The organism is Pseudoalteromonas tunicata (assembly GCF_002310815.1).
Lineage (GTDB): Bacteria > Pseudomonadota > Gammaproteobacteria > Enterobacterales > Alteromonadaceae > Pseudoalteromonas > Pseudoalteromonas tunicata.
The window spans coordinates 3,750,001-3,807,671 of record NZ_CP011032.1 but is presented as its reverse complement, the minus strand read 5'-3'; the positions used below and the strand labels follow the sequence as shown (position 1 = coordinate 3,807,671).

The 57,671-nt window shown below is 39.7% G+C and carries 46 protein-coding genes, 2 tRNA genes and 1 rRNA gene (2 of these 49 only partly in view); 26 read left to right on the top strand and 23 right to left on the bottom strand.

The features are described 5' to 3' along the window. The 3 genes from PTUN_RS17280 to PTUN_RS17270 all read left to right on the top strand — a co-directional run. On the top strand, nucleotides 1–561 hold the 3' portion of the coding sequence (locus PTUN_RS17280) for a tetratricopeptide repeat protein (RefSeq protein ID WP_009839046.1). 441 nt of this gene lie to the left of the window's left edge; 561 of the gene's 1,002 nt are visible here — the last part of the coding sequence; its start codon lies beyond the left edge, outside the window; the stop codon is at nucleotides 559–561. Nucleotides 562–666: 105 nt separating this feature from the next. Further along, on the top strand, nucleotides 667–1,377 hold the full coding sequence (locus PTUN_RS17275; RefSeq protein ID WP_009839047.1) for a LipL32 family surface lipoprotein: 711 nt from the start codon (nucleotides 667–669) through the stop codon (nucleotides 1,375–1,377). Nucleotides 1,378–1,688: 311 nt separating this feature from the next. Next, nucleotides 1,689–2,564, top strand: a complete 876-nt coding sequence (locus PTUN_RS17270) for a class II glutamine amidotransferase (protein ID WP_040643994.1) — start codon at nucleotides 1,689–1,691, stop codon at nucleotides 2,562–2,564. A 45-nt stretch (nucleotides 2,565–2,609) separates the two neighbouring features. Here PTUN_RS17270 and PTUN_RS17265 read toward each other — a convergent pair whose 3' ends face one another. Beyond that, entirely contained in the window at nucleotides 2,610–3,302 is a 693-nt protein-coding gene (locus tag PTUN_RS17265; RefSeq protein ID WP_009839049.1) for a Fe2+-dependent dioxygenase, read from the bottom strand. Between the two features lie 92 nt (nucleotides 3,303–3,394). Next, nucleotides 3,395–5,641: a TonB-dependent receptor gene (locus tag PTUN_RS17260; RefSeq protein WP_040644021.1), complete on the bottom strand. Its 2,247-nt coding sequence runs from the start codon at nucleotides 5,639–5,641 to the stop codon at nucleotides 3,395–3,397. 139 nt (nucleotides 5,642–5,780) lie between these two features. Here PTUN_RS17260 and PTUN_RS17255 point away from each other — a divergent pair, with 139 nt between their 5' ends. The 7 genes from PTUN_RS17255 to PTUN_RS17225 are packed head-to-tail and all read left to right on the top strand — an operon-like array spanning nucleotide 5,781 to nucleotide 11,795. Then, nucleotides 5,781–6,602, top strand: a complete 822-nt coding sequence (locus PTUN_RS17255; protein ID WP_009839051.1) for a DUF3450 family protein — start codon at nucleotides 5,781–5,783, stop codon at nucleotides 6,600–6,602. Then, on the top strand, nucleotides 6,595–7,941 hold the full coding sequence (locus PTUN_RS17250) for a MotA/TolQ/ExbB proton channel family protein (RefSeq protein ID WP_009839052.1): 1,347 nt from the start codon (nucleotides 6,595–6,597) through the stop codon (nucleotides 7,939–7,941). The genes PTUN_RS17255 and PTUN_RS17250 overlap by 8 nt, the downstream gene beginning before the upstream one ends. Beyond that, complete coding sequence (locus PTUN_RS17245; RefSeq protein ID WP_009839053.1) at nucleotides 7,942–8,325, top strand: MotA/TolQ/ExbB proton channel family protein; 384 nt, start codon at nucleotides 7,942–7,944, stop codon at nucleotides 8,323–8,325. It abuts the gene before it with no gap. Further along, a complete protein-coding gene (locus PTUN_RS17240) occupies nucleotides 8,315–8,716 on the top strand; it encodes an ExbD/TolR family protein (RefSeq protein ID WP_009839054.1) in 402 nt (133 codons plus the stop codon). Before PTUN_RS17245 ends, PTUN_RS17240 begins: the two co-directional genes overlap by 11 nt. Continuing rightward, complete coding sequence (locus PTUN_RS17235) at nucleotides 8,717–9,349, top strand: energy transducer TonB (protein WP_009839055.1); 633 nt, start codon at nucleotides 8,717–8,719, stop codon at nucleotides 9,347–9,349. Next, nucleotides 9,349–10,725, top strand: coding sequence for a tetratricopeptide repeat protein (locus PTUN_RS17230; protein ID WP_009839056.1), 1,377 nt, complete (start codon nucleotides 9,349–9,351; stop codon nucleotides 10,723–10,725). The genes PTUN_RS17235 and PTUN_RS17230 overlap by 1 nt, the downstream gene beginning before the upstream one ends. Beyond that, on the top strand, nucleotides 10,722–11,795 hold the full coding sequence (locus PTUN_RS17225) for an alpha-hydroxy acid oxidase (protein ID WP_009839057.1): 1,074 nt from the start codon (nucleotides 10,722–10,724) through the stop codon (nucleotides 11,793–11,795). Before PTUN_RS17230 ends, PTUN_RS17225 begins: the two co-directional genes overlap by 4 nt. Nucleotides 11,796–11,847: 52 nt before the next feature. On the opposite strand, the gene PTUN_RS17220 is transcribed toward PTUN_RS17225, so the two are convergent. Next, on the bottom strand, nucleotides 11,848–12,057 hold the full coding sequence (locus PTUN_RS17220; RefSeq protein ID WP_009839058.1) for a hypothetical protein: 210 nt from the start codon (nucleotides 12,055–12,057) through the stop codon (nucleotides 11,848–11,850). A gap of 207 nt (nucleotides 12,058–12,264) precedes the next feature. On the opposite strand from PTUN_RS17220, the gene PTUN_RS17215 reads away from it, so the two are divergent. Further along, nucleotides 12,265–12,870, top strand: a complete 606-nt coding sequence (locus PTUN_RS17215; RefSeq protein ID WP_086009679.1) for a DUF938 domain-containing protein — start codon at nucleotides 12,265–12,267, stop codon at nucleotides 12,868–12,870. Here PTUN_RS17215 and PTUN_RS17210 read toward each other — a convergent pair. The 6 genes from PTUN_RS17210 to dbpA all read right to left on the bottom strand — a co-directional run bounded on the left by PTUN_RS17210 (nucleotide 12,867) and on the right by dbpA (nucleotide 21,227). Then, a complete protein-coding gene (locus tag PTUN_RS17210) occupies nucleotides 12,867–13,211 on the bottom strand; it encodes a hypothetical protein (protein WP_009839060.1) in 345 nt (114 codons plus the stop codon). The genes PTUN_RS17215 and PTUN_RS17210 overlap by 4 nt on opposite strands. Before the next feature lie 128 nt (nucleotides 13,212–13,339). Continuing rightward, the gene (locus tag PTUN_RS17205) at nucleotides 13,340–14,473 is read right to left on the bottom strand and encodes a GNAT family N-acetyltransferase (protein WP_009839061.1); all 1,134 of its coding nucleotides are present in this window, start codon (nucleotides 14,471–14,473) and stop codon (nucleotides 13,340–13,342) included. Between the two features lie 35 nt (nucleotides 14,474–14,508). After that, nucleotides 14,509–17,268: a CHASE domain-containing protein gene (locus PTUN_RS17200; RefSeq protein ID WP_009839062.1), complete on the bottom strand. Its 2,760-nt coding sequence runs from the start codon at nucleotides 17,266–17,268 to the stop codon at nucleotides 14,509–14,511. Nucleotides 17,269–17,400: 132 nt separating this feature from the next. Continuing rightward, nucleotides 17,401–18,057, bottom strand: coding sequence for a hypothetical protein (locus tag PTUN_RS17195; RefSeq protein WP_009839063.1), 657 nt, complete (start codon nucleotides 18,055–18,057; stop codon nucleotides 17,401–17,403). An 84-nt stretch (nucleotides 18,058–18,141) separates the two neighbouring features. Continuing rightward, on the bottom strand, nucleotides 18,142–19,656 hold the full coding sequence (locus PTUN_RS17190; RefSeq protein ID WP_009839064.1) for a hypothetical protein: 1,515 nt from the start codon (nucleotides 19,654–19,656) through the stop codon (nucleotides 18,142–18,144). A gap of 188 nt (nucleotides 19,657–19,844) precedes the next feature. Next, a complete protein-coding gene (gene dbpA, locus PTUN_RS17185; RefSeq protein ID WP_009839065.1) occupies nucleotides 19,845–21,227 on the bottom strand; it encodes an ATP-dependent RNA helicase DbpA in 1,383 nt (460 codons plus the stop codon). Between the two features lie 266 nt (nucleotides 21,228–21,493). On the opposite strand from dbpA, the gene PTUN_RS17180 reads away from it, so the two are divergent. From PTUN_RS17180 to PTUN_RS17150, 7 genes are all read left to right on the top strand, one after another. Next, nucleotides 21,494–22,759: an efflux RND transporter periplasmic adaptor subunit gene (locus PTUN_RS17180; RefSeq protein WP_009839066.1), complete on the top strand. Its 1,266-nt coding sequence runs from the start codon at nucleotides 21,494–21,496 to the stop codon at nucleotides 22,757–22,759. Beyond that, nucleotides 22,756–23,481 carry an ABC transporter ATP-binding protein gene (locus PTUN_RS17175; RefSeq protein ID WP_009839067.1) on the top strand — a complete coding sequence of 242 codons (726 nt, stop codon included), beginning with the start codon at nucleotides 22,756–22,758 and terminating at the stop codon, nucleotides 23,479–23,481. The genes PTUN_RS17180 and PTUN_RS17175 overlap by 4 nt, the downstream gene beginning before the upstream one ends. Before the next feature lies 1 nt (nucleotide 23,482). Further along, on the top strand, nucleotides 23,483–25,927 hold the full coding sequence (locus tag PTUN_RS17170; protein WP_009839068.1) for an ABC transporter permease: 2,445 nt from the start codon (nucleotides 23,483–23,485) through the stop codon (nucleotides 25,925–25,927). Between the two features lie 95 nt (nucleotides 25,928–26,022). Beyond that, nucleotides 26,023–27,384: a sigma-54-dependent transcriptional regulator gene (locus tag PTUN_RS17165; protein WP_009839069.1), complete on the top strand. Its 1,362-nt coding sequence runs from the start codon at nucleotides 26,023–26,025 to the stop codon at nucleotides 27,382–27,384. Next, nucleotides 27,385–28,668, top strand: a complete 1,284-nt coding sequence (locus PTUN_RS17160) for a sensor histidine kinase (RefSeq protein WP_009839070.1) — start codon at nucleotides 27,385–27,387, stop codon at nucleotides 28,666–28,668. Between the two features lie 86 nt (nucleotides 28,669–28,754). Then, on the top strand, nucleotides 28,755–29,738 hold the full coding sequence (locus PTUN_RS17155; protein WP_009839072.1) for an ABC transporter substrate-binding protein: 984 nt from the start codon (nucleotides 28,755–28,757) through the stop codon (nucleotides 29,736–29,738). 108 nt (nucleotides 29,739–29,846) lie between these two features. Beyond that, nucleotides 29,847–30,620, top strand: coding sequence for a substrate-binding periplasmic protein (locus PTUN_RS17150; protein WP_096035259.1), 774 nt, complete (start codon nucleotides 29,847–29,849; stop codon nucleotides 30,618–30,620). A 31-nt stretch (nucleotides 30,621–30,651) separates the two neighbouring features. Here the strand turns inward: PTUN_RS17150 and PTUN_RS17145 are convergent, their stop codons facing one another. Together PTUN_RS17145 and PTUN_RS17140 are read right to left on the bottom strand one after the other, a co-directional pair. After that, entirely contained in the window at nucleotides 30,652–31,767 is a 1,116-nt protein-coding gene (locus tag PTUN_RS17145) for an aminotransferase class V-fold PLP-dependent enzyme (protein ID WP_009839075.1), read from the bottom strand. 4 nt (nucleotides 31,768–31,771) lie between these two features. Next, nucleotides 31,772–32,941 carry a PrnB family protein gene (locus PTUN_RS17140; RefSeq protein WP_009839076.1) on the bottom strand — a complete coding sequence of 390 codons (1,170 nt, stop codon included), beginning with the start codon at nucleotides 32,939–32,941 and terminating at the stop codon, nucleotides 31,772–31,774. Between the two features lie 250 nt (nucleotides 32,942–33,191). On the opposite strand from PTUN_RS17140, the gene PTUN_RS17135 reads away from it, so the two are divergent. Further along, the gene (locus PTUN_RS17135; RefSeq protein ID WP_009839077.1) at nucleotides 33,192–34,265 is read left to right on the top strand and encodes a GGDEF domain-containing protein; all 1,074 of its coding nucleotides are present in this window, start codon (nucleotides 33,192–33,194) and stop codon (nucleotides 34,263–34,265) included. A gap of 202 nt (nucleotides 34,266–34,467) precedes the next feature. Here the strand turns inward: PTUN_RS17135 and PTUN_RS17130 are convergent, their stop codons facing one another. Then, nucleotides 34,468–36,501 carry a methyl-accepting chemotaxis protein gene (locus PTUN_RS17130; protein ID WP_009839078.1) on the bottom strand — a complete coding sequence of 678 codons (2,034 nt, stop codon included), beginning with the start codon at nucleotides 36,499–36,501 and terminating at the stop codon, nucleotides 34,468–34,470. A gap of 447 nt (nucleotides 36,502–36,948) precedes the next feature. On the opposite strand from PTUN_RS17130, the gene PTUN_RS17125 reads away from it, so the two are divergent. From PTUN_RS17125 to PTUN_RS17115, 3 genes are all read left to right on the top strand, one after another. Continuing rightward, nucleotides 36,949–37,863, top strand: a complete 915-nt coding sequence (locus PTUN_RS17125; RefSeq protein WP_009839079.1) for a DUF808 domain-containing protein — start codon at nucleotides 36,949–36,951, stop codon at nucleotides 37,861–37,863. 160 nt (nucleotides 37,864–38,023) lie between these two features. Then, nucleotides 38,024–38,503 (top strand): hypothetical protein, encoded by a 480-nt coding sequence (locus tag PTUN_RS17120; protein WP_009839080.1) that lies wholly within the window; start codon nucleotides 38,024–38,026, stop codon nucleotides 38,501–38,503. A gap of 273 nt (nucleotides 38,504–38,776) precedes the next feature. After that, nucleotides 38,777–41,668: an insulinase family protein gene (locus tag PTUN_RS17115; RefSeq protein WP_009839081.1), complete on the top strand. Its 2,892-nt coding sequence runs from the start codon at nucleotides 38,777–38,779 to the stop codon at nucleotides 41,666–41,668. A gap of 98 nt (nucleotides 41,669–41,766) precedes the next feature. Here the strand turns inward: PTUN_RS17115 and PTUN_RS17110 are convergent, their stop codons facing one another. The 7 genes from PTUN_RS17110 to PTUN_RS17075 form a co-directional block, all read right to left on the bottom strand. Beyond that, entirely contained in the window at nucleotides 41,767–43,158 is a 1,392-nt protein-coding gene (locus tag PTUN_RS17110) for a M28 family peptidase (RefSeq protein WP_009839082.1), read from the bottom strand. 101 nt (nucleotides 43,159–43,259) lie between these two features. After that, a complete protein-coding gene (locus tag PTUN_RS17105; RefSeq protein WP_009839083.1) occupies nucleotides 43,260–44,444 on the bottom strand; it encodes an HD-GYP domain-containing protein in 1,185 nt (394 codons plus the stop codon). A 224-nt stretch (nucleotides 44,445–44,668) separates the two neighbouring features. Beyond that, nucleotides 44,669–44,761 (bottom strand) — tRNA-Ser (locus tag PTUN_RS17100). Nucleotides 44,762–44,781: 20 nt separating this feature from the next. After that, nucleotides 44,782–44,872, bottom strand: a tRNA-Ser gene (locus tag PTUN_RS17095). Nucleotides 44,873–45,128: 256 nt separating this feature from the next. Next, nucleotides 45,129–45,812, bottom strand: a complete 684-nt coding sequence (locus tag PTUN_RS17085) for a response regulator transcription factor (RefSeq protein ID WP_009839085.1) — start codon at nucleotides 45,810–45,812, stop codon at nucleotides 45,129–45,131. Beyond that, a complete protein-coding gene (locus tag PTUN_RS17080; RefSeq protein WP_009839086.1) occupies nucleotides 45,809–47,422 on the bottom strand; it encodes a sensor histidine kinase in 1,614 nt (537 codons plus the stop codon). Before PTUN_RS17080 ends, PTUN_RS17085 begins: the two co-directional genes overlap by 4 nt. Nucleotides 47,423–47,494: 72 nt before the next feature. Beyond that, complete coding sequence (locus PTUN_RS17075; protein WP_009839087.1) at nucleotides 47,495–48,196, bottom strand: carbonic anhydrase family protein; 702 nt, start codon at nucleotides 48,194–48,196, stop codon at nucleotides 47,495–47,497. A gap of 854 nt (nucleotides 48,197–49,050) precedes the next feature. On the opposite strand from PTUN_RS17075, the gene PTUN_RS17070 reads away from it, so the two are divergent. Next, nucleotides 49,051–49,974: a diacylglycerol/lipid kinase family protein gene (locus tag PTUN_RS17070; RefSeq protein WP_009839089.1), complete on the top strand. Its 924-nt coding sequence runs from the start codon at nucleotides 49,051–49,053 to the stop codon at nucleotides 49,972–49,974. 37 nt (nucleotides 49,975–50,011) lie between these two features. On the opposite strand, the gene PTUN_RS17065 is transcribed toward PTUN_RS17070, so the two are convergent. Further along, nucleotides 50,012–50,968 (bottom strand): DMT family transporter, encoded by a 957-nt coding sequence (locus PTUN_RS17065; protein WP_009839090.1) that lies wholly within the window; start codon nucleotides 50,966–50,968, stop codon nucleotides 50,012–50,014. Nucleotides 50,969–51,071: 103 nt separating this feature from the next. Here PTUN_RS17065 and PTUN_RS17060 point away from each other — a divergent pair, with 103 nt between their 5' ends. Beyond that, nucleotides 51,072–52,511 carry an aminotransferase-like domain-containing protein gene (locus tag PTUN_RS17060; RefSeq protein ID WP_009839091.1) on the top strand — a complete coding sequence of 480 codons (1,440 nt, stop codon included), beginning with the start codon at nucleotides 51,072–51,074 and terminating at the stop codon, nucleotides 52,509–52,511. Between the two features lie 72 nt (nucleotides 52,512–52,583). Here PTUN_RS17060 and PTUN_RS17055 read toward each other — a convergent pair whose 3' ends face one another. Then, nucleotides 52,584–53,375, bottom strand: coding sequence for a DUF2884 family protein (locus PTUN_RS17055; RefSeq protein ID WP_009839092.1), 792 nt, complete (start codon nucleotides 53,373–53,375; stop codon nucleotides 52,584–52,586). 292 nt (nucleotides 53,376–53,667) lie between these two features. Between PTUN_RS17055 and PTUN_RS17050 the strand changes: the two genes are divergently transcribed. After that, nucleotides 53,668–53,859 (top strand): PA3496 family putative envelope integrity protein, encoded by a 192-nt coding sequence (locus tag PTUN_RS17050; RefSeq protein WP_009839093.1) that lies wholly within the window; start codon nucleotides 53,668–53,670, stop codon nucleotides 53,857–53,859. Between the two features lie 48 nt (nucleotides 53,860–53,907). Here PTUN_RS17050 and PTUN_RS17045 read toward each other — a convergent pair whose 3' ends face one another. Continuing rightward, on the bottom strand, nucleotides 53,908–54,390 hold the full coding sequence (locus PTUN_RS17045; protein ID WP_009839094.1) for a glutathione peroxidase: 483 nt from the start codon (nucleotides 54,388–54,390) through the stop codon (nucleotides 53,908–53,910). Nucleotides 54,391–54,476: 86 nt separating this feature from the next. Further along, nucleotides 54,477–56,909 (bottom strand): glycerol-3-phosphate 1-O-acyltransferase PlsB, encoded by a 2,433-nt coding sequence (gene plsB, locus PTUN_RS17040; protein WP_009839095.1) that lies wholly within the window; start codon nucleotides 56,907–56,909, stop codon nucleotides 54,477–54,479. A gap of 629 nt (nucleotides 56,910–57,538) precedes the next feature. Between plsB and PTUN_RS17035 the strand changes: the two genes are divergently transcribed. After that, a 16S ribosomal RNA gene (locus PTUN_RS17035) occupies nucleotides 57,539–57,671 on the top strand (it continues 1,409 nt past the right edge of the window).

The window sequence follows — 57,671 nt, the reverse complement described above, 5'->3', positions numbered from 1 at the left end:
GAACTGAGTATTAAACTTACAGAGCAAGCTTTAGCGATAATTAAAACGTCGCCAAGTAAACCTTATGAAGGAGCAATTAATAATACTCTGGGCATGACAGCGTTAATGCAACAAAACTATGAGGGGGCGAAAGAGGCTTTTCAGCGTTCTTTATTTTTACGAGAGGGCTTAAAACGGACCAGCGCCCAATTAACTAGCACCTTGAACTTAATGACCACCTATTTATTAAACCATGAGCTGGATGCTTTTAAGCGATTAGATAAGCGTAAGCTCTCTGAGGTTGAGCTGTCTTTTGAACAGCAAGTTTATTTGTCGTGGCTTAACTTTTTATATCAGCAATCTTTATATCGAACAGCTGCAACACCATCTACTGCGCTAGTTCAAGATTACTTAGCACTCAGAGATGAAAGTATTATTGCCTTGGTAAAGCTTATGAGTCGAGAGTTGCATTTTGTATTGCCAGATCATCCGGTTAACCAAAAAACCAATCTGATTTATCAGGGTCCGCTTGAAAACTATTTAAATGGCTGTGCTTTTTTAAGTGCTGAAAAAAAGCAATAGCTTTCTTTGTTCCTCTAAGTAAAATGCTGGGTGACAAAATTACACCCAAAAAAAGCATCCAGTGTGCAGTCGGAAGCAAAATTATACTAAATCAAGGAATTAAAGATGAAAATCAAACTGGTCGTGGCGGCATTGTCGTTAGTAAGTAGCACTGCATTTGCAGGTTTTAGCTTAAATAGCCTCACAGATGGCGATGGTTTACCAAGCTTAACGTCAAGCAAAACTAAAAGTTTAGGATTTACTAAGGTTGCCCTTCCTTACGCCAATACGGTGAATTATTTTGGCTATATTGATAAAGATTCAAAACCAGATGAAACCATTAAAGGTAAGGATGCTTATTATCTTTATATTTGGGTACCTGCCGCACTTGACGAATTAGGTGTACGCATGATTTCACCTGTGGGTGATTTAGCGAAACCAGAAAAAAGCGACTTTGTACAAAAGGGTTTTGCAGACAAATTAAAAGCCGATAAAGAGAAATGGTTTGATACCTGGATCCGTGTGGAGCGCATGGATGTTATTAGCCCTGAAAAAATCAAAGATGCAAAGTCAGTGTTCAGTGTGCTTGATACCGATGATGATGGCGATGATACTTATGAAGAAAAACGCCATGCAAAATATAACTCATTAACACGTATTGAATCACAAGTAAGTAAACCAGAAAAAGCCTTAGTGCGTGGTTTGTATCGTGTTGCGTTTACGACCTATAAAACAGGTAAAGTAGAAGGGTCTTTTGTCGCAACGGTAGGCTCAAACGTACCTGGTATCACCATGGCAACGTCGCTAGAGCAGTTACATAAAGCAGTCAATAAATAATAATATTCACTCGCAATGAGATGATTTATTAATCGTTGAAAAAATACTTTATATAGGCTAATCCAATTGGGATTAGCCTTTTTATTTTTGATTACCGCAAGTAATTTGCTTGTGAAATAGGCGGTAATTAATAGCTCACTGATTTGACTAAAATAGAGGTTATAGTGGCAGTTGTTAGCCTTAGTTTGGATTAATTCTAAAATCTTCTAATGTATTCATTTGGTTAGCATTAAAATTACTAATTAATACTTTGCGCTTACGCTAATTCGAGCTAAATTTGCATCCATTGATGTTTTTTGTGAGTGATGCTGATGTGTCGTTTTTTAACTTATAGTGGCCCTGCCACCTTAATGTCCCCGTTAATTTTTGAAGCCGAAAACTCTTTGGTGATGCAAAGTAAATATGCACAAAAGCGTAAAGTGCCAACCAATGCAGATGGTTTTGGTTTGGGCTGGTATGCTAACCATGAAGACCCTATTCCTGCCACGTTTGTTAGTGTTGACCCAGCTTGGAGCAATCGAAATTTAAAAAGTATCGCCGAAAAAGTTAAAACGGGTCACTATTTTGCCCATATTCGTGATGCATCAAAGGGCATGCCGGTCAGCCAAGCTAATTGCCATCCTTTTCAGTGCATGCATTATTTGTGGATGCACAATGGTCGTTTAGATTTATTCGATAGCTTTCGACGCGCCTTGCTTAATGGTTTATCTGACCGAGCATTTGGCTTAATTAAAGGTAATACCGATTCGGAATATGCCTTTGCCTTGTTTATGGATAAATTAGATTTTAAACAAAGTGCTAGCGCCGAAGATTTAGAGCTGGCTATGGTAGAAACTATTCGTGAAATTATGCGCTTGCGCAAGGCTGCGGGTGCTGATACCAATGCATTTATTAATTTTGCCGTCACGGATGGTTTTCATACTATAGCAACTCGTTTTGCTACGCTTGAAACGTCGCAACCGGCATCACTGTTTTTTGCCAAAGGTGAAATCACTCAGCAAAATGGTGAGGTGGATATTGTGGTGAGTGATGCACCGGAGCGCCAAAGCATCATGATTTGCTCAGAACCTTTTACCGAAGAAGACGAACAATGGGTTAAGGTGGATCGTAATCATATTGTTATTGCGCACGGTAATGTAAGCGTGATGCAAAAACCAATCGAATTACCGTATCAGGTTAGCCTGTAGCATAAAAGTGGCAGCGTATGTGATGTTATAAATGCGTGTTGTTTTTTATACCTCGCTCCATTGCCTAAGTAAATTATGGTAAACGCCAGCAAGGCGAATAAGTTCGGGTTGTTGCGGATCAGCAGCCCGTAATGCTTGAATACTCTTATCAAGGTCAAACAAAATTCGTCGTTGGTCATCTTGGCGAATTAAACTTTGGATCCAAAAAAAGCTAGCTAGTCTTTGCCCTTCAGTGACAGGGGTAACCTGGTGTAGGCTAGTCGAAGGGTAAATCACCATATCACCCGCTGCAAGTTTGACTCGCTGTTCGCCATAGGTATCTTCAATAACCAATTCACCACCTTGATAGCTTTCGGGTTCACTTAAAAATAAAGTTACAGAAATATCAGTACGTATTTTATGACCTTGTACATTAGCCGAGTTGCCAAAAGTACGAATGGCATTATCAACGTGGCTGCCAAAGGTGCCACCTTGTTGATAGCAATTAAACATCGGTGGGAAAATAATGTTTGGTAATGCTGCTGCGGTAAATAAAGGGTTGTCTGCCAAACGCGCGACAATAAAGTTGCCAATCTCTAGTCCAACAGGGTCATTTTGTGGTAATTGCAAATTCTGTTTACAGTCTTTGGCTAAGTGGCCTGCGGTACGTTGGCCATCAACCCAGTTAGTACTGGCGAGCATTTCGCGGCATTCAATCACTTGTGATTTAGATAATACACCAGGAATTTTAATTAACATGCTTGGCCTTATTAATTGTGTCGGTGATAACGAATATGATTTAACCAAAAACAAATAAGGCGGCAGAGTGCCGCCTTACCAAGGTTAATTACTTAGAACTGATAGCGCACTGTCAGTTTCATAGTACGAGGGTTACCTGGGCGGAAGTGGCCACGGGCACTGTAATCAGTCACGTATTCTTTATCGGTTAGGTTATCAATATTAAATTGTAACGCTAGTTTATCGGTTACATCATAACCCGCCATTACATTAAGTATCGTTTGGCTGCCACTATCAAAATAAGCGGTATTTCGACGCCAATAAATATTGCCTGAAGAATACTGAGCACCTGCACCTAGGCTTAGTTTGTCTAAGGTGTAGTTGAACCAAACGTTTGCAGAATCCTCTGGTGCAGCACTTAACCCATTGCCTTGCGTATCGGGGTTATAATCTTGTGTGACTTCTGTTTCTTGGTGTGTGTAGCTTGCAAGTACACTGAGCTGATCGTTAATTGAACCATTGGCAGAAAACTCCAATCCTTTAGCTTGTTGTTCGCCAGCTAAGAAATAAGTACCATCAAGATCAGTATCTAATACTGTTTTTTTGGTTAAAAATAGCGCGGTGCTGATTTGTAATTTTTCAGCAAACAAATCCCATTTAGCGCCTAACTCATAGGTTTTAGCTTCTTGAGGATCAAGGCTGCTGACGCGGGTTATTCCTTCTAAGCTGCTACCACTAAAGGCTAAGTCACCCCCAGCCGGATCTTGAGAGTTAGCAATACCAAAATAATAGTTCGTTTGAGCATTAGGTTTATATGCAAGCGAGCCATTCCAGCTAAAGAAAGTGCCATCGGCACTTAAATCATCGACATAAACGCTGACTCTTTTATTATCAATAACTTGGCGCACGTAACTTGAACCTTCAGCTTGGTAGTCTTCAAAACGTAAACCAACAGTTGCTAACCACTGATCGTTCAGAGTAATGCTATCGAGAGCGTAAAGCGCTAAACCAGTGCCTTTTACTACAGTTGGTTCGCCGCTGCGGCTAATCTCACCACTAAACGGTGAATTTGTATTTGGCTTATCAATGCTAACAAAATTACTGTTTAATTTAAGGCTGCTGGATAAGGTGTAGCGAGTCGTTTCTTCTTGATAATATTCAGCGCCGACGACTAAATCATGTTTGATATTACCGCTTGCGAGATTAAAAATGGCATCAAATTGAGTGACAAATAAATCGTTTTCTTGATCAATTGCTTGCACCCAGTCAACACTAATTTCATTAAAGTAAGTATATTTTCCTGTTTCAGCATCACGAGATGAGCGCACTAGTGGACGTGATAATATTGATTGTTTTTCGTTACTCGCTAAGCGAGTTTGGCTGCGTAATAAAATGTTATCAGCTAACTGATGCTCGATAAGCAAGGTTGCTAGGTTGACCGATACATCTTCAAAATCACGTTTGGCAACACCGTAATAGTTATTCCAAAATTGAGTTGGTAGCGGGCCTTCTTTATAACCTAGTTGTGCTGCTGCATCAGCGTTCACCCAAGGTAAGCCTAACATTGGGTTATTGTCTTGTTTCATGTAAAGCAAGTCAGCAATAAGTGATGTTCTATCATTAAAATCAACACGTAAAGAAGGTGCAATTGCAGTTGTTTGGTATTCTTCAACACCGTTATCAAAAGCATCGCCACCTTGTGTATACAAGCCATTAATTCGTAATGCGACTTTTTCATTGAGCTGAGTATTATGATCAAGAGTTAAACGTAAACGCTCGGCATCATCATAGCTGGCTTCTGCATTACTAAACTCATCTTGTTCGGCTTGTTTTGTTACTAAGTTAATACTACCGCCCGATGAACCTTTACCAGTAATACTAGAGCTTGCACCTTTAGTGACTTCAACTTGTTCAAAGTTAAACATATCACGTGAGTAACCTGCGATATCACGAATGCCATCGATATAAATATTGCCATTAGCACTAAAGCCGCGAATAGTAATCTTATCGTTAGTAGTAATGTTGCCACCACCACCTTCACCAGCACCAAAAGTTGAAACGCCGGCTACATTTCGTAATGCATCATTTAGGCTTGTCACACCTTGGTCTTTTAATACTTGTTCATTGACTACAGTAATCGTTTTTGGCGTATTGAGTAACGATGTTTGGTATTTTTCTGACGACGCTTTTTCAACTTTATAATCGTCTTTCTTTTCTTCTTTAACCACCGTTGTTGCTAGCTCTTTCACTTCGGTATTAGCGTGGGTGTTTAAGCTTATTGAGGCAATACCAATTGCAACTGCCTGAGTCATGATTTTTTTTGTGAAAGGTAAAGCTAGCCCTTTGTTAACAACGCGCATAAAACTCTCCGTCAATAAATGATAATTATTATCAATAGCGTTTAAATTGTTGCGCATATTAATGTTAATCGTTATCATTTGCAAATCGTAAGTTAAATTTAACTTAAACTTTTCTAGCAGCTCGGAATATGAACTTTTAATGGCAATTTCTAACGTAAAACTCAGACGAATTTCTTTTAATAATCTGTTGTGGTTAAGTGGCGTGGTGGCAATGTTATTTAGTGTTACTTTGCGCGCAAACCCTGTTGCGCAGGCTGACGCTTTGGTCCAGCAATGGCTTAATTTATCTGGGCAGCAAAGTGCACTCAAAGCCCATTGGGCTGCAGAGCAACCTATTTTGCAGCAGCGTATTGAATTGCTAAAACAAGAACAGCTACAGCTCAAAACATTGTTGCAACAAAATCATACTAAGGGCAGCGAGGTTGAGCAAAAACGAACTCAGTTATTGGCGCTTCAAACTGATATGGAACGGGATCAGCAGCAGTTAAAAAACTGGCTGGTTATGCAATTTAGTAAAGTAAATAATTTACGCGATCGTTTACCTCCTCCACTAGCAAAGCAGTGGCAAATTATGTTGCAAGAAACCGATCTAGCTGTCGCCAGTGAAGGGGACAAATTAGCCTTGTTACTCAGTTTATTTACTAAGTTAAATGAGTTTGATCAGCGTATCGCGTTTGTACAATCGACCATAGTGACACCAGATCAGCATGAAAAATTAGTAAAGCAATTGTACCTAGGCATAGCGAGAGGCTGGTATATCAGCTTGGATGGCCAAGAAGTGTTTGAAGGTTTGGCAACGGATCAAGGTTGGATCTGGCAAAAAAATGATGCGCTTCAACCCGGTGATATCAGTGCAGCCATTGCAATGGTTGAGCAACAAACCGAAGCCGCATTTATTCGTTTACCACTACAGATCAATCACAACGATGCATTATTAAATATTGAGGTAGGCCATGAATAAATTGATCCTGCTGGTTTTTTTGCTTGTGTATACAAGTGCTGGTGCTGCAGTAAATTTAAATAACGACGTCACAAAAGGGCTAATAAATGATATCCAACAAGCTGAGCGTGCACTTAAACAAACGCAGCAAAGTATTGCTAAAGATAATGCAGTTTTACAGCAGCAATTGAGTGAACTAGAAAAATCCGTGTTAGCTTTGCAAGCTAAAACGGCCGTTGCTCGGCGTGCAACTGATGAACAAACGTTAAGTTTGGAAACTTTACAAACTCGTTTACACGATTGGCAACAGCAATATAGTTACCAAAATAATTTATTGCAGCGTTTTATGCAGCAGCAAGGTGTAAAAACCGCGACTAATAATACTGATTTTGCGGCAATACTTGCTTTAGTTGATACTCAGCTTGCGCAATTGAGCCAAAAGAGTGCTCCGCAATGGCAACTACAGCAATTGGCACTGCAAGACGGACAGCTAAAGCAATTAAAAACCTTAACCGTTGGGCCTATGCACTGGTTTGCAGATGAAAGCACTAACCAGGCTGGGATCTATCAAATTAATCAGGGGATTGCGCAAGTCGCACTCAATTTTTCTACAAGCGATAGCCAAGCATTATTAGCCTTAATGCAGCAAGGTCAAGGCGAGGTGCTATTTGATCCGACCCTTGAACGTGCAATGACCTTACAAGTGGCGCAGGAGTCGATGCTTGATCATATTAAAAAGGGGGGCATTTGGGTTTTACCTATTTTAGCTTTTGGCGTGTTTGCATTATTGATTGCGTTGGCCAAAGCCTTTCAGTTATGGCGTTTACCGCAAATTTTACCTGGGTTAAGCACGCGTTTATCGCATATTTTTAGTTTACCAGCCGCCCAAGCTAGTCATGAGTTACAAGGGTTACAGCAGCAAGCTGGTCAAGCTGTATCAAGCATGCAGCATGAATTATTGGCTATTAGTCTAAATAGCAATATAGGCCCAAGTCGTGATGACCAATTATTTGCTGCTTTATTGCACCATAAACATAAATTGGAATATTGGCTTGGTGCTATTGCCATAACGGCCGCGGTTTCGCCGCTGCTTGGGCTACTTGGTACAGTCAGCGGGATGATTGAAACGTTTAAATTAATGACGCTGTTTGGTGCCGGTGATGCAGCGGCGGTATCGGGTGGCATATCCGAGGCGTTGGTAACAACAGAGCTTGGCCTAGTTGTCGCCATCCCAGCATTATTATGCCATGCATTATTATCGCGTCGCGCTAAAACCTATTATGGCGAGCTCGAAAGCTGCGCGGTTAATCTCAGTCAATTAAATACTGATACATCATCTACTTGGCAGGAGGCCGCATAAATGGAGCTTCAATCGTTTGATAATGTTGTGGTGTGGGCCATTTTGATTTTGGCATTGTTTGTTTATTACAAATTAAGCCTGTTTATTGTGGTGCTTCGTAGCCAAGGTTCGGGCGCACAAGATCAACAATGGATAGAAACATTACGTTGCCTAATCAATGCCCTGCCTCTTTTAGGGTTGCTTGGCACCATCATGGGGTTGTTACAATCATTTTTTGCCATGTCTCAAGGTGGCAGTTTATCGGCTAGTAGTGTGCTCACGCAAGGTATTGCTAATGCGCTTTGGACCACGCAACTTGGCTTGGTGCTTGCAGTACCTGCATGGTTGTTGTTGAGTTATTTTAATAACTTATTAGTGAAAGAGAGTTTGGCTAATGCGCGCTAATTTACAAAAAAGATTAGAGCAACAACAGCAGCATATTGATCTATCACCTTTGCTTGATGTGGTGTTTATCCTGCTGATTTTTTTTATTGTTACGACCGTTTTTGTCAAAGAAACAGGTGTTGAAGTTGATAAGCCACAAGCCCTTTCTAGCCAAAAACTAGAACGTAATGTCATTATGATTGCCATCACCAATAGTGGTGAAGTGATTTATGACAACAGTAATATTACTGTTTCGGGCGTTCGTAATACGGTCTCACAGCTATTAAAAAATCGACCACAACCTGTGGTGATCCAAGCCGATAAACAAGTACCCACAGAGTTGTTAGTGCAAGTCATTGATGAAAGTAAACTAGCTGGTGCGAGCAGCGTTAACATTGCGACTGTATTGTAAATGCGTTTAAAGCGACATCATATTTACGCCCTAATACTGAGCTGTTTACTGTTATGCAGTGCGGTTTCGTTACTGTTTTTGAATCAATGGCTGAGTAATGCAGTACAAGCCAAAGTCGAAGTGCGACAAGTGCATACGATAAGTTTGCCACCACCTCCACCGCCACCTGTACAACAACAAACTCAAACGCCAGTGCAAACAGTAACTTTAGCTGTCGCAGGCCAAGGTGCGGCACTAAACTTAACCTTAGTGCCGCAAGTTAAGGTCGATATTGTAGCGCCAGAACCTGTTTTACTGACGCAACCCCCTACTGATTGGCAAGCCGAACTTGATATTGATTGGCAAGCGTTTGGTTTAGATCAACTTGATGGTTTGCCTCAGCTATTAACGCCGATTAAAGCGCAATTTCCAAATAGCTTAGTACGCCAAGGAATCTTACAAGTAGTAGTCAAGCTTGATGTGTTTATTGATGAACAAGGTCAAGTGAGTTTAATCGCCATTACTGACAATCCTCATCCTGAGCTGGTCAGCAGTATTCATAAACTGGTTAAAACATCTCGTTTTAGTGTGCCTAAAAAAAATGGTCAGGCGGTGAAAGCGCGCTTTATATGGCCGGTGGAGTTTAAAAAATAATGAAATTAAATCTTTTAATCTTGGTGCTCGGTGCATTGTCATTACAAGTAGGCGCACAAGCATCGCAACAAGCTAATTTAAACTCAATACATAACAACAATGTGCAGATAAAAATGCCTTCACCACAATGGGTATTTCAAGCCGATAGCATCGTTATTCCTAACCATGAAGCTAAATTAGCAATGGCTGAGCAATACCTTGCTGAGCAGCTTAAACCGTTACTGGCAAAACAAGATTATCAAGCGGCAGCGCAAGTAATTGAAAGTTACCAAAAGATTGAGAAAAGTGCTGCGTTGTTACAACTCAGTGGCCAAATTTATTTAGCTTTGGATCAACTAGATAAAGCCGAAGCTATTTTTACACAAGCACTAAAATTATCACCGGGCTTAAGCAGATCACACCGTAGTTTAGCTGTAATTTATTTGCAGCAGCAACGTATTGAGTTAGCGCAGCAGCATTTGGCACAGACCATTGCGCTTGGCCAATACGATGCGCAAGTTTTTGGCCAATTAGCGTATTTAAATTTACAAGCTCAGCAGCCCTGGGGAGCGGTGAGTGGTTATCAAAATGCTTTGTTATTAGAGCCTAATAATCATCAATGGCAGCAAGGTTTACTCGCTGCGCTGGTACAATCGCAGCAATTAGCAAGTGCACAAGCATTAGTCGCTGAGCTACTTAGTAAAGAGCCTGACAGCAAAGCACTTTGGCTGCGTCGTGGTCAAATTGCGCTCGGTTTGCAACAATATCAACATGCTTTAGCTAGTTTTGAAATGGCTCATCGGTTAGGTGATAGCGCGTTAGAAAACCTAATTTTAATCGCGCAATTGCATTTGCAGCACGGCTCACTTGCTAAAGCTAGTCAATTGCTTGGTACCGTATTAAACACCGATCCCTTGCAATTTGATGCGCTGCAAAATGCCATTGCTTGGTTGATCCAAAATAATAACTTTAGCGAAGCTGAGGCGCTATTAAATCAACTCACCCGACCTGACCAGTTGGCTCCTATGGCACAAAGTCAGTTTTATACATTTAAAGGTCAAATTGCACTTGCGCAAAATAAGGCCGAATCAGCGTTAAAGCATTACCAGCAAGCACTTGAATTAAATGCTAATAATGGTCAGGTATTAATTTCGTTGGCTGAACATTTTGCTAAGTTGCAACTTTACAGCCGTGCTGAGTTATATTTTATTCGTGCAGCAGCCTTAAGTGAAACGCAAGAACAAGCATGGTTAGGGCATGCGCAATTAGAAATAAATCAACAAGACTACGCTAGTGCGATGGCATTGTTGAATAAAGTATTAAAAGCAAATCCAACTCGAAGTGATCTCAAAAATAACCTTGAGATTTTACAGCGTTTAAGTAACCAGCAATCATGAGTGCACTCACTACAATCCCAGCCGATATCGCTTGTTTGGCGGATTACCGACGTTATGCTGAGCAACTATTACCATCACCTGCTTGGCACTACATAGATGGTGCAAGCGCTGACGAGCTGACTAAGCAAGCAAATGAAAGTGCTTTTGCGCGTTGGCAATTAATACCTCGGGTATTAAGTGGTGTGACGAACATTAATACCCAAGTTAATTTACTTGGACAGATGCATCAATTTCCGATGTTACTCGCCCCCGTAGCATATCAAAAATTAGCTCATCCAAGTGGTGAGGTTGGTAGTATGCAAGGCGCTGCTGCACAAGATATAGGTTATATTTTAAGTACTTTAGCCAGCACAGCTCTTGAAGAAGTCATTGATTATAAACAAAGTGCAGACTGCTGGTTTCAGTTGTATGTACAACCAGATTGGCACGATACACTGGCACTTATTCAACGTGCAGAATACGCAGGATATAGTGCGTTAGTGATTACCGTTGATGCGCCGATTAATGGGCTGCGCAACCGAGAGCAGCGAGCAGGTTTTGTATTACCCGCAGGCGTCAGTGCCGTTAACATCACAGCGACTCAATCACCTCAGGGGTTACAGGCATGTTTAAATGCTGCACCGACTTGGCAGACTATCAAGCAGATCATGGCCTCAACGCATTTACCGGTGATTTTAAAAGGTATTATTGCTGTTGAAGATGCTATGTTAGCAAAAGAGCTTGGTGTTGCTGGCATTGTGGTTTCAAATCATGGTGGGCGAGTGCTCGATACCATGCCCGCAAGCGTGATGATGCTTTCGCTAATCCGCCAAGCTGTTGGTAATGATTTCTTAATCTTATGTGATAGTGGAATTCGCCGTGGCAGCGACATTTTTAAAGCGTTGGCACTAGGCGCTGATGCAGTTTTGATAGGTCGGCCAATCATGTATGCCTTAGCAACTGCGGGACCGCTTGGGGTGGCACATATGCTAAGAATTTTAAAAGATGAGTTACAACTCACAATGGCGCTGTGTGGGTGTGCTAGTATTGCTGATATTTCTACTAAGCATCTGATAACACTTCAAACGTAAACCGGAAATACCTAATTAAAGTTATTGTTTTTAATTAGGCATTATCAACTCATTAATTGTAACCCAATACAAATCGCGGCTCAGCGGTAATCCCGCTGCTGGCTTGATCGCTAAATTGTTCTTTTAATGCTTCAAGTTGTTGCTCTTGTTGAGCAAATAAATTGAGTACTTCAGTACGGTATTGGCTATTACTTTCAAATAAAGCTTGATCTACGGCAGGGTAAAAGCTTTCTAGCTTTTGACATAATGAAATATGGTTCATGATGATATTCCTCATTATTTTGGTTGCTAATTAAAACAGCATTTTTTATACCAAATATTAACTTACTGTTTTTTAAACAACTTTATTTTTGATTGATTGTAGTGCAATGCAAGATGCAACGGCTTTGTGCAGTTTGCTGCCACCTTGGTGCAGTGGCTAAAATAAATTATAGTAAGGCAATCCATTGAACACAAAGTTGTTATTATGATTGCAGCACCTTTTTCACAAGCCTGTGAAAACAACAAAATACCGATAGTGGAACAATTAAAAAAGATTTTTACTACGACTTCAAAGGTACTTGAAGTTGGTTCGGGTTCGGGTCAGCATGCGGTATTTTTTGCAGCGCAGTTACCTCATTTAATTTGGCAACCCACAGATCTAACCGTTAATCACTATGGTATTAATGCGTGGCGTAATGAGCTGCCAAGCCCCAACTTAAAACCCCCTCTTGAATTAGATGTAAGCGCTGCGTGGCCAGTTGTGCAAGTTGATGGAATATTCACCGCAAATACGTTGCATATTATGAGTTGGGAGTTGGTTAAATTGTTTTTTCAAGGTGTTGGTAAACACCTCGCTTTACAAGGCCGTTTAGTGGTGTATGGACCGTTTAAATACCAAGGCCAATTTACCAGCGAGAGTAATGCACAGTTTGACCTGTGGCTCAAAGCCCATGATAGCGCCCGAGGTGTTCGAAATATAGAAGACGTAGTGCAATTGGCACAATCGGTAGGGTTAGCATTAACCAGTGATACGGTAATGCCTGCTAATAACCAGCTTTTAGTATTTGAAAAGCAGCAGCATGAAGTGCGCTAAACATGTTCAGGTGGAGTGTTTTTACGTTTAAGCCGCATGAATAAATCAGAAGCCACGAGTCCGATAGGCATCAACACCAGCATATTAAACAATGGGGCCACATAAACGATTGCGATGCCAAAATCAACGGATGAATGGCTTCCTGAGCGTGAAAAAAGCAAGAGCGTATCGAATATCGCAGGCAAAATTGCTCCGCTAAAAGCAAGCAGGTATCGTTTAGTAAAATAAAAATAACTACAGATTAAATAAGGTAACCAAGCAACAATTAAAAAAGGACCATCGATAGTGAACAGCGGCGGTATTAGCCCGTAGATTAATAAAACTCTCGCTTTTAATTCCATTTTAATTCCATTTTAATTCCTTTTTTGTGTAAGGTACTGATTAACTTTGGACGTTTTAGCACGTATTTAGTACCGAAAAGATATCTAAATTTAATATACATGTACCAAGTTGGCTATTATTTTTTCTGTTACGACTCGTTTTTAAATGGCAATAAACTCAAACATTGCTGTTGATAATGTAAGATTTGCTGGCGTTCTTGTTGAAAAAATGAGCCAATAGCACGGCTAAAATCAGGGTGGCTAATGTAATGGTTTGAGTAAGTCACTACAGCTTCAAAACCACGCATAATTTTGTGCTCACCCTGAGCCCCAGCATGAAAACACATTAGTTTATGCTCAATGCAATATTCAATACCTTGGTAATAACACAATTCAAAATGCAAAAAGTCATAGTTATCTTTTGCGCCCCAATAGCGGCCATACAAGGTATGCTGGTTTTTTAAACTGAGCGTTGCGGCAATAATTTCGTGGTCTTTTTTTGCTAGCATAATCACCAAATGATTGGCCATGGTGCGGTGTAATTGTGCAAAAAAATCTTGGTTAAAATACCCTAAATGGCCAGATCGTTTTAAGTAAGTTTGCTGATAGAACAAGGTAAATTGTGCCATCAGTTCGCTGCTGATTTGCTCTCCTTCTAGCCATTCGATGCTAATGTTATCGGCCAGTGCTTTTTGCCGCTCTTTCTTAATCGTTTTACGCCTTCTTGCGGTAAAGCGCGCTAAAAACGCATCAAAGTTATGATAACTTTGATTAAACCATTGAAATTGAACACCAATCCGCTGCATAACAGGGATTTGTGCAAGTTGGTCACTATGAGGTTGTGGTAAAAAATTAATATGCCAACCCGACCAACCTTGTTGCTGACAGGTGGTGGTGAGTACTTGATTAATATAATCAATTAGTTCGTTATTAAGCTCTACACAGCCAATGCGGTTACCGCAAATTGGGCTAAAAGGAACAGCGCAAATCCATTTCGGATAATACGCAAGATTATGTTGCTCGTATGCCTCAGCAAAAGACCAATCAAAGACATATTCACCATAGGAATGCGTTTTTAAATAACCCGGCAACACGGCCGCCAATTGTGAATGGTGATAAATCAGTAAATGGCGGGCATACCAGCCTGACGCATTGTTTGCGGCCTGACTTTGCTGACACGCGAGTAAAAATGCATGGCTAACAAATGGATCGCCATGTAGCAGTGCATCCCAAGTATGTGCCTTGATTTGAGTAAGATCATCAATAAATTCAAACTGAAACATAGCAGTTAATTGATCAGTAAATTAGTGTGTTTATCTTACACTTTAAATTGAGCAAGACACTGGGTTAATTTCTTTAAATCAAGGGGTTTTGCTAAGTGTGCATTAAAGCCAACTTCTAAGGCGTAAGCTTTATCTTCAGGCATAACGTTGGCTGTGAGCGCGATTACAGGCAAATGCTGCCATTGTGCTTGCGCTCTAATTTGTTTGGTTGCTTCGTAACCGTCAAGAACTGGCATTTGGCAATCCATTAATACTAAGTCAAAGTTATTGGTTTTGAGTAGCTCTAATGCTTCTGCGCCATTGTTGGCAAGCGTACTTTCGATCGACAGTGTTTTTAGCATTTCAGTGATCACAATTTGGTTTATTGGATTATCTTCGGCCACTAAAATGCGCATGCCTTTAATATCAGCGGTAACAGGTATTTCAGCTTCTATCTGCGGGTCACAAATTGGTAGATGACAGTGAAAGGCAAAGGTACTACCTTCATCTTCTTTACTCGTAATTGTGATGTTACCTTGCATTAAATGGCTTAATTCTTGGCTAATTGTTAAGCCTAATCCTGTGCCACCAAATCGACGAGATGTTGAGTCATCGGCTTGGGTAAATGCATCAAAGAGCATTTTTAAATTTTCTGATTTAATACCTATTCCGCTATCTGACACCGCTATTTCTAACTGAGCTTGCTGTTCATTTAAGCATATTTGCCGGGCGGTTAATTTAATAAATCCTGAGTGAGTAAACTTAATTGCATTACCACATAAGTTTATAAGTATTTGTTCAATACGGGTTGGATCACCTACATACCATTGTTGATTAGGCAGTTGATTATCAAGCTGCCATTGCAATGACTTTTGTGTGGCTATCGGTTCAAAGATAATACTGACACGGTTAAGTAGGGCGTGTAAATCAAGAGGAATTTGTTCAAGTACAAGTTTTTCTGACTCAATTTTGGAAATATCAAGAATGTCATTCACTATGTTAAGCAAGGTATTGGATGATAAGCATATCTTGTCAATATAGGAGCCTAATACTACCGAGTCATCGGTTTGTTTCGCCAGTTGCGAGAAGCCAATAACTGCATTTAGCGGGGTGCGAATTTCATGACTCATATTGGCTAAAAAGCGACTTTTTGCTTTATTGGCTTGTTCTGCTTGAGCGCGGGCTAATTGTAGATCGTGAGTTTTAAGTGTCACCAAGTGTTTTAGCACCGTTTGGCGGTTATTCATTAACAGCGTCAACAAAATAATAAAAGAAATAACAAGGACTTGAAATATATAAAGGATCTGAGCAAAGTTGTTTGGGTCGTGCGCTAAAAACTCCTCAGTAGGTTGTAGATTCATTAACCATGTTTGACCAGCAAAATTAAAAGTGAGTGACAATACATTTAGCTGGCCAAGTAGCTGTAGTGTTTTGTTTTGATTTTGCGATTCTATATTGGTTAAAAAAGCGGTGTTTTTGCTGGGCTCATAAATCTCAAATTTAAACATTTTTTGTTGTCTGGCCGTGATTGCTTGATTAATGAGTTTTTGCGCCAAAAACACACCAGTCGCATAGCCAAATAATTCTTTTGATGGTTGTTGCTCCATCACATCAAAATGCGAGTTATTAATTATTGTGTAAATAGGGGCATATAATAAAAACCCGGCCTCAGGCTCTTTAGATTGAACGAGTTGTAGGATTGATGTTGCTTGTGGAATACCGGTATAAGCAGCTTGGCTTAAAACAAATTTACGTTTTGGATCTGAGTTTACATTAAAACCCAGTGCCGATTTGTTATCAGCCAAAGGAGCAATAAGCTCTATCACAATTAAAGGGTCAGTATTTATTAACTGTGCTCCTCGGACTGTAATTTGCTCGCCATAAGATTTTTTTAATTTAGTTTCAAATGCCGTTAGTTCGTTTGCATGTATCGCTGCGTTCCATGACATTGCTTTAATTGAGGGGTCATGGATCATTAGTTCGCTGACAAACTGTTCGAATTTGAATTTGGTTAATAAAGAGGTATTTTGAATGTAACTTGCCAGGCTATGGATTTGAACAAGGCTGTTATTGAGCTGGCGATAGACGCTGTTTTCAATCACTCTAGCTTCTTTTTTACTGAGCTCTAACGCATTGAGTTGACTGTTCTTGGCGAAAATAAGTGTGGTAAAAGTAACCGATAAAAAAGCGATACTTGAGGTGGCTATTATAATCCAACACCCTTTTTTATTTGCTTCGTCATTACTTAAAAGTTGGTGTAGTGCAAGTAAAAAAGGAACGACTAGTAAGACACCAAATGAATCACCCAGCCACCAGTTAAGTACGTTTTGCCAATGTTTGTCATCACTATAGCCTGCATTAAAAGTGCTTAATGCATACACCCCAATATTGGCAGAGGTGAGATTTACTAAAACACCTACCCCAAATACAAATGCAATAATATTAATCGTTGAAGTGCTAATTAGAGGGTTGCCGATAAAGCGGCGTAAAATCAAACCACCTATGCTGGCTTGTAAAGTAGCTCCCAGAGCAATTAACCCAATTTCAATACCTAAAGTTGAGGTTAAATCAATCAGTTGATTATTAGGATTTGCACTGAAGTTAAAAATACACGATGCAATAAAGATTGCTGGTGCGAAGCGCAGCCCCCACAAAAATACGCCAAATAAAGCAACGCCAGCGGGTAGCCAGATAAAAACCACTTGAGATTGACCCGAAAACAACGAAAAAATTTTGCCACTATACACATAAGCAAGCGTTAGAATGAGATAAAGCACAATGTGATAACGCTTTTTTATAGCATTTGGCTCGAACAAATTAACTCCACAAATCCAATCTGATTATTTGGTTATGATAAAAGCAATTTTGTTAGATTACACATTGATTTTACCGTATTTTTCAAAGTCATCGCCAAGTATAGCCTAACGCCAGATATGTCACACTTTAAGCTAAAATAACTTAGCAATGTCTTTGTATGCTGAAGTTTTATCGATAGGCGATTGCGTTGTTTTAGCAACTACCGCTAACATTTGAGTGATTTTTTCTAACCCTTGCTGAGCTTGAGTTGGTAATTGTTTAAATTCATCAGTATTAAAAAACTGATTAAAGCCCAGCTGCGCTTCTTTTAATGCTTTAGCATCAAGCTGTTTGCCTTGTTCTAAGCTTGCAAATAAATCGGCGGTTTGCTGCAGCGGTTTTAATAATACATGTTCTGGAGACTCAGCGCTTAATGCATCGGCTAAATTGGTAACAAACCGCGCCAGCTCACCCTGAGGTTGGTTTCCAGTATCATTTTTCGCATTTATTTTGCTACTTAAATGTTGGTATTGATCGCTACTGAGTAGGCCCTTGGTATGGAGTTCATTGATATATTGGGGGATGTCGTCAAAGGCGATTTTTTTATTATGAAAAAACTGATTATTCACTTCAAATAGTTGTTTACTGCGCTCTGAAATATACACCGAACTTTGTGATGTTTGGGCTGGGGTGGTTTGTGCATTGTTGTTTGTATCTGAGGTCGCAGTGGTTGCGGCAGTTGCCTGCTGATTAGCATTTTGTGCCAAAAAGTCAGTGCTAGGTTGCTGATATGGGTTAATAGAATTCATAGTTGCTCATTCATTATCAAAGAGATAAAAAAACTCTTGCAACTATCGTACCTATTTAATGAATCTAAGCGTCATTTACTAATTTTAATGGTTAGCTTTTGGCATTGGTGCGGTACAAACCTTACGAGTACCATCTTTTTTCCAAAAATCGAGCGCTGGAATTTGTACTTCCCATACTTCGTTCGCGTTCCAAACAAAACTATTTTGATATTTCAAGGTAAAGTATTCGTCATCATAACCAGACTTATGCCGAGCCGATTCGAAGAAAATATTATTCGCTACCGGTACAATGATTTCTTGCTGGGTCATTGACTTAAGTTGTCTGCGAGTAATTTGTTTACAAATTGGTTGGTGCGGATTGTCCGGATAAAGTGATGAGACGATTGCTTGCTCAATGCTTTCGGTTTCTGGATTAAAGAAGTAAATGCCACTACCGATAGGAAACCGCCCTACCATAGCTAAAAACAGTTGGCTGTAGTTTTGGTCAAGCTCATTATTTACCGCGCTTTTACGTATGGTATCGTAAGCATCATAAATACGACGATAATCAAATTCAGGTTTAGTTGAAATCATAAACGATGAGTAAACCACAGGGATTTTAAGGAGTCTTTGTAATTCACAATTATCATTATTCTCATCGCTAAAAAACGACAACATGAACTCTAATTTATTTTTTTCGTATTCGGTGTAGTCGAGCTTTTCTTGGTGAGTATTAAAGCGTTGTGGTGGAATGCCAATACCGAGTTTTAAATAAGCCGTTGATTGTATTTTGATTGTAGCAACCAATAATTCTCGCTCTTGTTGTGAGAGCAAACGATAACGATCTCCGGCAAAAATATCTTCGACTTGTGGCGAATAACTGCCGATTGAGAGCAGTAATGCCGCTTTTGCCACTGGTTTTAGCACTTCTTCACGATAAGCGGCCATTTCTTCATGGCTTAAACTATTTTGTTCGATATCCATAAAGCTGGCTTTTGGGTCAGCAAACATATCGCTCATTGCTTCGACTAAATAGCGATTTTTAAAGCCGTGAGTAATACGAATTTGCTCGAATAAAGCTACAACTAAACCAGCAATATAAATAGGCTTGAATTTTTCGTTACGTACACAGCGAATTTTTTCATCTGGTAATGGTGTAGAGAGCACTAAGGTACCTAAAAACTGGCTAAAAATACGCTGGTTATTAAGTAAATCGAGCATATTGTCGGTGAGGTGATCTAAATTTTCGTAGCGTTTAGTTTGTGCAATCGCCATTTGTTGGCGCAATAGAGTAAAGGCTTTTTTATCGTTTTGCTCATACATGTACAGCTGATGCAGATATTTTTCCGGTGACTTTTGGCCCGCAATTTGTGGTAAGACTCCATGCTCTTTTTTATATTTTTCAATAATTTCTATTTGTTGCGCATAGGCATTGAGCTTTTTTTTGTACTTACGTAATTGGTCTATATCAAGTGGATACTGCTGATAAAATGCAGTGGCATCTTCAACTACTTTGCGATGTTGCTGCTGAAATAAGCTGATTTTTTTCGATACCGCGCTGGCCATATTTGGAATAGCTGAAAGTCGGGCTGTTTGGTAAGTTTTATTGTTTTTCTTCATACCAGAAAGTAATGCCTAAGTTTGGGGTATGTGTTGCTGCTTTGTGATCAAGCGCAATTAATTACAATAGCATAAGTGAAATAACGTTAAGCGGCAAACTTTGTCAGTATGAACAACAAGATGGTGGGGTTAAAGCTTGAAAATGGTGCAGGATAAGGTCCACAACCAAGGCTGTGGACCTAAAAAGCTTAGATACGGCGCGCTCTGAATAAACGACCTTTAATTTTATCTTCACCTAATTTACGAAGCGCTGGTTTAGCTGCATCTCTGGCAACAGCAACATAGGCGAAGTTTTCAAGTACGGTAATTTTGCCTACTTGTTTACCCGCAATGCCGTCTTTACTTGTTAGAGCACCTAAAATATCACCAGGACGAACTTTTTGCTTCTTGCCGCCATCAATTTGCAACGTCACCATTAATGGTTTCTCTGGCACTTTGTCTAATAAAGTGAATGGCGGTAGTGCTGAAAGCTCAAATTGTTTATCAAAGTATTCTGAAACTGCCGCAACGCGATAGCTTTCATTATCAGTGAATAACGAATGTGCGGTACCTTTACTGCCAGCTCGGCCTGTACGACCAATACGGTGTACATGCACCTCAGGGTCTTGGGTAATGTGGTAGTTAATAACCATATCTAGTTCGTTGATATCGAGTCCGCGGGCGGCTACATCTGTTGCCACTAAAATCGAAATACTCTTATTGGCAAAACGGACTAAGGTTTGGTCACGCTCACGTTGCTCAAGTTCACCGTGCAGCGCTAAAACGCTAAAACCACTTACCGCTAATTCATCGGCAACTGCTTGCGTTTCAACTCGAGTATTACAAAAAACTACGCAACTATTTGGCTCGTGTTTGAGCAGCAATAGACGCAGTGCGGTAGTGCGTTGTTTGTTCTGCTCAACTTTATAAAAGTATTGGCGAATATTAACGTTGTTATGGCTGGATTCCACTTCAACTTTAACGGGATCTCGCATAGTGCGACTAGCAATTTGCTGAATTTTTTCAGGAAACGTGGCACTAAAAAACAAGGTTTGGCGATCGCGTGGCGTTTGGTCAATGATGGCATCAAGTGCTGCAGAAAAACCCATGTCGAGCATGCGGTCTGCTTCATCAAGTACTAATGTATTAACGTGGCTTAAATCTAATGTGCGACGGCTTAAATGATCTTCAATACGACCGGGTGTACCAACAATAATGTGCGCACCGTGTTCGAGCGAACCAATTTGTGGGCCCATAGGTACACCGCCACATAAAGCTAAAACCTTTACGTTTGGAATGCCACGAGCGAGTTTACGAATTTCTTGAGCGACTTGATCAGCAAGTTCACGGGTCGGGCACAGCACAAGTGCTTGAACTCGATATTTACGTACATCTAGGTTTTCTAGTAAACCAAGGGCAAATGCCGCTGTTTTACCTGAGCCTGTTTTAGCTTGGGCAATCACATCTTTACCTGAAAGAATGTGCGGTAAGCTTTGCGCTTGAATTGGCGTCATCGAGGTATATTCAAGTGACGTTAAGTTCTCAAGTAACGCAGGTTGTAACTTGAGTGATGAAAATGCTGATTGGCTCAAGGTGGTATCCTGTTTTGATAAGCATGGGGAAAAATTCAACCCTCATTATATCAGAGTTATTGATTTTACTACGCAGTAAATTTAACCAAGGCTGTTACCACGGCTATTAAAGCATCTCCCTTTTCCCATTTGTATTTTTGTTTTCCCTTTGCTGGGAATAAATTATGGTATGAAAAATGAAATAATCTTAATTTTCAATGCGTTATTTTTTGGCACGATATTGGCGTATTGAGCTTATTAATAAATAACAAACGCAGTCTTAATTTATGGATATTGAAACAACGCTTAAGAGCAACGGCCAAAATGGCTATCGCCGTAAAATTGGTTGGGGTTTAGCCGCTGTAGTTATTATGCTCTTGTTGTTTGGCCTTAAAAAATGGCTTAGCCCAGTTAGTATGGCAGCATCGCAATTACAAATTGCTGAGGTAATAAGTGGTGACTTTACCGTCAAAGTAAGAGGGTTTGGTCGCTTAAAAGCAAAATATCAACGTTATTTAACCAATGCAGATGTGGCGACGGTGGAAGCAATCCATGTTTACCCTGGCACTCGGGTGCAAAAAGATACGGTGATCTTAAGTTTAACTAATCCGGCACAAACGCAGCGTTTGTCGGTCGCGCGGTTGGAACTTGCAAGGCAAAAAGCGCAGGTTAACGAGCAAAAAATTAATCAAAAAAGCCAAGTTCTAGAGCGTGAAGCGGGGCTAACGCTATTGCAAAGTGAACTTGAAAATGCGCAATTGCGCGCTGAGGCAGAAAGCCAGCTAATAGACCAAGGTATTGTTTCAAGCCTTGATTACAAACGCAGTTTGCTGACAGTAAAACAACTCAAACAACGCGTGGCAATTGAGCAGCAACGTTTAGTGCAATTACAAGCAATGCAACTTGAGCGCAGTAAAGTCCAGCAGGAATTATTACATCAATTTGAATTGAATTTTAATGTGCAACAGCAGGCGTTTAATGAGTTGCAAGTTAGGGCTGGTATTGATGGCATGCTACAAGAGCTCAATGTTGAACTGGGACAAAACTTAAGCCCAGGAACGCGCCTTGGCGTTGTAGGTTCCGATGCATCGCTTAAAGCTGAGTTACTCATTCAGCAAGCAGATGCCGAAAAAATCGCATTAAACATGGCGGCAAAAGTGAATACCTTTAGTGCTGAAGTGGATGCCACTGTGACGCGTATCGACCCTATCGTAACCGAAGGGCGGGTGATGATTGAATTGGCGCTACAAGGTGCGCTGCCAGCCAATGCTCGGCCTGATTTAAGCATAGAAGGTTATGTTATTAGCCAAGTCATTCCTAACGCCTTAGTTATCAGCCTGCCGCAAGGCGTTAAAGCTTATTCAAAAAATACACTTTTTAAACTCAATACCAACACCCATTTAGCACATCCGCAACCGATTGAATTTGGTACACTCAGTGATAACAAAATTCAACTTTTGCAGGGCGCCGCGGTGGGCGAACAGCTGATCATTTCTGACTTATCAAAATGGCAGCATTTGGCAACAATTAAAATTGAACAGGATACTTTATGAATTCAAACACGCTTATTTCATTAAAAAAAATCGCCAAGGTTTACCGCAGCCAAAATGTTGAAACCTATGCCCTTAAAAACATTGACCTTGAAGTACATCAGGGCGATTACATTTGTATCAGTGGCCCATCAGGGGGTGGAAAGTCGACTTTGTTATCGTTATTAGGTTTGCTTGATAGTCCAAGCAGTGGTCAATATTTTATTAAAGGTATTGATACCTCAAGCCTTGATATGGATAAACAAGCAGAGCTGCGAAATTTACATATTGGATTTATTTTTCAATCGTTTAATTTGATTGATGAGCTTTCGGTATTTGATAACGTCGCACTACCGCTGACTTATCGCGAACCGGCTATGAGTCAATCTGCGATTGATAATGCGGTAAAAAAGGCATTGGCAGAGGTTGAAATGGGTCACAGAGCACAGCATAAACCCAATCAGCTGTCTGGTGGGCAGCAGCAGCGTATTGCTATAGCGCGTGCACTTGCGGGTAATCCAAGCATTTTGTTGGTTGATGAACCAACCGGTAACCTTGATTCAAAAAATGGCGATGCAGTGATGGATTTACTTGATGCACTGAATCAAAAAGGCACCACTATTTGCATGGTGACACATGATTTGCGTTATGCAGGACGCGCAAAAACGCAGCTTAAGTTGCTCGATGGTGAAATCATAGCGTATTCAAAAGCGCGCGATACAGCGTCAGTTGCTGAGGTGGTGTGATATGGCAAGTTTTATAAAAACCCGCAGTCAACTTCGCTTAGCGTGGGCATCATTAAAAAGTGCACCTGGTTTTGTCAGTGCTGTTGTTGCCACTTTAGCGTTGACATTAGCCACGCTTTTTGTGGTATTGAGTTTGGTTAATAGTTATTTTTTGAAGCCGCTTGATGTGTTTGACGAAAGCCGTATGGTCGTCGTTGAACAGCGCACTACTTTTCAAGACAACGATGCGCCAGGCTTTCAGAGTTATCAATCAATCGTGCATTGGTTTAAACATAATTTAAGCTTTGATCATGTGGTGATGATTAACGCCGATGAAATGGTGTTTAAAAACATTGCCGGTGAGCCAAAAGAAAATATTTTGTATGTGAGTGGTGACTATTTTAAGGTACTCAATACACCGTTTATTCTAGGGCAAGCATTTAGTGGCGGTGAAACTCTAGAAGAAATAAACGATAGTGTTGTTATTTCTGAACAGTTTTGGCGTAAGCATTTAAAAAGTGACCCAGAGGTTGTTGGTAAATCACTGCAAACATTAGGAAGCATAAGCTATACCATTAGCGGAGTAGTTTCTGAAGATTTTAGCCCGCCTTTTATGATTAAAACGGGTTTAGTGGATGTATGGTTACCAACAAGTTCGGACCGCCGTTATTTTCATAACAAAGAGTGGCAAAGCCCTTGGACAAATACATTTAAGAATTTGAAGCTAATAGGCGTCTTAAAAGCGGGTGTAACACAAATACAAGCAGAGCAAGATTTAAAAGTTCAAATCGATAGCATTAAAGCGCAATGGCTTAATAATGGTGGGATTTCTGATGTGAACCCAATGGTAACAGGTTATCGCGATGTTGAACTTGGAAATAACGATCAGCTCAGTTTGATGATGCTGGCTGGCGCGTTGGGCTTGTTGTTAATAGCAGTACTTAATGTCAGTACCTTGTTTTTCTCGCGCGCTTTAGCGCAACATAAAACACTTGCGTTGCAGGCCGTGCTGGGTGCAAAAAGAAGTACCTTGTTTAATGCTATTTTATTGCAAGCACTATTGTTGATGGCAATGTCATTCAGTGTTGCTTTGTTTGCTTCAGCATGGGGAATAAAGCTATTTAAAATGTTGGCACAAGGGCGATTACCGCTCGTTAATAGTTTAAGTCTTGATTTTAACTTGGTGCTGGTGGCAATGCTGATTTGTATTGTTTTAGCATATCTTTTTGCCGGAATTACGGCAAAACTAGTTAATTATCAAGCCTTAAGTGGTCAGCTACAAAGCAGCGGCAAGGGGAGTGTGTCCCAGGTTTCTGGGCGTACAGTGCGTGTATTAATTGGTGCGCAAGTTTTTGTTGCCACGCTATTAGTGAGCTTTTCGATTATGGTGGTGAGTAAATCACTTGATACCATGAGTCGACATCTCGGCAGTAATACAGAAAATCTTTACTTTGTGCAGTTGTTTCAAGAAGGTGATGAAGCAACGCTACCTGAACGATTTGAGAAAAACTTACAATACCAAAGCGTACTGCAAAATAGCAAAGGCATTAAGCAAGTGGCGATGGGGCAAAGCCCGATAACAGCAAGGCAAAATGCCAATACCATTACTGACCTTGAAGGCAAAAGCACTATTTTCTTTCCAAGCCAATGGGTTGGGAGTGATTATTTTGCGCTGGTGGGCACTGAAATTATTGCGGGTCGCACCTTTAGCCAGCAAGCACTGCGCGGCGAAGTCGACGAATTAATGGTATCAGTCAGTGTTGCAAAATGGTTGCAGCCAGATGCGGATATTAGCGAGCTATTGGGTAAAACCTATTTAGGGTTTGATGATAAGCCGTATGAAATTGTGGGTATAACGGAAGATTTTAACCATCCAAAATATTTTACTAAAGACCAAGGTCGGCATATTTGGTGGCCGGCTCGCCCATACAGTGCGACCTTTGTGATTGAAGTTGAACCCGGCTTTAAACTCGATGGTGAAACGGTATTAACGAATTTATCAACGGTTAATAGTCATTTAACGCTTTGGCAATTTAGCGATTTACAGCAAGAATACGATGGCTTGTTATACATGAGTCGCTTAACTGTGGTGTTATGTAGCGCATTAGCGCTGTTTACTTTGTTACTTGCTGCCATCGGGATTTTTGGGGTATTGAGTTATAACTTGGGACTGCGTCGTTATGAATTTGGTATTCGAATGGCGCTTGGGGCAAAAAAAGCGCGCTTATTTAAGCTTATTAATAAAGAAGCCTTACTGCCCGTTAGTATAGGTTTTTGCTTGGCTGTAAGCATTACTTTACTGAGTTCAGCGCTTTTACCTACATTATTTACCGATTGGTTGCTGTTTGATGCCATTTTACAAATAGTCGCGTTACTATTTACAGCGCTGGTTGCGATAATTGCTTGTTTTAGGCCCTTGTATATTTTGCTAAAAACGAAACCGATGGCAGCATTGCGTAACGAATAAGTACCATCAATTCCTCAAAATGAGGACGTTATATTGTTCACTAACAAAGCAAAAGAGTTCGCTCTTTTGCTTTGTGATTTATAAAAAGAAGCAACATGAACACAATTTTAATTATTGATGATCAGGCCGATGTACGAATGGCTGCCGTGGTTGCGCTCAATCAAATAGGTTGTCACTGTATTGAGGCGCAAGGTCCAGATGAGGCGTTAGCACTGCTTAAACAGACTTCAGTAAACTTAATTCTATTGGATATGAATTTTAAGCTTGATACCACGTCTGGTGAAGAAGGGCTGCGATTTTTACAGCAATTAAAAACACAGCAACTGACCATTCCTGTTGTGGTGATGACAGCGTGGGCCAGTGTGGATGTGGCAGTGAAAGCTATGCAGTTGGGTGCGGTTGATTTTGTTGAAAAGCCTTGGAATAACATTCGGCTTATTTCTATTGTGCAGCAGCAACTTAAACAGCAACAAATCAGCCATGATAACGCCTGTTTGAAAGCGATGCAGCCTGAAAATTCCGATGAGTATATTGCACAATCTCCCCAAATGATGCGTTTATTGGCTCAAGCAAAGCGCGCAGCACAAACCGATGCCAGTATTTTAATTACCGGAGAAAATGGCACCGGGAAAAGCTTACTCGCGCACTTTATTCATCAGCATTCAGCGCGTAAAAATCAGCGTTTTGTCAGTGTTAATATTGGCGCTATAGCGCCTTCGTTATTTGAAAGTGAGTTATTTGGTCATAAAAAAGGCGCCTTTACCGATGCCAAAGAAGACCGACTCGGTCGCTTTGAAATTGCTAATGGCGGCACGCTATTTTTAGATGAGATTGCCACTTTACCTCTTGAGCTACAAAGTAAAATGTTACGCGTGCTTGAAAGTCAAGAATTTGAGGTGCTCGGTTCAAGCCAAACACAACAAGCTAATGTGAGAATTATTGCTGCAACCAATGCTGAAATAGCGAGCAGTATCGAACAAGGTGAGTTTCGTCGCGATTTGTTTTTTCGCATTAATACTATTGAATTACATATTCCCCCGTTGCGTGAGCGGCCCGAAGATATTATCGCCTTAAGTACGCATTTATTGGCGATCCATAGTCAAAAATATCAGCGCAAGGGTTTAGTCTTTTCTGCTCAAGCGCAGATGCGCTTAACGCAATATGAGTGGCCGGGTAATGTGCGCGAACTTAGTCATTGTATTGAACGGGCGGTGATCATGAGCGATAACAACGAGATTATGGCAAGCGATTTATCGCTAACGCCTACGAGTACCGCCTCTTCGGCAGCCTTTCCTTTAGTACCGCTGGAAGAGCTAGAAAAACAAATGATTTTAAAGGCAATTGCTGAATTTGATGGCAATGTGATAGCTGCCGGTGATTTTTTAGGGTTAAGTAAGTCAGCTATTTATCGGCGAATTGAAAAGCATCAGCTCGATTTAAAAGATTTGGATAATTAAATGCGCACCGACAGTTCGTTAGAAAAACGCTTAAAACAGCTGTTTGGGGTGATCTTTTTTATTGTCAGTATAATGGCAATGTTGCTGGCTTATATGTGGCAATTTGATTGGTTTACCAGTGTCACCTTGTTATTGCCAATTCTTGTGCTCACAGCCTGGGCGCTTAGCAAAAGCTATGTTTTGATGTGCGATGTACTTGAGCGTTTTGGTTTACAGCTCGATGCATTAGCAAGTGAAGAAAGCAATAGCTGGCATTTGGCGCAATATTCAAGTGGGCGAGTTGCTGACTTAAAAAATGACTTTACAAAATTAAGCAATAAAATCGCTAATAAAAAGCGAGAATATAGTCAAACCGAAGGATTTGTCTTTGAGTTTGTAGCCATGCTTGATTTACCCATTGTGATACTCGACCCCCATGGACATGTGTATTCAGGTAATGATGCTTTATTAATCCTATTACAGTTAAAGCGAGTTGAGGGCCTTCACGCCCAAGAAATAGGGCTTGAGCGTGCAGGTCTTGATTGGCAACAAAGTGAACATGCTGATTTTAAAGAGCGGTTTCAAATATCGAGTCATCAATTTTGGCGCTCTGGGCATTGTTACGAATTGTTAGCCTTCTTTTCAATAGAAAATCAATTACGCGCTAATGAGCAGCAAGTTTGGCAAAGGTTAATTCGCGTTATCAATCACGAAGTTCGAAACTCATTAACCCCGATTTATTCGATGAGCCAGTCGTTATTACACATGAAAAAGCAAGGGCAGTTGGGTCAAAAAGGTGATTTGGCTTCTGATATGTTGCAAGTGATTGAAAAGCGCGCTCAACACTTACTTGATTTTGTCGCCAGTTATAGTGCGTTTTCGCAAGTGGCAGCAGCACAAAAACAAATCGTCAGTAGTGAGCAAATTAATCAGCGTTTACAGGCTATTTTTCCTGAACTTGAGTTGCCAAATCAAGATAGCTTTACTTTCTCAGTTGATTTAGGTCAGTTAGAGCAGGCACTGATTAACTTAATTAAAAATGCTTTTGAAGCTGCAGGTGCCACGCCACCAACACTTATTTGGCAACAACAAGGTGCAGATATTGTTATTGAAATAATTGATCAGGGGGTGGGGATTAATAATCCAGATAATTTGTTTGTGCCGTTTTACACCACCAAGCAGCAAGGTGCAGGAATTGGCTTGGTGATTAGTCGCGAGTTGATCCGTAATCAAGGTGGGCATTTGTATTTAAAACCAAATACCACAGGAGTTGGGACTCGGGTTGTTATTATTCTCCCTTGCTAATTGTATAAAACAAGCGGCCCGCAGTGTGCGAATCAAAAATGATAATAGCAGCTATACTGATTTGATTGATATTATTGAGTGGTTTTATGAAGCGAGTTTATAGCGTTTTATCTGCTTTGCTTTTTTATGCATTTATTTTCTTTAGTCAACAGAGTGTGGCTGGTCAAATAATACAAGCGCAAAAACCTGTTGTGGTGATTGCAGTAAATGAATGGGCAAGCCAGCGAGTATTATCACAGGCGGTAGGTACTTTGATAAAACAATTGGGTTACCCTGTTGAATATCAAGATATTTCAGTTGAAGACCAATGGGGCGCTCTGCGCCAAGGCATTGTTCATATTCAAGTTGAGGTATGGCAAAGCTCAGTAACTGATGTTTTGGTAAAAGGGTTGGCAAAAAGGTGGTTTGAAGACCTTGGTAATCATGATGCGATTGGTCGTGAAGAGTGGTGGGTGCCAGAATATGTTCTGGAATTATGCCCTCAGCTGCCTGATTGGCAGGCTTTAAATCAATGTGCTTCATTGTTCGCAAGTGAAAATAATCCTAAACAAGGGCTGTTTTTTACCGGGCCCTGGAATGCTCGTCATGCGGAGTTAATTCGCGCCTTAAATTTAGATTTTCGTATTAAACGCTTATCAAGTGCGATGCCATTATGGCAAAAACTCAATTATGCCGTAGAGAATAAAAAGCCAATCGTACTGCTTAATTGGACACCAAATTGGACAGATCTTTATGTCAAAGGCCAGTTTATCAAATTTCCTCAATATGAACCTGAGTGTGAACTGAATCCTAATTGGGGTATTAATAATAATATGACTCATGATTGTGGTAGCCCAGAAGTAAGCCAAATAAAAAAAATTGCTTGGCCGGGCTTAGAGCAAACTTCACCTTGCGCATACCAGTTATTAAAAAATATTCAATTTAGTCACGAGATGATAGCAAAAGCGTCGGCGCTCAAAGAGGTTGAGCAGTATTCAGAAGCTCAGGCGGCACAATTATGGTTAAGCTATTACCATCAGCAAGTTGTTACATGGTTGCCCGTTGGCTGTACGGCAACGAGTTCTTATTAAAACTTGCTGCAAATATTTATCCTAGTTTTGCTCACTAGCTGTGCCTAAGTGAATAAAATTTATGCTACATTATTAGTACATTTCAAAAATAACAATAATGGAGGCGCTATGACCCGATTTTACACAATCGTTTTATCACTATGCTTCTCCTGCGTTACCTTTGCACAAAAACCTAGCTTAAATTTTTATACTGAAATATCTCCTCCAGGTAATTACCTTGATGAGTCTGGCATTTTAGTTGGTTCAAGCGTGGAAATGATAGAAGAGCTTAATCGCTTGGCTGGCTATCGGGTTAAAACTAAGGTAATGCCTTGGACTCGTGCGTTTAATACCGTACTTAAAACACCCAATACAGCGTTGTTTTCAACTTCGCGAACAAGTGAGCGAGAGCAGCAATTTCATTGGATTGGACCATTATTGCGAGTGAAATGGGTTTTGTACAAGCATTATAGTTCAGCATTAAAAATTAATAGCTTAGAAGATGCAAAGCAAATTCATTCTATTGCCGCGACACGAAATGATGCTAAAGCTAATTACTTGCTCAGTTTAGGTTTTAATAACTTAGACTTGTCTGAAGATAATGTCGCGAGAATGAGAAAATTATACGCCAATCATAATGATGTGATTTTAACGACTAACCTCGGTGTGCAGCGGTTAGCCGAACTCGCTTTTTTAGATCCAAATGAGCTTGAACCTGCACTTGAAATTAAAGCTAATGATATTTATTTGGCCTTCACCAAAGATACAGATACTGAAATTATTGAAGCCTATCAAAAAGCATATCGTCAATTATTTCAGTCGGCAGTTTATTATGAAATTATTGTAAAATGGTATGGTGAAAAGCCAGCCCAAGAAATAATCAAAAGTCTACAATCGCAGTAGTTTTCTCTTTATTAACCAGTGTTGAGGTTAATTATAAGTTCTGTTTTATAATCCCAATTAGTTGGTCTATTTGTGTTTCATCATTATAAATATGGGGTGAAATACGGATGCCGTATTTTCGTACATCCACGCTAATATTATTTTTACGCAGCGCAGTTAAAATATTTTCCTGCTTATTGGCAAAATTTAAGATACAGGTGCCACTGGCAAGCAAAAGCTCAGTTGGTGAAACACAATATTGTGTAAATGCATTAATCAGAGGTAAGAGTAACGCTTGGTTATGGCTTTGGATTTTTTTTGGACTCAGTTTAGCAAAATAACCAATGCTATTAGCTGCAATGGCGTAAGGTAAAATAGAAGGAGTCCCCCCCCAGAATTTAAGCGCACTTGAATGGTAGCTAAAATGATGGCTATTAAACTCAAATGGATCTTGATGTGAAAACCAGCCGACATCTTTGGGTTGGCATTGCGCTTCACGCTTAGGATTTACCCATAAAAAAGCAGCACCAGGCCCACCACAAAGCCATTTTACACTTGAACCAATAACAAAGTCGGCATCAGTATGACTAATATCTAGCGGCACAACTCCTGCTGATTGGGCGCAATCTATGATGCTGATAATGCCCATCGCTTTTGTTTTTGCTACGATTTCATTAATTGGTGCAACTTGGCCGGTATTGGAGTAAGCGTGGCAAATAAACACAGCATCAAGGTCGTCGGTTAAATAAGGCAGCCAGTTATCAAATTGAGTTAAGTCAGTTTGTTTTGGCATAAAACGAATATTAGCCTGCTGATGCAGGGCATGTTGAAAGGCAAAGGCCATGCTTGGAAAGTCATCTTCACTTAATAGCACTGTGGTATTTGCTTGTTGTAATTGCGCTAGTGAGCCAAGAATTTTAGTGAGTGCACTTGATAAGTTAGCTTGCGGGCAAAAGTCTTCCGCTTGAGCATGAAAAAGATGTGCTAGTGCAGTTTGAAACTCACTGATCACTGCCAGCCAATCAGGCCAAGGCTCTCGGTTAGATTGTTGCCAGGGATCTAAAAAAGTTTGCTGTAATACATCATGGCAATTAAGCAAAGGCCGCCCAACTGAGTGGCTTAATAAATAAATTCCGTCGGCCAATATAAACTCTTTTTTGTAGCTCATTACATTACCTTAATGTCGCTTTTAATGTTTCTAAATCGTTAAAGCGTGTCGCAATATCATCTCGTTTTGCGGCGGCGCGGCGGTCTCGTAACTTAGACAAGCTGTTAAGTAATACCTCTAAAGGGGGGCCGCTTGCTGTTAGCGTGGCCATTTGCGATTGATTTAATTGGGTGGCGGGTTGGCAAATGTATTTTTCAACTAACTGATTGTGATGTTGAATTGCGGTCAGGCCATGCCATTGACACAGTTCTAAAAATAATTTCAGGTGTTCTTGATACCAAGGTTGATGTTGTTCACCAGCAAATGCCATAAATTGATCAAGCATATTGGGCTGGCGCATACAATCTCGCAAGATGGTTTGATCTTCAGGCATCATGTATAAAAATTTATCGACTAACATTTGTGAGTAACTCGGGTCATTGCCCGCGCATAAACCCGTAAGTAAGTCGATGACATTAATGCCAGCAAAGTCACCGGCATTTGCTCCTCGATAGACTAAACTGCCAACTCTATGAGGCTTGTAATAGGGTCTTACACAATAAAAAAATCGCTCAGTATCTAAAGTATTAAATAATTGTTCGTTATGACGGTGGACATTCTGCAAGGCGAAAACCGCGGCTTTTAATAGCTCGGCTGTCGCAGGGTGTGACAAGCCTAAAGGTTTAATCCGTAATAATGAATCAGCTGCTTGTTTATAAGCTAAGATGCCCTTGGTATTAAAATCGACAAAAACTTTTTCATCAATAAGTGTGGTAAAGCGCTTATACACACCGTCTACAGCTTTATTGTGGGTTGTGAGGTGCGCAGTACTAAAACGGGGAATGACACCAATTGAAGCGCCAATATGCATCGCAAGTGCTGAAGCTTGCTGTAAAGGGGAGTGGGTTTCTCTGCTTGGCTCGGTGATTTCATGGCGCCTACAAGCAGCCATATATAATCCAACATTTCCTAGTAAATCAAACGCATGCTCAAAACCTTGATCGGTATTACCTTCAGCAAGTAGTTGAGTAATAAAGTGTTTACCTTGGTGTTCAAGTTGTTCTAAGAGTGGTTTTGCAGCGTTACTTATCAGGGTTTTGTCTTCTTGCTGCCAATATATCTCTTCTAATGCGGTGTTGATGTCAACAAATTGATGACGGATCCAATAATCGAATTGGCTAAAATTATCGTACATAAATATTTAACTATTGTTATTTTAATAATTTAGCATAGCAGAGAGGATTTATTTCACCTCAAATCAGTCGTTAATACACTTAATAAGGACAATTTATTGTTTTTACGATGTATTTATTTTGAATATCTTATGTATAAATTTCGTTAAATATTGCGTGTTGCAGCTGCAGTTTTGAGTTAAGATTTTTCTTTTTTATCTGTGTAATTATTATTGCATCGAGCTTTATACTGATTGTTGAGAGTAGTACCGAATGAAATCGGATTGGTGGTCAAATTTTATAGATCTGCAATCATCGCAAGATATTGAGATAAAAAGACAAAAGTTAGTTTTATATTTTTCAAGCTACATTGGTGGTGGCATTTTATTTTTGTTTTATCTGCAGCACATCGCCAGCCAAGATTCTTTATTAACCTGTATTTTATTAGCTAGCTCTCTTGTGGTGCTGAGTAATGCGGTAATTTCACATTTCCACCCTTACTTTGGCGTATCGTGCTATATCACAGGTTTGGGTGTCGTGGGCTTAATTCTTGGTTTGGTCTTTACCGGAGGTCATCAAAATACCGCATTATATTGGCTATATCCGTTTCCATTGGTGTATTTTATTTTATTTGATTACCGTAAAGGGCTGGTGGCCAACCTATTAATATTTTCAGCTATTTTGTTCTTACTCTATCAACCAGATTGGATTTTGGCTGAGTATCAGCCTGCTGAAAAATCGCGTTTCATCGCTTCTTATTTAGTGACTATTTTTTTATCTTTTGTCGCTGAATATTTTCGTTTTCACAGCCACCAAGAATTATCGAGTATTAATTATCAGCGTCAAAAACAAGCCAATACTGACCCTTTAACGCAACTACCAAATAGGCGCTTTTTAGATTCGGTGTTTTTTATTGGTGCAGATCGCGAGCCTAAGCATTATTTTCCTATGGTTGTGGTAATGGCTGATATCGATTTTTTTAAACGGGTAAATGATACCTACGGGCATGATACGGGTGATCATGTGCTTAAGCATGTTGCTAGTTTACTAAAATCAAGCTTGCGTGGGTTCGATGTCGTCGCTCGAATAGGTGGTGAAGAGTTTTTGATTTTATTACCGCAAACGATGTTGGTAGATGGTATCAGTGTTGCCGAAAAAATTCGCATTGAGTGTCAAAATACCCCTTTTAACCAGTTCGATAATCTACAACAAGTCTACATTGACCTAACAGTTAGTTTTGGTGTGGCAGAGGCGTCCTCAGCAGAACAGCTAAACAACGCTATTATGGCTGCTGATAGCAAACTTTATCTAGCTAAGGAGCAAGGGCGTAATCAGGTGCAAGGTTAAATTAACCTCAAGACTGGATAGTAAATCTATCTCAGGCAGCTATTTTCAACGTAAAGTGCGTGGGTTTAGCTTGTTATAGGCTTGCTATTGACGCGCAATATCCGCCTTGTGCCATTAAAATCCCCTAGCTAGAGAGGAAAGATAACATATTTACTCTTAATTCAATGTGTTAGTAAGCCTCTAATCAAGAACTGAGTTTGAGTTACAATTTAAAACGTTTCACCGATGATGATAGCGAGTCAGCTAGTTCGCTAACTTCACTGCTGCTTTGTGTCATTGATAGGGCTTGTTCGGCATTACTTTGCGCTGCTTGCTCGGTCATTTGCATGGTATCGCTTATTTCTGCGCTAAAGTCTACTTGCTGCTTCGATGCTGCTGTGATGCTTTTACTCATTTGATCTATGGTGCTAAGTGCCGACTCTATTTGAACAATTGCATCATTAAGTTCATTACTTTGACCTACACATAAATTAGCTGCTTGCTGACCTTGATCGATAGCGGCTTCTGCCGCTTGAGTTTCTTGTTGAAGGTTTGAAATCATGACGTGAATTTCTGCGGTACTTGCCTGAGTGCGCGCTGCTAGTGAGCGCACTTCATCGGCTACAACTGCAAATCCTCGACCATTTTCACCAGCTCGAGCTGCTTCGATTGCAGCATTGAGTGCCAGTAAATTTGTTTGTTCAGCAATACTGCCAATTGTCTCTAAAATACTACCGATATCAGAGCTGTGTTTGGTTAAGCGAATCATGGTACTAACCGCGGTATTCAGGCGTTCAGATAATGAGTTAATGCGCTCCAGATTACCATTGGCAATATTGCGTACTTCATGGCTTGATTTTGAAGCTGCAGAGACATGCTCAGCGCTGATATTTGCTTCGTTATAAACAGTTTCTGAGCTGTGGTAAATTTTTTCTGCCAACATTTTTGCACTTTCGATTCTGGTGATTTGAGATTTTGCTGCCTGTGAAATCTCCAAACTCTGGTCGCGAGACTCTTGAGCAGACTGGTTCAATGTGAGTGCATTTTTTTCAATGACTTGTAATAGTTGAGTAAGGTCATCGGAGAGTTTATTAATATTCGCAATTAAATTGCCAAACTCATCATTACTACGTTGTTTAAAGCGCTGAGATAAATCTCCTGCGGCAATATTCGCTAAGGCACGATTTACTAAAGTAAGCGGGCCCAGCATGGCTTTGGCGGTAAAATAAGCAATAAAGCTGGCCAGAACAATACAAACCAAAGCTATAACTATGGCCAAAGTTTCGCCGCGGGTAATTGAGTTTTGAGCAGCCAATTGTAAGTTATCGAACCTTACATTGGCCTGTTCATTTAGCTTATCTAAGCCAAGGTAATTTTTATTAAAGTGTTCTTCTGCGTTGAAGTAAGCCTGTTGCGCTAGATTTTTTTGCTCTAATTTAGCTAATTGAAGTTGGTACAATGTACCAGGTGTATCAAGGGCTGAATGCAGTTGATTCAAACTAGAATTAAAGCCATCAATCAACTCATTTGCAGGTAAATCAGCGGCTTGTTGAATTAAGTATTCAAAGTTTGTACGAATATTGCCTAGTAAAAACTGCATATCTCCCTGGTGGGCATTTAACGCTTCAACTTGGTTTATTTGCGCAAGGCCTTTAAGGCTGCTTGCTAAGGTAAATAACAGGTCATCGATTCGGATTCCGGTGCCTATTACTTCTTCTAATAAACGGTCTTGCCCATTGGCATCAAGGGTTTCTAAGTCGAGCATGGCTGTGCTTGCGCTATTGCGCCATTGTTCAACTTGTTTGACGAGCTCGTTAAAGTTTTGCTCTGCGCTAATAGCGCTAAGTTCTGCATCAAACATTTTTTCAGTTGTAGCTAAGTATGCGTGGTAGCTAGTTTGGGTATCGATCAAGGTTTGGCGCATTTGTGGTTGATCAGCCACTTTATTGGTGAGCTCATCGGTTGTTTTCTGGTACTCGTTTTGCAGATTAGCAAAGTTTTTTTGGCTTTGATTAATTGCCGCTTTAGTTGTTTGGGTGTAGGCAAGTGCACCCAATTTAACCATTTTGAGTAATTGAATTTGTAAGGTGCGGCTTTGGTCTTGAATTGGGGTTGCAATGGTTTTAACTTTATTATTGGCTTGGGCAATTTGTCCTAATGAATAGTAAAAAAAGCTACTGGCGGCAATCAGCAGCACGGTTAAAGTGCTAAACCCGAGGGTGATTTTTTGTCTGATCGTCAATTTGAGTTTAAACATGCTAGCTTCTTTATTTTATTGTTAACATTGCATTTTGGGCATCAATAATAAAACTGTTTTGAGTAAAAACTCAATTTTAAATTATGTTTTCAAAATTCATTTTAGCAGAGTTTGAGCATTGGCAATTTTATCGGCACTTAAACCTAAATATTTAATTATATAACCTCAGTTCTTGGAAAGAGATTTATCAACATCTAAATTAAATATCTAAGTTTTTCCTCTCAAGCCTGAAATTTTCAACGGTAGTGGGCGGTGTGGGGCGCAAATAGCGTGCCCATAGCAGATTAATTCAGTGCTCTTTATGTTGAAAATAGCGGTCTGAGATAGATTTATGATCCAGTATTGAGGTTAGCTAGGAAAGAAAATTTAGTTAATCTTACTAGCTCAACGATACTGCATTGTGTATGTTAGACCTGAAGTGAAACCAACTGATACAAAAGGATTTTTATGGCAGGTGCAAGTTTATTTACCCTGATTGATGATATCGCTACCTTGCTTGATGATATTGCTGCAATGAGTAAAGTGGCAGCAAAAAAAACAGCCGGTGTACTCGGTGATGATTTAGCATTAAATGCGCAGCAAGTATCGGGCGTAACTGCAGATAGAGAGTTGCCAGTGGTGTGGGCGGTTGCTAAAGGGTCTTTGCTTAATAAAGTTATTTTGGTGCCAGCTGCATTATTAATTAGTGCTTTTTTACCTATGCTCATTGTGCCTATGTTGATGTTAGGTGGGCTGTTTTTGTGCTACGAAGGCGCGCATAAGCTTGTTGAAAGTTATTTGGCCACTCCTGATATAAGTTCCAAAGGTGATGGATCAATGCCTGAAGATGCTGCTGAATATGAAAAACAAAAAATTGCAGGAGCTATTCGAACCGATTTTATTTTATCGGCAGAGATAATTGTTATTTCGTTAGGGACTGTTGCCGGAGCAAGTTTGTTTTCACAATTTACAGTGCTCAGCATTATTGCGTTAATTATGACTATTGGGGTCTATGGTATTGTTGCTTTAATCGTAAAAATTGATGATGCCGGGTTATATTTATTAGCACACAACCCGCCTAAAAGTGTGGCTGCTTTATTTGGAACAAGCTTGGTTAATAGTGCACCTTATTTAATGAAAACCCTTTCGGTAGTTGGTACTTTAGCGATGTTTATGGTCGGAGGCGGCATTCTTACTCATGGTTTGCACCTTGTTTCAGATTGGATAAACCACGTATCTGCACTTTTATCACCTTTTTTAACTAATTGGTTAGAGTGGGTTGTGCCCGCACTATTAAATGGAATCTTTGGATTTTTAGCTGGTCTGCTTGTTGTGGTTGTATTTTATGGTTTTAGCATTATTCGAAAAAGAGTGGCTTGGTAAGTTGTTTTGATATTGATAAAGCTTCATTAATTCGATTTTGTGTATGACAAAAGCCACATGAGCAACTAATTTAAGAAATATTATTTATTATTATCTACTTAACCTTGGGTTTAGATTGGTCTTTGTTATCTGAAATTTTGGGTACTAGTTTAGGGTTATTATGAGTATGACGTTATTAGGTATTGCAGCTGTTGCACTTTTTTTAATGGCTTATTTATATTTTAGAGGTGAAAACTACCGCAAAGAATTGATGATTTATCGTCGCCGTACTGAAATTGCTAACAAAGAAGGTCGTGAATTATCACAACAAGTGCATGACTTTGCTCGAGCTGAATTTATTGGGTTAAAAGAATGCTTTACTCGGTTGCAAACAGGCGGTGTGTCTGAGGTCCACATGCTTCGCTTTGCGACCATTTTATTTGATGCGGGAGATCATGTAATTAAAGAGGCAACTTTAGGAAACCAAACCACTCATGACGCATTTAAAGATTATATCAATAAATTTAGCCAGTATGGTTATGGTGACTTTAAAGGTTTTTTATCGGCAGAAAGTGAATTTAAACAACAGCTTTGGGCAAAAAACAACCTGCAAGATTTTTTAAAATTGTGTAAAGCCTGCTTGCAAGATTTAGAGCATTAGTTAGGTTTTAATACTGAGTAATTCTTGTGCGGGACAAATAATCACCAATGTGTTATTATGGTCGGCTGGTTTGTTGTGAAGCTCGGAGTGGGCTTAATTGCAACACAGGTTTGAATACGTGAATGTATTGGTTGTAGATTTAGCTTTATTGTCATTTCCTACCTTTTTTAAACATTCTATTTTTGCAATTTTGCTACGTTCATTTGAGCTTGTTTTGTATTTTCCACTCTTTGTTTGGCAAAACCGTGTTTTTGGCAACTTAGAGAGGAATGAATGGAACAGAATAAGCTAAATTTAGTCGCTGTGATCGTCGCTACAACCTTAGGTACATCTTTTGTTGGTTGCAGTACTCTTCCTATAAATGTTCCATCCGCTCAACAAGAAATCATTAAAAGTCAAAATGACGAGCGTCAATATCGTTATTTGCAATTAGACAATGGCTTAAAAATCGTTTTAGTTTCAGATTTAAAAGCAGATAAAGCTGCTGCCTCCCTTGATGTACATATTGGCCATATGGCCGACCCTAAAGGCCGTGAAGGGCTATCCCATTTTCTTGAGCATATGCTATTTCTTGGTACTGAAAAATACCCAAAAGTTGGCGAATATAATGAGTTCTTAAAAGAAAATGGCGGTTGGTCTAATGCGGGAACGGGTCAAGAACATACTAATTATTATTTTGAAGTAAACGAAGATTCGTTTGATCAAGCGTTAGACCGATTTGCGCAGTTTTTTATCTCCCCTACCTTTGACCCTCAATATGTTGAGCGAGAAAAAAACGCAGTTGATTCAGAATATACCATGAAAATAAAAGACGATGCCCGCCGCATTCGTGAAGTATTAAAAGAAACTTCAAATCAGGCGCATCCGGCGAGCCAATTTTCTGTAGGTAATTTGGCGACTCTTGCAGACCGTAAAGATAGCTTATTGATTGATGATTTAAAAAAACAATATCAGCAATATTACTCAGCCAGCCGCATGGCACTCAGTGTGGTGGCTAAAGAGGATTTAGATACTTTAGAAGCGTCAGTACGAGCTAAGTTCTCACAAGTACCAAGTAATGGTTCAGTATCAACCCCAGCTCAAGAGCAACCTTTTTTACCCGAGCAGTTAGGGGTTAAAATTAATATTGAGCCAATGAAAGATACTCGTACGCTCACCTTATATTTTCCTGTACCCACTTCGCAGCAGTATTTTAAAGAAAAACCACTGACTTTAATTAGTGATTTATTAGCCAACGAAGGTGTAGGCAGTTTATATAGTTATTTAAAGCAACAAGGTTTAATAGAATCTCTTAATAGCTATTATTATGGCCCAGATGATTTTGAGCAGTTTACCGTTGCAATGACGCTGACCGAAGCGGGTTTAGCGCAATATGATGCAGTGACTCAGGCCATGTTTTCGTATTTACGGTTAATTGCCGAGCAAGGTTTAAAACCTTTATATTTTGATGAGTTGCGTGCGATTGCAAAAACGAACTTTGATTTTCAAGAGAAGTATTCATCAGCTAATACTGCCAGAAGTATCGCATCGCAATTACATTATTATGCTCCGCAATATGTTTTAAATTCTGACTTTATCTATGAGCGTTTTTCGGTTGAGTTAGTTAAGAAATATCTAGCGTATTTAACACCACAAAATATGCGCCAAGTGATCGTAGCCAAAGGTTTGGCAACAGATAAGGTACAAGCGCAATATAATACTCCTTACGCAATTGCCCCTTTATCTGAGCAGCAGTTCGCTTTGTATCAAGCTGATGATGTTAAAAAAGCATTTTCATTACCAAAAGCTAATCCATTTATAGCCACTAATTTAACCTTAAAAGCGCTGATTCAAGATAGTCAATTACCTGAAGTGGTATTTGAGCGTGCTGGGTTTAAACTGTGGCACAAACAAGATAGTGAGTTTTTAGTACCAAAAGCGTCTATCAATGTGCAAATTTATTCGCCATTAGCAGGGCAAGACGCGGCTTCTCGAGCTAAAAACTTCTTATATAATGCGTTGTTAAAAGACAGTTTGACTGAGTTTGGTTATCCGGCCAAACAGGCTGGGCTCAATTATAATTTGTGGTCAACAAATCAAGGTATGGGTTTTGGGGCAAATGGTTATGATGAAAAGCAGGTCGATTTGTTGCTCACTATTAATCAACGAGTGCGTCATTTAACGATTAATCCTGCTGCGTTTGAGTTACATAAAAATCGTCTGATCCGTGCGTGGGGTAATGCTAAATTTAACCGACCTTACTCGCAAGGTTTATCTGTTTTAGGTGAAATCCAGCGTAATAAAGTTTTTGCACCCGATCAATTAGCGCAGGCATTAACGGCTGTGAGCATTAAAGATCTTGAAGATTATATCGTTGCCTTTCACCAGCAGGTTGAAATTGAAGTGTTAGCGCACGGTAATATTCAGCGCGCTGAATCTGAACGCTTAGCGCAGACTTTATATAAACTGAATATGACTGACTCAGCAGCGCTAACACGCCCAGCAAAAGAAGTGCGTGTTAATATCAGTGGTGATGCTTTAATTCGAGAGCTTGATATCGATCACGATGATTCAGCACTAATAATGAGTTATGTAAATCCTGATAAATCGTTACGCACCCGAGCGCTTTATGCCATGTTGGGTAGCGTAATAAACGCGCCATTTTTTAAATCAATTCGTACCGAGCAGCAGCTTGGTTATATTGTCGCAGGGCGAAGTACGAGTATTGAAGAATTATCAGGATTGTATTTTTTAATTCAATCCTCAAAAGTTGGACCGGTTGAGTTAACCCGCCGAGTTGAGCAATTTTTTGTTGATTTTGAAGCGCAGCTTACAGCATTAAGTGATGCACAATTTGCTGATTACAAAGATGGTTTGCTAAAAGATTTAGCGACAAAAGATAAAAATCTGAATGAGCGCACCGCGCATTATTGGGCTGAAATTAATAGCCGTACTTTTAGTTTTGACAGTGACAAGCAGCTAATGGCTGCTGTTGAACAGTTAAAGGCGCAAGATTTACTGCCATTTTTTAAACATGCAGTTGCGGATATTAAACCTTTTGTAGTGCGCAGTTTTGGTAAAGCTCATCGAGATGAAGTTGATTATCAGCAAAGCTTGGCTGACTCAAGCATCTGCCGTGGCAACGGTTGTTTTACCGGTGGCGAAACACAAAGTGTCTTGATGTAAGTTATACCTGAGGTTTGTGAGTTTAAATACTCTGTTGCTTAGCCTGTAACCCGACAAAAAAACCAGCCGAGGCTGGTTTTTTGTTTTAAAAGAACAGGCTATTTACCTGTTATCGCAAAAGGGGCGTCAGCCGCCATAAAGGCAAAAATAGCATATGCTGCAGCATTTTGTTGTAGCTTAGCTGGGTCTACTTTATCTAGTGTATCGTCGGCCGTGTGGTGGTAATCGAAATAGTCAGTACCATCTTGGTGTAGATCGAATACAGGAATAGAGCCAGCACCTTTAAGTGGAATTAAGTCAGGGCCACCTCCAGCTTTATTTTTTCCAATATATTCAATATTGAGTGGCGCAAGTTGCTTGGCAATTTCACGCACGATCGGCAACGATTGAGCTGATACATTTGATTCAAATGCATATACAACATCAGCACCAAAATCTGATTCAGCAGCAGCAACTATGTTATTTAAGTCAGCTTTATGAGCCGCTGCATAGTCTTTCGCGCCCCATAAACCAAGTTCTTCTGCTGCAAATAATACAACACGGACACTGCGTTTTGGGCGTTTAACATCACTGACAAATTTTGCCGAAGCCATTGATAAAGCAACCCCAGCCCCATCATCAAGTGCACCAGTGCCTAAATCCCAAGAATCTAAATGACCCCCAATCAACACATATTGCTCAGGGCTATCAGTGCCATTAAATTGGCCGATAACGTTAAAGCCACTACCTTGACCTAGGCTTTCTGCTTGGACATTAATATTAACACTCACCGTTTTACCTAAATCGATTAGACGAGCAACTTGGTCTGCATCAGGATTGGCAATTGCGACAGTGGGGATTTTAGTGACACCATCTTTATAGTGGCTGCCACCCGTATGAGCAAAACGATGATGGCTAGTACTGACAGAGCGCATCATGTAGCCAATAGCGCCTTTTTTTGCGGCTTCTACTGCGCCAGAATTACGTGCTTGTACTGCCGGTCCATAGCCATTGCCATCAATATCACGATTCATTCGATAGTTGATATATACAATTTTATCTTTAGCAATATCATCAGGCGCAGCAATAAGCTCTTCAAGTGTTTCAAATTTAATAACTTGAGCTGTAATGCCATCTTTTGGGGTGCTGATGCTGTTGCCAAGTGCTGTTAAATGAAGTGGTTGTAGGCTTGGTGTTAAGATGCTGCCCGACTCACTATAACGACGCCATTCAGGAAAGTTTGCGGGCTCTAACCATACTTTATCAAAGCCTAAACTGGCGAATTTATCTTGCGCCCATTTTACGGCTAGTTTGTCATTGGCTGTGCCAGGTAAGCGCGGGCCAACTTCAGTGGTGAGAGAGGTTAAAATATCAAACGCTAACGGACTTTGCATTGCGTTATCGCGGATGGTTGCAACATGCTCTAGTTGCTGTGGTGTGAATAAAGGTGCTGCGGCATTAAGGTGTAAACTAAAAGTAGCCATAGCAGCAAAAGATAGCAGTTTTTTCATAACATCAAATATCTAGCATCGAATAAAGGCCAACATTTAAGCACTTTCAACTACAAGACGCAAAGAGATTAGGTTAAACGTTAATGATGTTGGGGAGGCGGTCAGCCTTGATTTAATAAAAACTCCACAATGTGGCTCATATCTAAATCAAAATCATCTGGGCGCACACCTTTGATGATGTAATCATCATCACTGGATAAATCAATCGAAATGGCTGGTTGGTAACCCTTTTGAGTAACATCATAAAAAGTTTTCACTATTGGTTTGGTTGGGTCACTGGCATTGTGCCCTTGAATCATGGCGAGCTTATGGGAGTGAAGTTCGACAAGTGAGCCGATGGGATAAACGCCCATACACTTGATAAATTTGTCGACTAACTCAGCATCAAGGTGATTGATTTTGGCAAGGTTTCGTAAAATGCTGAATGATTTTATATGGCTAAAACCATCTTTGTAGACGCGGTTTGCTGTAAGCGCATCGAAAATATCACAAATAGCAATCATGCGGCCATAAAGTGAAATATCATTTTTGCTAAGTTGAAATGGGTAGCCTTGACCATCGAGCTTTTCATGATGTTGTGCTGCAATTTCTAAACTAATGGCTGGGATATCAGGAGTCGCAGCGATGGCTGTTATGGAGTGATTAACATGAGTTTTCATTACTTCAAACTCTTCATCAGTTAATTTGCCTGGTTTATTGAGAATTGCATCGGGTATTTTTATTTTACCAATATCATGTAAAAAACCACCAATGGCTAATTGATGTGTCACTTGTGGGTCTAACTCGAGGTAGCGAGCAAAAATACTAATAAGTACTGAAACTGAAACAGAGTGCTCGAGTAAATACTGATCTTTAGCTCGAATATTAATAACACAAGCTAGGGCGCTGGAGTTTTTAAATATTTCAGCAATTACAGAATTGGTTATTTCGACTACCGGTTTTAAATCTAATTGACGTCCGCTCAGCATATCATTGAATACTTTTGCTGAAATTGTTTTTGATTCATCAAACACCGCTTTAGCGCGGCGTACGTCTTCTTCAATGAGGTGCTTATGTTGTGTTTGTGATGGTGCCTTATTTGCAATTGGGACAGGTAATACGCTTTGATGTAAGGTTTTATCAGGGTCAATTAAAACAGAGATAACACCTTTAGCCCTTAGGTGATCAATTGCATGCTGGCTTTTGATATGGGTGGGTTTTGCTAATTGATAATTAGCATCTTGCTGCATTATTTTCATAACAAAGTGGCCAATAACGAGTTCGTTTACTTTGATTTCTTGCAGCATATTAAAAGCGTAATTCCGTAAAAAGATTGGAAATGAACAAGCTGTTAAGTCAAGGATGCTAGTAACAGCGGTGATTAAGTTAATACCGTTAATTCAAGTTCAATAAATGGAAATAATCAATTTAGTAGAAAAGAATAAATGAGCACAAGGAGCTGAAAAGTAAGGAGTATAGGATTTGAAAACAAAAAAGCCCAGATGCGGTGCAACTGAGCTTTTTTATTAAATGGCGGAGAAGGAGGGATTCGAACCCTCGATAGGGCTACAAACCCTATACTCCCTTAGCAGGGGAGCGCCTTCGGCCACTCGGCCACCTCTCCGGCGTTTAATCTTTAAAATATGGCGGAGAGATAGGGATTTGAACCCTAGATAGGCTACAAACCTATGCCGGTTTTCAAGACCGGTGCAATCGACCACTCTGCCATCTCTCCGTGGGTGAAGATAATACTTATCCTCTATGGCCATGTAAATAGTAAATCGGTTTGTTTGCTTATTCTTTGTGCAAAAAAAGCAATTTATTTTGTGTTTTGATAGAAATAGATGTTTTTATTCATTTTTATAGTGAAATTAAATTTGTATTGTTTGTTTTTGGCGTAAATTTTTTGCAGGTTGTGAGTGCTAAAAAACAAAAAACCAGTGTCATAAATGAAATGAACACTGGTTTTTATAAAGCGGATACTTTTTTAGTTATTCAACTAAATTGAGTCGATAGCCAATTCCACGTTTAGTTTCAATCATGCTCTCACCTTTGCTTTCAATGGTGAGTTTTTTACGGAGTTTGCCAATGTACACATCAACGACGTTGGTCATTGGATCCATTTCCATGCCCCAAACATTACTTAAAATGCGTTCGCGACTTAGGTATTTTCCGGTATTGGTCATTAGCAATTCAAGAATGGCCATCTCTTTTACTGTCAGAGATATTTCTTCATTATCAAGGCTGACAATATAACTGCTGCGATCAAAACACAGTGGGCCAAATTCAAGAATATTAGTATTTTTGATTTCATTTGGTGTGCGACGTGTAACGGCTTCGATGCGAGCTAGTAACTCATCGTAGGCAAATGGTTTTGTAACGTAATCGTCAGCACCTAAACGTAAGCCTTTGATGATGTCTTGTGATTCGTCCATTGCAGTGAGCATGATGATAGGCACTAAATTCTTTTTAATTCGTAACGCTTGGCATACTTCAAGGCCATTTAAGCTCGGCAGCATAATATCTAATAAAATTAATTGGAAATCACCTTCTTGAGCGAGCTCTAAACCTTCTTTGCCATCACAAGCGCGTACGATAAAATAACCTTCGGCTCGTAAGCCGCGCTCTAAAAAACTGGCAACGCGGTCGTCATCTTCAACTAATAATATTCTCATGTTGTCTCGATACCTAAAATGGGCAGTAATACGGTTGCTGTACAGCCTAAACCAGAAACGTTGGGCTGTAATGTAATGTGGCCGCCATGGCCATCAATAATCGCTTTTGCTACAGGTAATCCTAACCCTGAACCAGGTGTTTGACCACGATTACCACGATAAAAACGTTCAAATACCTGCTGTTGTTCGTTTTCTGGGATCCCCATACCTTGATCCACAACTTTAATAACAATTAGCTCTTCACGTATAATTAACTGAATTTCGGTCTGTGTTTGGCTTGGAGAGTAGGCGAGTGCATTTTCAAGCAAAATCATCATCACCTGGCGTAAACGGCGCTCATCTGCATCAATAAATGCATCTTGCTGGGGTAAGTTCAAAATAATTGTTTTTTGTTGATCTCGGGCTTTACGTTGATAGATTTGCTGCATTTCGCTGAGTAAATTTTTTAAATCGAATTGGTGATAACTCAGTTTTAATTGACCTGCGCTTGAGCGGGCAACCAGCATTAAGTCTTCAATTAGCGCGGTGGTGTGCTGAACTTCGTCAACTACACGTTGTAGTACTTCTTTATAATCGGTTGCTTGTGCGGATTGGCTGCGAAGTAATACTTCTGATTCGCCGCGAATAATCGTCAACGGTGTGCGTAATTCATGGCTAATATCGGCCAAAAACTGACGACGTTGATGGTCAACTTGCGCTAATTTTTGGTTTGAACGTTCGAGCGCTTCGGTGCGCTGTGCTACTTTTTCTTCTAAAGAGCGTTTTGCTTCGTTGAGTTCGGCTTGTTGTGCTGCTAATTGTGCCGCCATGCCGTTCAGTGCAGTGCCTAGGTATTGAAACTCAAAGTCACTCAGTGGCGCAATGCGGTGCGCTAAATTCCCATCACTGTATTGACTGGTTGCTGCATGTAGTTGTTTGGTGGCTGAATTAATTCGACGCCAAAAATACCAAAATGTCATGAGTGTAAATAAGCTCATAGCACCTAATGCGGCTGCAAGGACGCGATTACTCCAGTGATATAGCGTATTGACATTGTTACGAATTTCTTGTGCTTGTGCTTGTTCCTGACTCACTGCATTACCAATTAATTGATTAAACTCGGTATCAACACCTTGTTTTTGTAATAAGTTAAATAACTGGTTAGCTTCGGGAAGTTTATTTTGCGCCACTAATAATTTTATTTCGTTATTAGTGGTGATGATTTGCTCTACTTTTTGATTAATGCTATCGAGTACAGCCAGCTCCTGATTTGCATCAACTTGATTGCTGACCGTGAGCTTTTTAAGTAGGTTGTCGCGTACATTAAAGAGTGCTGCGCGCAGTTGGTGTTCATTTTCTTCACGCAATTGTGGCGTTTGTACTTGGCCGGTGCGCACAATTTCACCCATGGCAATGAGCTTCTCAAGGCTGAGTTTGGCTATTTCTGAATAATGAGTAAGTACTTCGTGAGTGAGATCAGATTGTTTGGCGTGTTTGCTATAACGTTCTGAACTGTCGAAATATAGCCAAGCTATTAAACTGGTAAATAGGAAGATCACAAAAAAAGCCAATAACAGCTTATGGGTGAGGCGACTACTATGATAAAGAGAGGTTGTTGGGTTCAAGCTCATTTCCGCACAAAAATAAAAAACTCGTTACTGCATTAGTGCAATTTGGCGCAGTAACGAGTTGATGGGCAAGTATTATTTAGTGAAAGTAACTTGGCCAGTAGCAACATCGTGCATTGCGCCGACCACTTTAACTTTACCTTGTTTCACTAAATCTGCAATCACTGGGCTGCGATCTAAGATATTTTGTACTGTTAATTCAACGTTCTTATCAGCAACGGCTTGTACAAACTCTTTGTTTTTAGAATTACGAACGCCTGGAATATCAGTTGTTGCATAAATTGCAGGAGCAATATTGCTTAATGTATGTGTTAAGTTACCTAATTCAACATTGTCACATGCGCCTTTTACAGCGCCACATGAGGTATGACCTAAAACAACGATTAGTTTTGAACCCGCAACTGCAGTAGCAAATTCAACGCTTCCTAAAATATCAGTATTAACAAAGTTTCCTGCGATACGTGCAGAGAAAATGTCACCAATACCAGCATCAAATACTAATTCGTGTGGTACACGAGAATCAATGCAACCAATAATTGTTGCATACGGATATTGACCTGCACCAGTCGCTGCAACTTGTTTTGTTAAATCACGCTCTACCATTTTACCGTCAACAAAACGCTTGTTGCCATCAATTAACATTTGTAAGGCTTGGTCTGGAGTGATTGCGCTTTGTGATACCGCTGTTTGTGCAGGCACAGATGCAAAGCTAGTAATAGGTAAAAGGCTTAAGCCCAAACCTAAGCTTGCTGCTAAAACAAGTTTATTCAAAGACATGGTGTGTTCCCCGTTGCAATACGATGCATTGATAAAAAATTAAGTGCGTTCCTGTCCCCTGAAAATACCCCTCAAAGAAAATTAAGCCGTGTAAACACTTCAAAGTAATCTCTGAGGGGTAATACAGGAACGCGAACAAAGTATAAAGAGGAGTACTAAAGACAGCTTGTTGAAATGATTAAAATTGCTTAATGGCCTAATAAATTTAACTTAAAGAATTTTTAGTTATATGTCGTTAAGCTAATTAGCAATATTTACCTCTAGAGATCGGCAGATTGAATGTAGTTTTTTAGCGGTATTTAAAGCTGATGTGTTTTGGGTGTATGTAATGTTTTTATCAGGAGAAAGTTGGTGCTATTAGGGTTAAAAAAAATAATGAGATGTTCATCAGACTAAATAATGAGTTTTAAGCTTTGCGCTTACTGATTATTATTGGTGTGAAAGATGAACATCATCAAGAAAAGTAAAGAATTACAGTTTAACTATTTGTATCTTACCGCGTTTGCTAAACCTAATTTACTACCATAACTATTTAATTTAGATATAAATCTTGCGCGTTTGCCAGTAGATTTAGTTACTTGTTTAATGCTTTGGTCTTGGCTGTTTAATGTATTTGGTGTCATTACTTTTCTCGTCTTAATTGGTTAACTTGGTGGCTATTTTGCACTCAATTTTTGCTTTTGACTAATGAGATAAATTACTGTTTAAAGATTAAAAAAACTAATCCGAATGTTGATTGCTTTAATTCTGAATAGTTACTGAATTTTTGTGCATAAAAGTATGTTTTTTGCTTTAAAAGTGCATAACTTGATGTTTTTTAGTTGAAATAACTGGGATTTTCTACACTTGAGGGTATGCTGCAAAATATTGCTCAATCAATTTTTAAGTTAAGAAATCTAATCAACGTGCAGCCTTTTTCTTTTTTAATTGTCACCAATCCATTTCAGAACGCACTTAAGCGGCGCTTAATGGCTTGGTTAGTAAATGAACTCGCTAATAAAAATATTCGTTATCAGCTTTACTATACGTCGACCAGTTTTAGTGAGAACAGTCGTTTTTTTGAGCAAAACTTGCATCTTCATCAACAAGTTGTGGTGTTAGGTGGAGATGGTACGCTGCATTTGGTGGTTAACTGTATGGCGCATCAGCTCAAGCCTATTGCATTATTACCTTGTGGGACGGGTAATGATTTTGCTCGCTCCTTGGGGTTCACTATGACGCAATTTAAAGATGCAATATTTTCTTCTCATCAGTTGCAGGTGGATCTCGGAAAGGTCGGCGAGCGTTATTTTATTAATGTGGCAGGGATAGGTTTTGATGGTCAAGTGGTTGCACATTCTATAGGGAAGCAAAAAATAGGCTCATGGGCAAAATTGGCTTATTTAGTTTTGACATTAAAACACTTATTTTGTTATCAGGCTGAGCCAATCGCGCTGAAGCATGGAGGGGAGCCTTACCATTATCAACATTTTATGACTTTATTTGCGAATGGCCGTTATTTTGGTGGTGGAATGAAGGTGGCGCCAAAAGCCAATATTGCTGACGGTGAGCTGGAGTGTGTAATGATCAGGGATTGCTCGCTTCTGACTAAGTTGGTGCAATTGATTCGAATGACGTTTGCGATGCCATTAAGCCCTAAAGTGGTTAAACAAATGGCTATAAAAGAAATGAGTGTGCTCAGCGTAGGTTTACCGATTGAAGCAGATGGCGAATATATTGGGTTGACGCCAACTATAATTAAACTAGTACCAAATGCAATTTTAATAAAAGCACCATGAAAAAAGGGCCGTAGCCCTTTGGTTGAGTCAGTTAATGTTATTGGGCAGAGCGAGGCACTACAAGCTCAGGTTCTGCCTTTAACGTTTCTTTGACTGGGGATAAGTTGAACAGCATTTTAAGTTTTGCTGTCGGTGTTAATACAATTGCATTACCTAGCAATACGCAAGTAAAGCCAATAATAGTGTTGGAATCCCAAATGAACCCTTCAAAATAAGTACTGAGTACCACAGCCACAAGCGGGAAAAGGACAATGACATAACTCGCTCTTTCTGGGCCGATATTTTTAAGTAACGCAAAATAACAAGCAAAAGCGATAACTGTGCCAAATACGGATAAATAAATCAGTGAAGCCCAGTAGCTTGTTGAGGTTGAGATTGTAAATTCTGCTTTGCTTAATAAACTGTAAATAAACAATAAAATGCTACTGTATAGCATGCCCCATGCATTACCTTGTAATACACCAATGTTTGCGTTTGAATTACGTACACTGATCATGTTGCCAAATGATGCAGCTAAAGTACCGCCAAGCGAGAGTAATAAGCCGATAACCGCTTCATTTGATAAGCTCAGATCGCTTAGATCGTGCCAAAATAAGACGATGATCCCAACCACCCCCATTATTGCGCCAAGATAGATGCGACCTGCGATCGGTTTACCAAAAAAGATCCGTGTATTAATAATATTCATTAATAACAGCATTGAAAAAGCGATAGATGTCATGGCAGAGGTTAAATAATTCTGCGCCCAATATAAAATTAAGTAGTTAGCGCCAAAGTTAAAAAACGCCAGCAATATAAAAAAGAGATGCTGTTTTGCATCATATTTCATTGGCATCTTTTTGATTAGACAAAAGGTCCACATGAGTAAGGCTGCTAAGGTGAATCGATATAAAAGAGATATTTCAACGGCAACCTCTCCTAATTGAAATTCAATAGCAAGCCAGGTTGAGCCCCAAATAAGGACAGTACTGAGATATAAAAATATATTCTTCATGATAATTCGATTGTGTAATCAAGGGATGGTTGGCAGTTTAAAGTTTTTCTGTATAGTTAACATATACAGATATTTAAAAATGTAACCTATACAGATTCAGCCTATGTCTATTATTGTCGATCGTCATCAAACGGATTTTTTATATCAACAAGTTGCGCAGCTCATTCGTGATATGAAACAGCAAGGTACGTTACAGGCAGGGCAAAAATTACCCTCATTACGTGTCATGGCTGCAAATTTAGCGGTGAGTGTACCAACTATAAAACAAGCCTATTTAGAGCTTGAACGCCAAGGTTTGATAGAAGCGAAATCTAAATCGGGCTATTTTTTAAAAGCGATGGATTTATTGGCTGCTAAACCAAAACGGCGCCGAATGTTGAATCAGCCTGTTGCAGTGCAAAAACAATCGTTAATAGAACAAGTATATGACGCTATTCATCGACCAGGTGTTGTGCCATTTGGTATTGCAAATCCAATCGCTGCAAGTCCTACAGTAAAAGCGCTTAGCCGAACAATGCGCCGAGTCATGAGTATGTCAGGCCAATCAGCAATTAATTACGGGCCAATGGATGGATTTGCACCGCTAAAAAAACAATTGATTTACCGTTATTTAGATTTTGGTATTGGCGTTAACTTTGATGAACTCATTATTACTAATGGTGCGCAAGAGGCTTTAGCGATTGCGTTGCAATGTGTAGCAAAGCCTGGGGATGTGATTGCAATCGAGTCGCCAACGTATTTTGGCATTATTGAGTTAATTGAAAGCTTAGGTTTAAAGGCGCTTGAGATTCCAATTTGTAGTGAGCAGGGGATTTGGTTAGACGATTTAGCCAAAGCCCTTGAGCAACATAAAATTGTGGCGGGCGTATTTTCAACATCGGTCAATAACCCCGTTGGGTCATTTATGCCCGAAGCCAATCGTGCCGCGTTAGTTGTATTATTAGAGTCTCATGAGGTGGTATTAATTGAGGATGATGTTTATGGCGACTTGCATTTTACTGAGCAAAGAGCAAAACCAGCTCAATATTATAGTCAAAAAGGGCTAGTTATTACCTGTTCGTCTTTTTCAAAAACAGCTGCACCCAGTTATCGCATTGGTTGGATGATAGCGGGTCGTTTTGCAAAGCAAGCACTCAGATTAAAGCGTGCTCTGAGTTGTTCGGCGCCGTTACTCAATCAATGGACATTATCAGAGTTTCTAGCAAGTGGGGACTACGATCGTAACTTAGTGCGCTTGCGCCAGATCTTACGATCAAATAAAGAGCGGATGATCCATCAGATCCAACGTCACTTTCCAATCGAGACTTGCATCAGTGATCCGCAAGGTGGTTGTGTAATCTGGATTGAACTACCAGTAGGTTATGATGCAACGCGTTTATTTCATGAGGCGTTAGAGCACAATATTAGTATTACTCCTGGGAGTATTTTTTCGGCTAGTGACAAATATCAACGCTGTTTACGTATGAGTTATGGCTTAACCTGGACACTTGAAATCGAGCAAGCAATCGCGCAATTAGGAGCTCTGCTCAAAACTCGCCGCTAGTATTTATTTTATAAAGACCAACAGCCGCATTGCGGCTGTTGGTCTGCTTGCTGATGACTGACAAGGCTTTGTTTATTTGTGATTCGCAACAAATAAATCGTAATTTTTAAGTTCAGGTAAACTTTGTTGTAATTGATGTTCTACTTGAGCTAATTGCTCAATTGAACCACATAATGCATCCGCTTTTTTCTCAAGTTCATTTGCTTGTAACTCAACTTTTTGCTCAATTTGTTCAGCCATTTTTTCCATGCGGTTTTCAAATTCATCCATATTGCCACCGGCGCCAATTAATTCTGAACCAAGGGAAATTAACAGGCTGCCTACTGAGTTCATCACGGCTTCTTCCATTGCTTTATCTATTTTTTGGTCAAACTCCTCACCTAAGTTATCCCCAATAGCATCAAACTGTGCTTGGTCAATCACGAAGGTACCATTTTGGTAAAAACCATCGTTAATTCTAACGCTCACTTCATCCATTAAATTAGTCATACCGTCCATATGTTTTAGGCCAAACGCTTGGCTGATTTCATCAATAGCTACACCTGCTATTTTGACACCTTCTAATGCTATTTCTGCCACCTGAGGCATATGTGATCGTAAGCCACTTGCATATTCGGTTAGCATTTTTTGTTGGCTATTTGAAATAGCGATGTTTTGGCCATCTAAAGTGAGATTACCTTGCTCATCAATAAGCATGATTTGGTGTTGAGTATTCTCTATTTCGAGAGTCAGAGGTGTGATCCGAAGTGTTTGTTGCAGCTCAACATTACATGTATCAGAAGAAAAAGAGAGCTTATGATTGTTTGAGTGAGCCATAGCAGGTGCCGCGAGTAAAACTGAACTTAATAAAATAATTGATTTCATGATAAATAATCCTGTTGTATTGATATTCGTTTTGTTGCATTGATATGACTATTACAAATTGAATGCCAATATTTATTTTGTTTTAAATCAATTAGTTAGTTATTTTTGTTTTTTACGCTAAGTTATTAATGTAACTATTTTGACTAAAAAATAGTTTTTTTGACTACATAAGTCTCTTTGATTTAATTGATTTATCAATACGATAAAAATATTTTTCTTTGCAATAGTTTAATTTGCGGCTATTTATTCACTTTAGAACTAACTGTATATAATCCTGTTTTTGGAGATAGGTGTGGGTAAGACGTATTCATATGACGATTTCGATGATTCTTTAGAAAGTGATGATAGTTTTGAGCCAGGTGCAAAGGCGCAAAATGATAATCAAAAAAGAAAAGTGAAACGTAAAATTGAAGATTACTTAGAGCAAAAACGTTTGCGTAAAAATATCGGAGATGATGACTTCGACAGTTACTTAGAAGACTAATTGATAAAAAAAAGGGCCGTTTAAGGGCCCTTTTTTAATGTCAAAATCCTAGTTTTTTAAAGCATTTATGATTGCTTGTTCAATATTTGCTGGATTTGTTATTGGTGCATAGCGTTTTATGGGTTGCCCATCCCTTCCTATCAAAAACTTAGTAAAATTCCACTTTATGATTGAGCCAAATATTCCGGGTAATTGTTGTTTTAAATACTGGAAGATGGGTGAGCTGTGCTTACCATTAACTGCGATTTTATCGAACATTGCAAAGGTGACGCCGTAATTTAGTGAACACACTTGTGTGATGTCTTCGGCATTACCAGGTTCCTGTTGGCGAAATTGGTTACATGGAAATCCTAAGATCACTAATCCTTGAGATTGATACTTCTGATATAGCGCTTCAAGTGCTTTAAATTGTGGCGTCAGTTTGCATTGGCTTGCAGTATTGACCACTAAAACAACTTTACCTTGATACTCCTCAAATGAGATTGGTTTTCCTTGTAAACTGATTGCTTCAAATTGATAAAACGGAACCATTTTCTAACCTTTATTATTGTGTCATTGTTAGTGCGGTATTGCCCTGCAACCTCGCTTTGTTGTTACAGGGCTAAATACTAAACGGTTTAATGGTGGCCCGATAGTTGATTTTGAATTGAAAGAAGTACTGGTGGCTTTAACAAAGACTTAATTACAGCTGAAGTATGTTGTAGTTGCTCTGTGCTGATTAACTGGTTTTGCTCATTAAGCTCAACAAGATTTAAATCTTTTAAACCAGCAATTAAACCGGTTAATACTTTTTGATCGTAAAACTCTGGCGTATTTATGCCGTGGAGTTTACTTAGGCGGGCAGCTAATAAATGACTTGATGATTCTAAGTCGCTTTTATCCATTCGGGATTGCTCTGTCAGTAATCCAATTACCACGGCATAGCGTTGTAATGTGCAATCTAAAACTCGACCTAACAAGTCGAGCATAAAGTAACTACTACTCGATTGGCTGATGCTAATGTTATTGTTGGCATCCAAGCTAATTAAACCTTGCTCAGCAAAAGCTGTTACGACCGATGTGATGTATTGTTCATCAAGGGGGCTCATAAACCACTCAGCAGCAAATAAAGGATATAGGGTTTTTACTTTCTCGATGCAATCTACAACATTGGTGGTGCGAGCTCTAATAATGTGTAGTGCTAGTAAGCTTGGTACGGCAAATAAGTGAATGATGTTATTACGATAGTAATTCAGCAAAATGACTTCTTTGTCATTTATCGCAACAATATCATCAACTAATTCGAATTTCCCCAGTGTTAAAGCATGGTTAAGTAGTTCTTGCGCCGTTTTATTTGGCATCGAAATTGTATCGCTGTACTTGGCATCTTTAAACAGTTGCAAATAAAAATTCAGTTGGCAAATTGTTTGGCTTTGTGACAGTGCTTTTTGCTCAGTCTGCAATAAAATAATGGCAAGCAGGTTAACACTGTTGAGCGCTGCAGCTGAGTTAATGTGGGTCATTATTTGGTTTGATATAGCTGCAACTTGGCTATTGAGCCATTGTGGTTTTTGCACTTGATTAGAATCAATGTTTGCCCGCCAATCTGGTTGATGCTGGTTAAGGTATTGATTGAGATTTATTGGCTCACCAAAATTAACATATCCATGACCATAGTTTTTTAAATTCTTAATGGTTTTAATAATGCCAAACATCGACTCTTTTGCTTTTACGCTGCCAGCTAACTCTTTTAGATAGGTATTTACTTCCATAACATGTTCATAACCAATATAAACAGGGACGACAGAAACTGGCCTTTCAATATCCCGCAACATCGCTTGCAAGGTCATGGCTAACATCCCGGTTTTTGGTGGTAAAAGTCGACCGGTTCTGCTTCTGCCACCTTCGGTATAAAATTTAATGGAATAACCTTTGATGAAAAGTTGTGAAAGGTACTCTCTAAAAATGGTTGAGTAGAGTTTATTGCCTTGAAACGTTCGGCGAATAAAAAAAGCACCAGAACGACGGAAAATAGGTCCTGCTGGCCAAAAGTTTAAATTAACACCTGCTGCAATATGTGGAGGAACCAAACCTTGATGGTAAATAACATAAGTTAGTAATAAATAATCCATATGGCTACGATGGCAGGGTACATAAATAATCTCGTGTCCTTTATGAGCAAGCTCGTGAATTTTATCGGTGTAATTGACCTCAATACCATTATAAAGCTTAGTCCAAAGCCAAGTTAAAATACGATCCCCAATGCTTATCATGGCATCATTATAATTAGCAGCAATTTCACCTAATAATTGCTGCGCTATTTTTTTAGCTTCTATTTCACTGATATTTTTTGCTTTCGCTTCATCACTAATCGCTTGTTTTACATGTGGCGCAGCAAGCAGACTTTGAAATAAATGATCGCGTGATGGTAGTTTTGGTCCGGTAGCTGCTAACTTTTGGCGCTTAAAATGAAAGCGTGCGACTCGCAGCAAAGCGTGGGGTAAATCTTGTCGTTTCGTTTTTCTGCTAAGTAGAGGTGCTAAATCGAGTGGTTGACTAAAGCGAATCAAATTACCACGGCCAGAAAGCAATACGACAAATATTTTTCTAAGCCAGCTAGGAGTAAGTGAGTGGGAAAGTAATGTGCCTAAGCCTGCTTTTTCTTTACCAGGATTGCGACCCCATAAAATACTTACGGGGATTATTTGAATATTCAAGCTAGGATTTTGTTGTAATGCTTGAAATAACACCTCACCTTGTTTTAATGCGTTCGTCTGTTTAGCAACATCACCAAATAAAGGAGTTGTATTTTGTAAGCAAAGATAACGTTCGACATTAATGTCAGCTAAAAGTCGTTCAGTACCATTAGGGTTAGGTAAGCCAAGCTGTTTACAAATAGTGGTTAATGATGCTAAATCAGCAGCTGAATTTAGTCTGCTTATATAAAAGGTAGGGGCTTTAACATCAAGGTTAAACTGTTTTATCGGATCATCGGGTAATAATTTGGTTTTAACAAATAGCTTATTTGCTAGCTGTGCTAATCCATTTACTAAAAATTTCACAACGCCCATGCATTCACCATCAAACTAAAATAAAAATCCAGCTTTAAACTGGACAGACCATTGGGATATGTTCGCATATCAATTAATAGAAGCAAAACCTTAAGCGTAAAATTAGTCTTATATAGAGCTAAAAGCAGCATAATAGACGTAAAAAACAACGAATTGAGTGTTTATTGTTCTATTGAGTGTTTTTTTAATATTTTTGATAAAAAAAGCTTGATCAAAAAAAGGATCTCCCTATAATGCGACCCCACTGACACGGCAGCACACCACACCTAGCGGGGTATGAGGGTTGAGTCAGAGAGTTAAGTAAAACTTAGTTTGCTTCGAAAGAATTTAAAATTAAGTCTTGACTTGAAAAGTGAAACGTTTATTATAGCGCTCCACTTCGCAGCAAGCTCCTAGAGTTGGCGCTGCAACGTTCTTTAACAATTTAAGCAATCATCTGTGTGGGCACTCGTACAGGTTGAGTTCTAACAGCTTAGTTCGAAACTTCGGTTTTGAATGAAGCAAAAAATTTAGAGTCTCAATAATGAATGAGTGGCTATACAGTCAATTTGATTTCACTTTCTCTTTTTATTAAGGGTTGTGGAAACAAAAATCAGAATTCATTGAGCAGTCGAAAGACTAAAAACTTTTAATTGAAGAGTTTGATCATGGCTCAGATTGAACGCTGGCGGCAGGCCTAACACATGCAAGTCGAGCGGTAGCACAGAGAAACTTGTTTCTTGGGTGACGAGCGGCGGACGGGTGAGTAATGCTTGGGAACAT

Bases quoted from the DNA above. Each gene is read 5' to 3' on its own strand.
- PTUN_RS17275 (WP_009839047.1), top strand. From the start codon at position 667: ATGAAAATCAAACTGGTCGTGGCGGCATTGTCGTTAGTAAGTAGCACT.
- PTUN_RS17270 (WP_040643994.1), top strand. From the start codon at position 1,689: ATGTGTCGTTTTTTAACTTATAGTGGCCCTGCCACCTTAATGTCCCCG.
- PTUN_RS17265 (WP_009839049.1), bottom strand. From the start codon at position 3,302: ATGTTAATTAAAATTCCTGGTGTATTATCTAAATCACAAGTGATTGAA.
- PTUN_RS17260 (WP_040644021.1), bottom strand. From the start codon at position 5,641: ATGCGCGTTGTTAACAAAGGGCTAGCTTTACCTTTCACAAAAAAAATC.
- PTUN_RS17255 (WP_009839051.1), top strand. From the start codon at position 5,781: ATGGCAATTTCTAACGTAAAACTCAGACGAATTTCTTTTAATAATCTG.
- PTUN_RS17250 (WP_009839052.1), top strand. From the start codon at position 6,595: ATGAATAAATTGATCCTGCTGGTTTTTTTGCTTGTGTATACAAGTGCT.
- PTUN_RS17245 (WP_009839053.1), top strand. From the start codon at position 7,942: ATGGAGCTTCAATCGTTTGATAATGTTGTGGTGTGGGCCATTTTGATT.
- PTUN_RS17240 (WP_009839054.1), top strand. From the start codon at position 8,315: ATGCGCGCTAATTTACAAAAAAGATTAGAGCAACAACAGCAGCATATT.
- PTUN_RS17235 (WP_009839055.1), top strand. From the start codon at position 8,717: ATGCGTTTAAAGCGACATCATATTTACGCCCTAATACTGAGCTGTTTA.
- PTUN_RS17230 (WP_009839056.1), top strand. From the start codon at position 9,349: ATGAAATTAAATCTTTTAATCTTGGTGCTCGGTGCATTGTCATTACAA.
- PTUN_RS17225 (WP_009839057.1), top strand. From the start codon at position 10,722: ATGAGTGCACTCACTACAATCCCAGCCGATATCGCTTGTTTGGCGGAT.
- PTUN_RS17220 (WP_009839058.1), bottom strand. From the start codon at position 12,057: ATGAACCATATTTCATTATGTCAAAAGCTAGAAAGCTTTTACCCTGCC.
- PTUN_RS17210 (WP_009839060.1), bottom strand. From the start codon at position 13,211: ATGGAATTAAAAGCGAGAGTTTTATTAATCTACGGGCTAATACCGCCG.
- PTUN_RS17205 (WP_009839061.1), bottom strand. From the start codon at position 14,473: ATGTTTCAGTTTGAATTTATTGATGATCTTACTCAAATCAAGGCACAT.
- PTUN_RS17195 (WP_009839063.1), bottom strand. From the start codon at position 18,057: ATGAATTCTATTAACCCATATCAGCAACCTAGCACTGACTTTTTGGCA.
- PTUN_RS17190 (WP_009839064.1), bottom strand. From the start codon at position 19,656: ATGAAGAAAAACAATAAAACTTACCAAACAGCCCGACTTTCAGCTATT.
- PTUN_RS17180 (WP_009839066.1), top strand. From the start codon at position 21,494: ATGGATATTGAAACAACGCTTAAGAGCAACGGCCAAAATGGCTATCGC.
- PTUN_RS17175 (WP_009839067.1), top strand. From the start codon at position 22,756: ATGAATTCAAACACGCTTATTTCATTAAAAAAAATCGCCAAGGTTTAC.
- PTUN_RS17170 (WP_009839068.1), top strand. From the start codon at position 23,483: ATGGCAAGTTTTATAAAAACCCGCAGTCAACTTCGCTTAGCGTGGGCA.
- PTUN_RS17165 (WP_009839069.1), top strand. From the start codon at position 26,023: ATGAACACAATTTTAATTATTGATGATCAGGCCGATGTACGAATGGCT.
- PTUN_RS17160 (WP_009839070.1), top strand. From the start codon at position 27,385: ATGCGCACCGACAGTTCGTTAGAAAAACGCTTAAAACAGCTGTTTGGG.
- PTUN_RS17155 (WP_009839072.1), top strand. From the start codon at position 28,755: ATGAAGCGAGTTTATAGCGTTTTATCTGCTTTGCTTTTTTATGCATTT.
- PTUN_RS17150 (WP_096035259.1), top strand. From the start codon at position 29,847: ATGACCCGATTTTACACAATCGTTTTATCACTATGCTTCTCCTGCGTT.
- PTUN_RS17145 (WP_009839075.1), bottom strand. From the start codon at position 31,767: ATGAGCTACAAAAAAGAGTTTATATTGGCCGACGGAATTTATTTATTA.
- PTUN_RS17140 (WP_009839076.1), bottom strand. From the start codon at position 32,941: ATGTACGATAATTTTAGCCAATTCGATTATTGGATCCGTCATCAATTT.
- PTUN_RS17135 (WP_009839077.1), top strand. From the start codon at position 33,192: ATGAAATCGGATTGGTGGTCAAATTTTATAGATCTGCAATCATCGCAA.
- PTUN_RS17130 (WP_009839078.1), bottom strand. From the start codon at position 36,501: ATGTTTAAACTCAAATTGACGATCAGACAAAAAATCACCCTCGGGTTT.
- PTUN_RS17125 (WP_009839079.1), top strand. From the start codon at position 36,949: ATGGCAGGTGCAAGTTTATTTACCCTGATTGATGATATCGCTACCTTG.
- PTUN_RS17120 (WP_009839080.1), top strand. From the start codon at position 38,024: ATGAGTATGACGTTATTAGGTATTGCAGCTGTTGCACTTTTTTTAATG.
- PTUN_RS17115 (WP_009839081.1), top strand. From the start codon at position 38,777: ATGGAACAGAATAAGCTAAATTTAGTCGCTGTGATCGTCGCTACAACC.
- PTUN_RS17110 (WP_009839082.1), bottom strand. From the start codon at position 43,158: ATGAAAAAACTGCTATCTTTTGCTGCTATGGCTACTTTTAGTTTACAC.
- PTUN_RS17105 (WP_009839083.1), bottom strand. From the start codon at position 44,444: ATGCTGCAAGAAATCAAAGTAAACGAACTCGTTATTGGCCACTTTGTT.
- PTUN_RS17085 (WP_009839085.1), bottom strand. From the start codon at position 45,812: ATGAGAATATTATTAGTTGAAGATGACGACCGCGTTGCCAGTTTTTTA.
- PTUN_RS17080 (WP_009839086.1), bottom strand. From the start codon at position 47,422: ATGAGCTTGAACCCAACAACCTCTCTTTATCATAGTAGTCGCCTCACC.
- PTUN_RS17075 (WP_009839087.1), bottom strand. From the start codon at position 48,196: ATGTCTTTGAATAAACTTGTTTTAGCAGCAAGCTTAGGTTTGGGCTTA.
- PTUN_RS17070 (WP_009839089.1), top strand. From the start codon at position 49,051: ATGCTGCAAAATATTGCTCAATCAATTTTTAAGTTAAGAAATCTAATC.
- PTUN_RS17065 (WP_009839090.1), bottom strand. From the start codon at position 50,968: ATGAAGAATATATTTTTATATCTCAGTACTGTCCTTATTTGGGGCTCA.
- PTUN_RS17060 (WP_009839091.1), top strand. From the start codon at position 51,072: ATGTCTATTATTGTCGATCGTCATCAAACGGATTTTTTATATCAACAA.
- PTUN_RS17055 (WP_009839092.1), bottom strand. From the start codon at position 53,375: ATGAAATCAATTATTTTATTAAGTTCAGTTTTACTCGCGGCACCTGCT.
- PTUN_RS17045 (WP_009839094.1), bottom strand. From the start codon at position 54,390: ATGGTTCCGTTTTATCAATTTGAAGCAATCAGTTTACAAGGAAAACCA.
- plsB (WP_009839095.1), bottom strand. From the start codon at position 56,909: ATGGGCGTTGTGAAATTTTTAGTAAATGGATTAGCACAGCTAGCAAAT.